Here is a 57,671-nt window from a genome sequence, read left to right on the forward strand (position 1 = left end):
TTTTTATATAGAATTATTAAGGAAAATTTAGTATTAATAGATTTTTGACAATAGATTTTATAAGATTATTACAATAGTCTGCCTTTTAATCGTTTTTCAACTTTTCTTTTTATTACAGTTAATCGCTTCATGATATCCATGATTTTTTCATCTTTTCTTACCTTGTAAACTTGGTTTAAATCTAGTATTAATGCTTTTGCTTCTCTAGAAATTTTTACACGATCGCTAGTTGATAAGGATCTCATTTTTCTTTGTTCAAACTCTAATGCTCTGTCAATTAATTCCATAATGTTAACTATTTATATAATTCTGTAATTCTGTGATTTTTTCTGATGTATTAAATTTACCACCATAAAAAGCAGTAACTGTTGAAGATGTTTCGTCTTTTATACCTCTAGAAGAGACACATAAATGTTTAGCATCTATAATAACAGCTACATCTTCTGTATTTAATATTGATTTTAATTCGTTTGCTATTTGGTTTGTTAAGCGCTCTTGTACTTGCGGGCGTTTAGCAAAATATTGTACAATTCTATTTAATTTAGATAATCCAATTACTTTTCCTGAGGATATATAAGCTACATGTGCCTTACCTATAATTGGAACGAAATGATGCTCACAATTTGAGTAGAATGTAATATTCTTCTCTACCAGCATTTGGTTGTATTTATATTTGTTGTCAAATAGAGCAACTTTAGGTTTATTGGCTGGGTTTAAACCAGAAAATATTTCATCTATATACATTTTTGCTACTCGTTTTGGAGTACCTTTTAGAGAATCATCATTTAGGTCTAAGCCCATAACATCCATTATTTCTTCAAATAAGATGGCTATACGATCTTTTTTTTCAGAATCACTCAGTTTAAATGCATCTTGTTTCATAGGTGTTTTTAAACCTGTTGAGAGATGATCGTCACCAATATCTTCAATTGAAAAACCATTCAATTTATGACCATTTGTCTTTTTTTCTAATGTGTTTGTTTTCATATTCTCTTTTTTATGTGCTGTCTTAATGTTGAAAACATTAATCAAAGCACGTTAGCGTTTTGAAATCTTATTGTGTGTAATTTGTTTTTGTCTGCTACATTTAAAGCGTCCTTTTTCAAATATTCTTAGTTTTTCATGTTTTGTTTGGCGTCCTTGAACCCGCTTTCTCCATAATTTGAAACTGCTTAGTTTCATTTCTTTTCGCATAAGTTCAATGACTTGCTGTTCTTTTAAGCCAAATTGAAATTTTATAGCATCAAAAGTTGTTCTGTCTTCCCAAGCCATTTCAATAACTCTATCTATTTGTTCTGCTGATAGACTCATATGTTTTGAAAATTATATTTTTCGTCATATTTTATTTTTTCATTTAACATTTTATCAAAAAAACGTTTGTTTTCTTTAAACGTTTTATTATTTCTAAAATGGATAAATCTGCCTTGAGCATGTATACTTGCTCCATTGGTTTTATATATAACTAAATGGTAATAAGGAATTGCCCAAATAAAATTTTTTAAGCCTTTATTTATTAATATTAAAATACCATTTTTACGAAGTTCAATATTTGCATAATTAGCATCAGAAATAGTATTCATGTAAGATTCTAGATTTGGGCTTACGTTATCTATAATCATGCGTTTAGAACCAATACCTTTCATTTTTATGGATTCTAATAATGTAAAAGGTCTGCCTACTAAATCTTCTAATATTTGTTTTTCGTCTTTATTATAATATGTAGATTCTAGTATCATTATTACTATTTTACATATCAAATATACAAAATGTTTAACAAAATATGTAAAAAGTTAAACAAAAAATAATATTATACTATTGATAAAACTTATAACAACATGTAAGTTATTGTTGTACAATGAGTTATCTGCTTATAGGTTTGTGGTTAAGAGTGTGTTTTCGAAGAATTCGTTTGCTTTCTTCCATTACTTTTTTGTTTTTTCTAAGATTCCATAGTGTATCACCAGCTTTTTTTCTAGACGTATCAAAATCTATAATTGGGTTTGGGTAATCTATACCAAGTTTAAAATTGTAAAATTGTTGTTCTAATTCGGTCATTAAATACGGCTGATGTGCAAAAGGCGTATCTAGTGATCTTAATTCAGGAACCCATTTTTTTATAAAAGAAGCTTCAGGATCATGTTCTAGGCTATTTTTTATTGGATTATAAATTCTAAGCATATTAATACCTGTTTCTCCTGCTTGCATTTGTAATTGCGGAAAATGAATTCCAGGTTCAAAATCTAAAAACATTTGAGATAAATGAGTTGTAGCTTCTTGCCATGGTTGCCAAAGGTTATGGGTGAAAAAAGAAACCACTAAAGCTCGCATTCTAAAATTTAAATACCCTGTTTCGTTTAAACATCGCATGCAAGCATCAACTAATGGGTAGCCTGTTTGTCCGGTTTTCCAAGCATCTTGATACGATTTTGAAACACTTTTTTTTAATTTGTGAAAGCCTTTGTTAATGCTAGCCTCTTCCATGGTGTGTTCCATTTCAAATTTTTGAATAAAATGTGCTTGCCAGCGTAAGCGAGACATAAATGCTTCAAGAGCTTTTTTGTGTTTCGATGTGCTTTTTAAATGATAGGCTTCATGGTAAACCTCTCTTACAGATAAGTTTCCCCAAGCAATATATGGTGAAATCCTGCTACAGCTACTTCTTGATAATTCTGGTTTAGATATGTTAAACATGTAATTTGCGTACCTGTCTTTAAAAAACGATTTTAAGTACTTAAGAGCCATTGTACGGCCGCCTTTTTGAAAAGGAGAATTACTGTTTGTTTTTAAATCTGGTAGTTTAAAAAGAGTTTCTAATTTTTCAATCTCATTTATGGTTAATAGTTGATTGTTTTCTGGTGTAAACTTTAGTGGTTCAATTTCATAAAAAGCGTTACAAAGTGCATTCCAGTTATTTCTATTTATTAAACCTCTTCTTACTCCATTATTTATATTTTCATGCCATCTTATTAAGTTGTTTTTACAAAAGCGTTTAAAGTTTTTGTCTCTTTCGTAAGTTACTAGTATACCGGTTTCTTGATGCGAGAAAACATCCGTTATTTTGAAATTATTGAGTAATTGATTAAAAGTGGCAATGATATCAGATTGAACTATTAATACTTTAGAGTTGTAAGGTTTTAAAGCTGCATTTAAATCCATTAAAGATTCTTTTATAAAATCCCAATGGCGCTGGCTATAATGTGCATCATTTAATAAAATAGGTTCAAAACTATAGAGAAATAAAACGCGTACACCTGTTTTTAATGCATTAAAAATGGCTTCATTATCCTGTAAACGCAAATCGCGCTTTAGCCAGACCACATGTATTTGGGGTTTAGTATTCATCTTGATGCGCTATTATATGTTGTGCTTTTTCTTTTATTTTTTGTAATTCAGTTGCGCCCATTTTGTCTAATAAACTATACATCATGCCCATTCTAAAATTGTTTCCTAATTGTTCTCTTTTTTCATCTAAAAAATTCCAATAAAGGCTATTAAAAGGGCAAGCATCTTTTTCTGTTTTTTTATTTTTATTATAATGGCAGTTACTACAATAATCACTCATTTTATTTATATAAGAACCTGAAGATACATAGGGTTTTGTTGCTATTTTTCCACCATCAGCAAACTGGCTCATGCCTCTTGTATTGGTGAGTTGTACCCATTCTATAGCATCTACGTATATGCCTAAATACCAATTATCAACTTCATCAGGATGTGTTTGTGTTAAAAGTGCATAATTACCAGTAATCATTAAGCGCTGTATATGGTGCGCATAACCATTATCTAATGAGTTAGAAATGGCATGTTTTAAACAATTCATTTTGGTGTTTCCAGTCCAGAAAAAATTTGCAAGTTTATTATAATTGTTAAGCTCGTTTTTTTGTTTATAATTTGGCATAAAAGCCCAATACATGCCTCGCATATATTCCCGCCAGCCTATAACTTGTCTAATAAAACCTTCTACTTGAGAGATATGAATATCATTGCCATGTTTTCTATAATAATTAATAACAGTTTTTACAATATCTTTAGGGGAAAGGAGCTTTAAATTCATGGCGAATGATAATCGTGAATGAAATAAATAGTCCTCATTAGTATGCATGGCATCTTGGTAATCTCCAAAATGGATTAATAATGCTTCACAGAAATATTTGAGTTGATTTAAAGCTTGTGATCTTGTAATAGGGTAGGAGAAGGTTTTAATTTCAAACTTCCCTAAGGTCTTTATGTTTGCTTTTTCAATGTCTTTAACAACTTCTGTAATATCATTTTTAAACATTTTATAATTAGGGATTTCAACATCGCCTTTCCATTTATTTCGATTGCTTTTATCATAATTCCATTTACCACCTTCAGGTTGATTGGCTACAATTAAAATGTCGTGTTTTTTGCGCATATCTCGATAAAAATTCTCCATGAGATACTGCTTTTTACCTTCAAAAAAAGTTGCTAAATCTTTACGTTTTGTATAAAAATGTTCTGCTGAAACTACTTGAGATGGGATATCTAATGATTGGCAAAAGGATTTTAATTGTACATCTAACCTATATTCATCAGGAAATATATATTCAAACTTTTCAATGCCATATTTCTTTATTAATAATGATAGGTTTTTTGTTACGCATTGGGTGTTGTTTTTGTCATTAATTTTGAAATATGAAACCTGGTGATTTTGTGATTTTAAATCTTCTGAAAACTGACGCATAGCTGCAAAAAAACCAATCACTTTTTGAATGTGGTGTGTTACATAATCAGTCTCTTGACGCATTTCAAAAAAACAATAAACAATGTTATTGTTAGCCTCTTTAAACCACGAGTGTTTAATGTTGAGTTGATCGCCTAAAATAAGTCTAAGAGTTTTCATTTTAAAATAAAGTTTCTTGTAACCATAAATTTTGAAATTTCCCGTTGGCATCATAGCGTTCTGCTTGTAACGCTACATTAAATTTTCTATCTCTAGGATCATTACCAACGCCAGATACATACATCCAATTACCGTAATTACTGTGTACATCGTAATCAATAAGTAGCGATTCAAAATATGCAGCGCCAATTCTCCAGTCTAATTTCAAATCTTTTGCGAAAAAAGACGCTACATTTTGCCTACCTCTATTGCTCATCCATCCTGTTTTTTTTAGCTCAATCATATTGGCATTTACAAACTGAGATTTAGTCTCGCCATTTATCCAGTTTTGAATTAAAGATTTATCGTAATTCCAATCGTAAATTTTGTTAAGAATACCCCCAATTTTAAAAATGGTATTCCCATGTTTTAATGAAATGTATTTAAAATAATCGCGCCAAATAAGTTCGAAAATTAACCAATAAGTTGACTGATTTTTAAAATGTTCTTTTTCAAATTGTTTAACTTCCCAATAAATGGTTTTTGCAGAAACACTACCGTTTGCCAACCAAGGCGAAAATTTTGAACTAAAGTCTGTTCCTATCAATCCATTTCTTGTTTTTTTATAAAAACCTAGTTTCTTAGTTTCAAAAAAATAATATTTTAACCTCTTTAAAGCTTCATCTTCGCCGCCTTTAAATGGAAATGCCGTATTTAAATGTGTTTTAAAGTCTTTAAAACCTAAATCTTGTAATGTTGGAATTTTTGTTGAATTATCAATATTCTCAATGGCTTTAATATTGTTGTTTAAATTTATATTTTTAACAATACTGTGCTTTTCAACATGCTTTCTAAAATCTGTAAACACTTTAGGAATATTAGAAATAGCCATATTAATATTATCCGGATGGTATAAAAACTGATTATAGTATGTTTTATAATACAAGCTTTTTGAAAGCACTTTTTTTAAATTTTTAAAAACTATTTGTTCCTCATATGTCCATTGGTTTTGCAGGTATATTGTGTTTATTTTGTGTTTTGTTATTAATTTAGGAATACACTTTTCGGGCAGTTCCACAAAAACAAATAATTCGATATTTATTTTTTTAAGATTTGCTTTTAAATTTTGAATAGTTTCAATAAGAAATTGTGCTCTGAATTTTTCTGTTTTTTTAAATCCGAATTCATCAATTTTAAACTGCCTAGGATCAAAGCAATACGCAGCTATAATGTGATTATTTTCTAAAATTGCCTGGTTTAAAACATCATTGTCATGAACGCGTAGATCGTTTGTAAACCAAACTAAACTTGTATTGTTTTGTTTCTCCTGCATCTTTCACTACAATATTTTATTGAATTCCAATTTTTTTCCCATTTTTTACGCCAACTAAACGGCCGTTTGCAAACTGGACATATTTTTTTTGGAAGATTTTGCTTTTTAAGATTAGGCATTAACTAATTTATTAATCATACCTCTAAAAATAAATCCATGAAAAGGTAATACACTATACCAATACAGTCTACCCCAAAGTCCGCGTGGTCTAAAAGTTGCTGTTTGTTTTAGTATATTATCTTCAATTTTAAATTCTAGCCAAGCCTCACCAGGTAATCGCATTTCTGCGTATAATAATAGTTTTTGTTGTTCTTTATTAGCAAAAATTACTCTCCAAAAGTCTAGGGCATCACCCGCATCTAGTTCTGTTGGGCTGGTTCGACCGCGACGTAAACCAATACCTCCAAATAACTTATCAATATAACCTCTAATTTGCCACAAAAAGGTGCCATAGTACCAACCAGTTTTTCCTCCAATAGCCCAAATTTTGTTGATTGTTAGTTCTGAGTTTGTTACGTTTCTTTCTTTGTAATCTTTAAAACAGCCGTATTTAGGAACGTTAACATATTTGTGCAATTGATTTCTTAGTCTTCCGCTACTTACCATAGAATCTTTCCAGCTTGAAACAATACTATTTTGCTCTATTTTTTCGAAAGCTAATGAAACAGCTTCTTTGTAAGTAATTGGGTTTACATTTAGAATTTTATTTATATCACTAGGTTTTCCAATAATTTGAACACCCATACTGTCTACTAAAGATGTTGCTAATTTGTAAGAGGTAGAAGTAACAAAATACAGCCAGTATGATGATAGTTTTGGAGTCATAACAGGCACAGTTAAAATGTAACGTTTTAGTTCTCTAACTTCTGCAAATTGTAACAGCATTTCTTTGTAAGTAAGAATTTCTGGTCCAAATACATCGTATGTTTTATTGTATAATTTCTTATTTCCGGCAGCACTAGATAAAAACGTTAAAACATCTCTAACAGCTAAGGGTTGAGTTTTTGTATTTAGCCATTTTGGTGCAATCATAAAAGGAAGTTTTTCAACTAGATCTCTTATAATCTCAAAGGAAGAGCTGCCAGATCCAACAATAATTCCAGCTTTGAATATCGTGAGAGCATATTTATTTGAAGCTAATATCTCTTCAACATTTTTTCTAGAACGTAAATGTTTTGATAGTTTTTCTTCATTGGTAATACCACTAAGGTAAATAACTTGTTGCGTGTCTGTAGTTTCAATATATTTTTTGAAATTAACAGCACAACGTTCTTCAAGCGATTCAAAATCTTTTGAAGAATTAGACATAGAGTGAATTAAGTAATACGCTACATCTATTTTTTTTGGAATATCATTTAATGTTTCAGGTTTTAAAAAATCACCTTCAATAACAAAAATATTTTCATCTTCTGCATAGCTTTTATCAGCTCTAAGTCTATCTCGTACAATACAAATAACCGTATGCCCTTCATTTAATAAAAAGGGAATAAGACGTTTGCCTATGTAGCCTGTGGCACCGGTAACTAGAATATTCATATTGATTTTTTAAAAGCGTTATCATTACTTGTTATAACGGTGTGCTTAAATTAAGCTTTCACCTCTAGTGCTTTTGGTCTTTGGTAGCCATAACGTGAGTTTGTACTAGGAACCGCATAACCATCCAATCCATTTATAGCAGCTACTTTGGCTTTTGATAGGTTAATAAAACCATCATTTTCAATAAGGTTATCATTTGTGTGCAACCCTATTATTTTGCCAATAACTAATATAGTGTTATTAGCCTTAATGTCATACTCTTCAACAAATTGCATTGCCAATTGTATGGGGGCATTTTTTACAAAAGGTGCTTCAAAATTATTTTTAAATTCTGATTCTAAACTAGTCACATCAAATTCTGAAATTGATTTATCGTATTTAGCAGAAGTATGATGCGCATCTTTAGTTATATTATTGTGTATATGGTTTATGGTATAAAATCCAGTAGCTTTTATGTTTTCGTATGTATTTCTTATAACAGTTGTAGGCCTTAAAAAAAAGCCAAGTATAGCTGGGCTTGAACCAATGTGCGTAACAGAGCTAAATACTGCTACGTTTTCAATACCATTGTTAGATATTGAACCAATAAGGTTTGCAGATTTATATCCAGAACAACTATTTATTAAGTTGATTTTATATAAATGCTCAAGGTTATTTAATTCTGTTTCACTAAAATATGCCATTACAAATGCAGATAATTATTTATTTTAATATTTTGAGCTTTTAAATCAAACATTAAATTATATAAACCAAAAAAGGTTCTATTAATATAAATAAAATGCTTAGACCCTCTATTACCATTCATCTTTTTTAAATCGGTACTTTTAGAATAACGTTCGCCTAACTCGGCTATTTTTCCAAAAAATTCGGCATCAGAAAAATCAAAAGTTTCTTGTTGAAATGGTTGTGTAAATAAACTCAACATATCATAAAACATTTCGGTAAAAAAGGCTAACTCTTCTTCACTATCTTCTTCTTTAAGTATTTCAAGTTCGTAAAGTTTAGAAACAAAATAGTTTTTATTGTTAATGTTTTCTTCTTTTGCTAACTCAAAATAAGGTGTGTAAAATTCCATTGGAATGCTTTTCATACAGCCAAAATCTAAGGCTATTAACTGGCCTTCCTCATTAACTAAAAAGTTTCCTGGATGTGGATCTGCATGCACTTTTTTCAAATTATGAATTTGAAACATGTAGAAATCCCATAGGGCCTGTCCTAATTTATTAGATATTACTTGGTTTGTGTTGTAAGCTGTAAATTCAGAAAGGTGCTCACCTTTCATATAATCCATAGTTAAAATACGCTCAGAAGAAAGTTCTTCGTAATATCCTGGAAACAATAGATTTGAAATATGAGAGCATGCTAAAGATATTTCCTTGCTTTGCTTCATTTCTAATACATAATTGGTTTCCTCTGTTAACTTATTTTCAACTTCTTTAAAATACTTATCTGAGTCTTTACCTTTAATATTAAACATACTCATGGCTATAGGTTTTACCATAGCTAAATCTGAAGCAATACTTTCCGCAACTCCTGGATATTGGATTTTCACAGCAAGTTTTTTCCCATTCTTAGTTGCAATATGCACCTGACCGATGCTCGCAGCGTTAACAGAAGTTGCGTTAAAAGTATCAAATAAATCATTTGGGTGTTTCCCAAAATATTTTCTAAAAGTTTTTATAACTAAAGGAGGTGATAATGGTGGCACAGAAAACTGAGCCAAAGAAAATTTTTCTACATAAGCCTGAGGCAATATGCTTTTTTCCATACTTAACATTTGTGCTACTTTAAGTGCACTTCCTTTAAGCTGTTTTAGTCCATCATATATATCAGTAGCATTATTTTTATTAAGGCGCTCTTTAGCTTCTTCTTCAGTATTTACAATCTTGTCGCCATAATATTTTAAATAATTTACACCTACTTTAGCTCCCGTAGAGACTAGTTTTGTTGCCCGCTGAATTTTTGATGTTGGTATTTTATCTATCGTTTTCATAGGCTATTAATTCATGTGGATTTTTTCTTTAAACAAAAACTTCCCTAAGTCTATTACACTTTTTAAGGGCGCAATGTCTAACACATCAAACGTGGTATTCACAGATTTTTCAATAAAAATATCTGTCTTTTCAAACGAAGCAGAAGAATCATCTAACCAAAATTTCATGGTTAATAATAATTGTAACCAAGCAGATTCTTTTAGTGCACGATCTTGTATTCTTTCAAGTTGATCTTGTTTTAAGTCTAGCATTTGTATACCTAATTCACTAATATATTTTGTGAAATGAGTTTTTAAACCAGTAAGAATTTTTAACCCTTTAAGATCGGTTTTATATTTATCCAAAACATGTTTTACGTAACTTCTGTTGGCGGTTAAATTCTCGAAAAACGTGTAGTAAAAACTTAAAAGTTTATTTCTAGCATCAAAAATTTCATAATCCTCGCTTTTATTTAAAGCAGTAATCGAATTAGTGAAAAAGGCTTCAAAAATTCCTTTTTCAATAGCTTCAAAAGATGAAAAATGCTCGTAAAATTTCGCTTCTTCAAAATTATTCAACTTAGAAAAAGCAAATACTGTTTTTGGGTTGCTGTCATGTTCTAAAACATAATCCATATAAAATGTAATGATATCGTTTTTAGAGACTGTTTTTTTCTTTGCCATAACTTATATTATTTACATCAAAGATATAAAATGTTTAACAAATAATAAAATAAGTTAAACAAAATAATTTATGTTTGAATAAAGTTTATTTATATAAGTGCTTAAATCCTTGTGTTTTCAGGTAAACATAAATTTTATTAAAGTTTAGTTTACTTAAAAAGTAGATTAAAAATAAAGTGTAAGTTTTTATGTTTTTGCATAAAACTCATGAGGTATGAGAGGTGAAAGCCTAGTGTTGGTAATAGGTTTAATGAAAATAAAGACATTTAAACCATTTTAATTTAAGCTTTTGTTAACATTAACCGATTATATATTGGTTAATTTTATAATGTTAAAACCTTAATTAATTATAACTACTATCATGAAAAAATTACTATTATTATTTATGTCGTGCACCATGTTTTATGGTGTTAACGCACAAATTGCTACACCACAACCTAGTCCGTTCTCTAAAGTTGAACAAAAAGTAGGTGTTACAGATGTTACCATAGAATACTCAAGACCAGGCGTTAAAAATCGTACTATTTTTGGCGATTTAGTGCCTTATGGGAAAATATGGCGAACAGGAGCAAATGCTAGAACAAAAATTACCTTTAGTACAGATGCTGTTATAGATGGTCAAACTTTAAAAGCAGGTTCGTATTCAATTTTCACTATTCCTAATGCAGATTCTTGGGATGTTATTTTCTATAACGACGGCAAAGAATCTGGAACACCAAAAGATTTAGACGGTAAGTATGTTGCGGCTAAAACAAGTGTTAAGGCTCATGAAATCCCGTTTAGTGTAGAGTCTTTTACTATCGATATTAACAACTTAAGCGCTACAGGTGCTAGACTTGAGTTTATTTGGGAAAAAACATGGGTAGGACTAGATTTTACTGTCCCTACAGATACTCAAGTTTCTGCAAATATAGATAAAGCTATGAATGGGCCTAGTTTAGAAGATTACTACGCTTCGGCAACATATTATTTAGAAAACGATAAGGATATCAATAAAGCAAAAGTTTGGATTGATAAAGCTATTGATATGACTAAAGATAAACCACGCTTTTGGTACTTAAGAAAACAAGCTTTAATACACGCTAAAGCTGGCGATACAAAAAGTGCAATTGCAGCAGTAAAAGCATCGTTAGAATTGGCTAAAAAAGCAGGGAACGATGGCTATGTAAAAATGAACACCGAGTCTTTAAAAGCTTGGGGCGCCATGTAAAACCATTCGCTACATTAATAAATAAACGCAATCTATTTAGGTTGCGTTTTTTGTTTTTGGGCGTTACCACAAGGGTCGGGCTTTACACTAAAAGTTTTGGCTCGATGCGCGCCTCGCCAAAAGCTAACGTTTCAATCCCTAACGCACTTATAAGCAAGTGTTGTTTTAAGTATTAATACTCTAGGTTTATTTGTTTTCTAACAGCATCTAAAGTACTAATAAGTTGCTTGCTAAACTCAAAAGACATCACATCACTTTCTGTTTTGCCTTGTCTTAATAATTCATTAAAGTGTATAGTTTCGTAATTATAGCCAATGGTTTTGTAATTAAAATCTATAGTTTCTTTTTTACCTTCGTTTGGTATTAATGTAACTGTTGAAGGTGCATGAAACTGAGTGTTTATTTTTATAATTCCTTTTTCAAAATAAAAAATAGCCTGAGTAGCTGTGTCTTCAATAAGAGTGCTTTTTAGAATTGCTTTTGAGTTACTGTAATAAAAAGTCATGTTACAAGACGAGTCTGCACCATTTTCAAAATAAGTGGCTTCAGCTTTTATAGTTTTAGGTAGTCCTAAAGTAGATAGTGCTGCAAAAATAGGGTAGATGCCAATATCTAATAAACTACCACCACCTAAAGATTTATTAAATAATCTTGACGTATTATCAAAAGCTCGGTTAAAACCAAAATCGGCTTCTAGTTTAACCATTTTTCCATAAACGTTACTTTCTATAGCATTTAAAACATATTTGTAGTGTGGTAAAAAATAGGTCCAAAGTGCTTCCATAAGCAGCACATTTTTCTCTTTAGCTTTTGCAATCATTTCTGCTACTTCAAGGCTATTCATTGCAAAAGGTTTTTCACATAAAACAGCAATATTATGTTCTAAACATAATAGTGTGTTTTCTTTATGTAAAGCGTGAGGTGTAGCTATATAAACAGCATCAATATTACTGTCTTTAGCTAAATCTTCATAACTACTATACGCTTTTGTCGCATTATATTTTAATGCAAAAGTATCTGCTTTATCTTGGTTTCTAGAAGCAACAGCGTATAATTTGGCGCCTTCAATTGTCAATAAATCTGTTGCGAATTTATGGGCTATATTTCCTAAGCCAATAATGCCCCAATTAATAGTTTTATTCATAGATGGTTTTGTTATTAGGTGTTATAAATTGAAGTAAGCAAGCTATTATTATAACTATCATACAGCCCACAAAATTCAACCATAAAAATGGTAGGTTTATGTAATCGTATAAATCTAATAGGTACAAAGCAATTACTAAAACCTGAGTAATTAATGCCGCTATAAAAACAGCATTGCCTTTAACAAACTTAAAGAAAAAGGCAAGTAGGAAGATACCTAAAACATTTCCGTAAAATATAGAACCTATAATGTTTACTAATTGTATTAAGTTTTCGGCAAGGTTAGCAACACAGGCAACTCCAATGGCTATAATACCCCAAAGGAATGTAAACCATCTGGAAGCTTTTACTTTTTCTTCTTCAGTTTTTTCTCCAGTATTTCTTATGTATAAATCTATAGTTGTAGTAGAACCCAATGCATTAAGTTCGCTGGCTGTACTTGACATTGCAGCACTTAAAATCACAGCTAATAAAAGTCCTATTAAACCACGAGGTAAATTGTTAAGTATAAAGTGAATAAACACATAATCTTTGTCGTTACTTTCCACTTTAATATCTTGACTTTCTGCTGCTTTATCAATCAAATCTCTAGCCTCTTGTCTTAATTCTTCATTGGCTAAATTTGCTGCCGAAATATACTTAGCAGCTTCAGGGTTTTCAGATTTTGTATAGGCTTCTATAATCTTTTGCTTGTCTCTAAAAATTTGTTGTTGTTCTTTTTGAAGTACTTTAAATTCTTCAGCATATTCAGAATTTAATACAACTTCGGTAGCAGTAGGATTAAAGTTAACGGGTGCTTCATTAAATTGATAAAACACAAATACCATAACACCAACTAATAAGATAAAAAACTGCATAGGCACTTTTAAAATACCATTAAAAATTAAACCCAATTGCATTTCTTTAACCGATTTACCCGATAAGTAACGTTGTACTTGACTTTGGTCTGTACCAAAATAAGATAGCATTAAAAACGTACCACCAATTATACCACTCCAAAAGGTATATCTGTTATTTAAATCGAAAGAAAAATCTAGAACTTCCATTTTACCGCTAGCTCCAGCAATATCCAATGCTTTGCTAAACGTAATATCTTGCGGTAGTTTGTCTACAATTAAAAAGAACGCCACAAGCATACCTATAAAAATAACCACCATTTGGTGTTTTTGAGTAACGTTTACTGCTCGAGTTCCTCCTGAAACGGTGTAAATAATAACTAAAAAGCCTATAATGATATTAAGAGTTAGTAAGTCCCAGCCCAATACAACCGATAAAATAATGGCAGGTGCAAAAATGGTAATACCTGCAGCTAAACCACGCTGTATTAAAAATAAAATAGCCGCTAAAGTTCTCGTTTTTAAATCGAATCTGTTTTCTAGAAACTCGTATGCTGTGTATACTTTTAAGCGATGATATAATGGAATAAAAACCATGCAAATAACCACCATAGCTATGGGTAGTCCAAAGTAAAATTGCACAAAGCCCATACCATCATTAAAAGCTTGTCCTGGGGTTGATAAAAAAGTTATAGCACTTGCTTGTGTTGCCATAACCGATAAACCAATAGTCCACCATTTTGAGGTATTGCCACCTCTTAAATAATCTTTTACGTTTTTACTACCGCGTGTTTGTAATGTGCCATAGGTTACAATGGCTATTAGCGTAACGCAAAGTACTGCCCAATCAATCCAGTTTAAGGTTTGCATAGTTAAAAGGATTTTGTAATAATGTAAAAAAGAACAAAGTAGATTGCATTCGCTATTAATACAACAGAATATAGTTTAAGCCATTTTGGTTTTGGTTGTTCTTCTTCCATAATTAATCATTTAATTTTTGGGTTTGCTCTATATCACTTTTTCCTATTGATAGCATGTTTGCGAATAATCTATAGGCACCAGAAACGCCTGCAGGAAACTCTCTAAAAAAGCTTAAACCTGTATAAATGTAATGGCCTTTACCATGTTTTGCAATTAATAAACTACCATCTTTGGCAGTCTCACCTTTATCATTCATTGATAGAATAGGAGTAAACTCCTTACCCCAACTGTTAGGGAAGTATAAACCACGTTCTTGTGTCCAGTTTTTAAAATCGTTTAGAGTAATTTTATTTGGGAAGTTTAATACTTCATGATCTGGATTTAAAAAACGAACTTCTGCATTTTCATCAGTAACTCTATCGCGCGATAGTTTTAAATCAAAAGGTGATAAGTTATCTACCTTTATACGATGGCTTGTATTGTATTGCACAATCATATTACCACCATTAGCTACAAAATCAAATAGTTGTTGTTGCTTGAAATTTAGTTCCTCTATGGTGTTGTATGCTCTAATACCAACAACTATAGCATCAAATCTACTTAAGGTTTCGGCATTAATGTCATTGGGTGTAATAATGCGAACATTGTAACCAATTTGCTCTAGACTTTCAGGAACAACATCACCAGCACCTTGAATATAGGCAATATTTTCACCTCGTTTTTTTATATCTAAACGCACAATTTTACTTTCGCTAGGTAATAATACCGTTTGAAACGGAATGTGCTCATAATCTATTTCAATAAGTTCTTTAGTATAACTTTTATCGCTAACATGAACAATTGGGCCAATAAAACCTTCGCTTTGTTCTTTTGGAGGAATGACTGTAAACGTAAGTGTTTGCTCTTCGCCTTTGTGAGCAATAGATACTTTTTGCTTTTTAGGAAAAACACTCCAATCGTTAGGGTGGCAAACTTCTACATCGCCTTCAAGATTATCTCTACCTGCTTTTACAACTACTGTAATATCGCGTTGTTGGTCATTATCAAGAATAATAACCTTTTCGGTAATTTTAGCTGAAGCTTCTGGGATAATTTCAAACGGACGATATAATTCTCCTTTATCTGGTTTTGAAAAACGCTGAATAACAGGTTTTGTGATTGTTATGGGAGTATTATTTATTAATAGATTAAAATTGATATTAAAGGTTCTTGGTGTTTCAGGTTTTCCAATAAGCTTCATGTTATTAACTTTATACATGCCTAAAGACCCTTTTTCGTTTAGCCAATATGGTGTGGTAGGTTCGGCGTCACTTGGAACTTTTATAAGCTCTTTAAAATCATATTTTGTATTGTTTTTAAGTGTTATGCCTTTTGATATTTTTAAGCCGCTAGCATTATTCAAACTTTCTAAAACTATTGGTATATCGCTTCTATTAAGTACTTCTATATTTAGATTAATAATTTCGTTTTGTGTTGCTAAATTAGTTTCTGCCGAGGCTTCTAAATACAGTCCGGCACACATTTCTATAATAGTTTTAAGTGCTTCAGTTTTTTGCGCTTTCCAATGTTTGTCTTCCACACGTTGTAATAATTGGTAAGCTTCTATTAATTGAGAAATATGTGAAGCAGGGTTTTGAAAATTGAAGTTTTTTTCAACAGCATTTAAAATAGTACCAACAGCTTTGCCTCCCTTTACACGATTCCAAGAAGTATCAATACCAGCAAAAATATTGTCATTTCCGTTTAAAGGTTCTCCTTTTAAAAATTCAATAAATTCTTCTTGATTACCACGTTGCGCCAAACGCCCAAAACCTTGACATAAATGTTGGCTACTAGCTAACGATGCTAATTCGTTATTACTCATGCCTTTTAATGGGTAATAGGTGCCAATATCAAAACTAATCATGTTGCTTTTGTCAACTTTATCAAAAGCTTCTTTACTACCATAGCGCCACCAGCTGGTGTTGTAAAATAAACGCTTTGGTTGCCATATATCTGTGTGTTTAAGCTGGTTGGGGTAAGCAGCGGTGTTGCTTGCAAGATCAAAAGCTTCTAAGCTTAATATAGCAGAACTAGTATGGTGACCATGAGTTGTACCTGGTGTTCTATGGTCAAATCTATTAATAACTACATCTGGCTTAAATTGGCGTATTGCTAAAACTACGTCGCTTAACACTTCATCTTTATCCCAAATTTCTAAAGTTTCGTCTGGGTGTTTAGAGTAACCAAAATCATTAGCTCTTGTAAATAATTGTTCGCCACCATCTATACGTCTTGCAGCAAGAAGTTCTTGTGTTCTAATAACACCTAAAAGTTCTCTTATTTCTGGGCCAATTAGGTTTTGTCCACCATCACCACGCGTTAATGATAAATAGGCTGTTTTTGCTTTTACATGGTTAGACATATAAGCAATTAAACGTGTATTTTCATCGTCTGGATGGGCTGCAATATACAACACCGAACCTAAAAAGTTAAGTTTTTGAATAGACTCGTAAATCTCTGATGATGAGGGTGTTTTTGGTTTTTGGGCTTGAGAAAAAGATATTGTTAAAAGCCCTATAAATAAGTAAAGTAATCGTTTTTGCATGGTTTTGTTTTAGCTAAAATCAAATATAAAAAAGAAACCAGCGATATTGCTGGTTTTAGTTTTTATTTAACGGTTTGTTGAAGTTGAGGTGCTTTTAGTTTTGATTTTTCATTTAACTTAAACAGATACGAAACCGTTTAAATACTGTACCAAGTTAAGCACAGGTGTTTTATATCTGGCGTTAAACGAAGTTAGTTGAATTTTTTTTTTACAAAGTCAAGTGTTTTTGCTATAACTATAATCATCAATTAATTAGGTTATTTTTATAATAGTTCTTCCTTTTAATTGTCCTTTTAGCATTAACTCAATTTTTTGCTTAACATCTTCAAGCTTTATTTCGTGGCAAGTGTTGTTCAATTGTTTTGGTTTCCAATTGTTAGCTAATTTATCCCACACTTTTGTTCTATATGCCATTGGGTAGTTTTGAGAATCAATTCCAATAAGTGTAATACCTCTTAAAATAAATGGGAATACTGTTAAGTCTAGTTTGGGCGATGCAACATTACCACAACAAGTTATTACACCTGTTGCATTGGTGGATTTTATAATGTTTTCGAGAATAACACCTCCAACAGTATCAATTGCTCCTGCAAATAAGGGTTTTAGTAGTGGTTTTTTATCAAAATTTTCTATGTCATTTCTAAACATAATGTCTTTGGCTCCAAGATTTTTTAAGTATGCACTTTCTGTTTCTTTTCCTGTTATAGCAACTACATGATAACCTAATTTACTTAATATAGAAACACTTAATGCGCCTACACCACCTGTTGCGCCAGATACCACTATTTTTCCATCTTCGGGTTTAATTAATTCTGTTAATCTTAATACAGACATTCCTGCTGTTAATCCAGCAGTTCCAAATATCATGGCCTCTTTCATTGTTAAGTTTTCAGGTAATTTAACTACCCAATCAGATGGCACTTTAATATATTCAGCAAATCCGCCATCGGTATTCATACCTAAATCATAACTGGTAACAATTACTTTTTCTCCAACTTTAACCAAATCACTATTTGATTGTTTTACAATTCCCACAGCATCTATCCCTGGAGTATGCGGGTAATTTCTAGTAACACCTTTGTTTCCAGAGGCCGATAATGCATCTTTATAATTTAATGAGCTATAGTATACTTCTATTAAAATTTCGTTTTTATTTAAAGGATTAAACTCTATTTCTTTAACCGAACCTATGAAATTTTCGTTATTTTCTTCAACTCTAAATGCCTTAAATGTATGTGTATTTTGTTCCATAATTATCTTCTAATTTTACTTACTTTTGTGTAAATGTCAGAATAAATATTATACAAACCAATACCTTACAAAAGGTTGGTATACGAACATTTACTTCGGTTTTTAGTGTTTTAAAGTCTTTAAGAGAAGAAAAAAAATGAAAAAAAGTTATTGCCCCATAGATACATTCATTAATACCGTTAAAGGAAAACGAAAAGCAACCATAATTTTACATCTTTTTCAAGGAAATAAGCGCTATAGTGAATTAGTAAAATTGTTAACCGATATTAGTGAACGAATGCTATCTAAACAACTTAAAGAATTAGAATCTGATGGGTTAATAATAAGAACTGTTTTCCCAGAAGTACCACCAAAAGTAGAATATAGTTTAACAGAACTTGGTAAAGAGATTCAGCCTGTATTAAAAGTTATGTTTAAAGGCGGTATTCTTTTTGAAAAAGTTATTGATAATTCAGAAAAATAAATTTTAGACTTTTTCTATCAAGAACTTTAGGTTTAAATAATTACTTCTAATTATTGACTTTTAAAGCCATTTTCTGCGTTTAAAATAGATAAGCATACCAATAAACATAACAATCATGACACCCCAAAGAATAAAATAGGAGTACTTATATTGTAGTTCTGGGATGTACTCGAAATTCATACCATATATACCAGCAATAAAAGTTAGCGGAATAAAAATAGATGCCATTATGGTAAGTACTTTCATAACTTCGTTCATTTTATTACTAATGGTGGTCATGTACATATCCATTAAACTCCAAATCATTTCACGGTAAATGTCAATGTTTTCTGAGACCTGAATTAAATGGTCGTAAATATCTCTATAATAAGTAATTGTTTTTTTCTGTATGAGTTTGTTTTCGTTTTTTTCTATACGATTTATAACTTCGCGAAGTGGAAATATGGCTCGACGAACTCTTAAAATTTCGCGTTTTAAGTTTTGTATTTTTTGGCTAATATCGTCATCCACTTCTCCAGAAAATATTGCGGTTTCAAAATCTTCAATTTTATCTCCTAAAATTTCTATAACATTAAAATAATGGTCAACAATGGCATCTATTAAAATGTATAATAAATAATCGGACTGCATATTACGAACACGCCCTTTTGCTTGACGAATACGGTCTCTTACAGAGTCAAATACATCGCCTTCTGATTCTTGAAAGGATAGCACATAGTTTTTACCTAAAACGAAACTAACTTGTTCTGTGACAATTTTCTCATTTTCATCATAATACAACATTTTTAAAACTACAAAAAGGTAATCGTCGTACTCATCAATTTTAGGCCGTTGAGAAATATTTACAATATCCTCTAATACAAGTGGGTGTAAATCGTAATGAATGCCCAGTTTTTCTATTTCGTTAACATGATTTAATCCGTTTAAATTTATCCATGTAATAGAATCTGTATGCTTATATTCAAAGCCTTCTTCAACACTATTTAACTCTTTTACAATACAATGTTCTTTATTGTAATCGAAAGATTCAATAAAAAGTTCTTGCTCTGGTTTTTTACCTGTGTAAATGACACTTCCAGGTATTTGCCCTAATTCTTTTTTTGATCTATGAGATATGTTTTTTGCCATTTTAGAAAGTATAGCTTAAATATATGGATTATTTAGATAGAATCTGCCCCATCGTCTTCTGAAGAGAAATCATCAATAGCGTCTTTTTCAATAAGCGTAACTGCTTTTTGTAGCATTAAGTTGTTTGGGTAGGTTACCAAATCGCCATTGTCTAAACGTAAATGTAATTGAAAAGCCCTTATGTCCTCAATAATAGCTGTTATTGGGAAATCTTTATCATGAATTTCAATTTTGTCACCAACTTTATATGGGAAGTTAAAAAACATGATAATACCAGAAGTAATATTGCTTAAAATGGACCAAATTGCAAAAAGCGCAATACCTATAATAGCAAATACAGAAGAAAAAATTACTGCTAAATCTTCAAATTGAGCACCAAAAACAAAAGCTTCAATAAGTAATGCAATTATAAATAAATTTACGGTTATGTACCTTCGTATTAACCTGATTCTTGCATCGTTTATACCATTTTTTTTGGCAACTTTGGTAATAGTGAAATGTAAAATGAATCTTATTATTAATAATGAGAGCAGTACAATTGCTGATATAATTAACTCACTTTCAAAACGCGAAAGAAGGGTTTCTTTATTTTCAAATAACATATTTTTTAATTTAAAATATAAGGCAAAGATACGCTCAAAAAGAAAACTTTTTTGGTATTACTAATTTATTTGAAGCGTTTCTCTAAGTACTTCGTCTTTAATGCTCTTTTTTTGCCAATACGAAGATTTAATGGTTTTTAGTTTGGTTGCTTTTGTTGTTAAAACCTTTGCATTATTGCCAAAACCACTTTTAAATGTTTCTTCCCAGCTAACAATATCGTGAGGAAAATTTGGGTTAAAAGTTATGGTTAGTGTTCTTTCTAATTCTGGGTAATTAATAGAATAGGTGTTTTCTGTTAACGTAGCATTGGCTTGGTAAGCCTTAATAGTTTTGTGTTTAAGTCTTGTATACTCAAACGATGGGATAATTTTTAAATGCCCTGTTGGTAAAGACTTTGGATTAATACGAAGTTTTGTCCATAATTCGTTTTCTAGAATAGTTTTTTCTAAGCTAAAACTTTCATATGCTTCGCCTTCAAAATAAGAATGCGATGTAACTTTAAATTCATCTTTATTATTAAGCTGAGTGTAAACATGGCCACACCATTCTTGTATAGAACTAGATACTTTTAAGGCGTGTTGGTTATTTGAAATAGGGTAAAAGGTACTTTGCATAATTGAGTACGGATAAACCCCTGTGTTAAAGTTTTTTGTAGCGTTTAGTTTTAAAATTGGAATATTATTAGCATTTTGTTGGTCTGCTTTCACTTGTATGTTAGGCAGGAAATCTTCTGTTACATATATTAAAACAGCTGTGCCTTCTCGTATTTCTCCATAACGTGCTTGTTCTAATTTATATGATGAAATTTCGGCTTCTCCAGCATACCAGTATTTTTTAAATTCTGGCGTTATTTTAGGTTTCTTGTTTTTTTGATTAACAATAGTTTCTGTTTTTGAATGAATAGCTATCTCGTTAGTTTTTATATTATTACAAGATGTAAGTGATAATAATACGCCTAAAATAGACCAAAATAGAATTTCTGCTTTTACAATTTTGTTTAATTTTTCTAGTATTTTCATACTATAAATTTACAAAGCTATGTTGTTTCTGCAATGGTATTTAACGTTTTATAAACAAGATGTACGGGTAATCCCATTACATTAAAATAAGAGCCTTCAATTTTTGTAACACCAATTTGCCCAATCCATTCTTGAATGCCATATGCTCCAGCTTTATCAAATGGTTTATAAGTGTTTATGTAGTATAAAATTTCTTGGTCTGTTAATGCTTTAAAAGTAACTTTGGTAATATTGTGAAGTGTTTTTTCGAAGGTAGTTGTTGTAAAACAAACAGAAGTTATTACCTCGTGTGTTTGATTGCTTAAGGACTTTAAAATACTAAAAGCTTCCTGGTTATTACGAGGTTTTCCTAAAGCAGTATGATCATGCCAAACTATTGTGTCGCTTGTAATTAATATGTCTTTAGGTTTTAACTCTTGTTTAAAAGGAAGTGCTTTTAATTGAGCTAAATAATTACTAATTTCAAAATGTGTTAATCGAGAAGGGTACTCTTCTACTACGGGTTTTAATCGAATTTCAAAATCGAGCCCTAAATTTTTAAAAAAATCTTGTCTTCTAGGAGATCCAGAAGCTAGAATGATATCATGACCCTTAAGTTTTTCGTTTAGCATTAATAGAGAATAACGTACTTGTATAAAAGTAAGGAAAGCATTCCGAAAAGCATAATCAATTTGTACATATTACTAATGTGATGCATCTCTTTTTTTGTTGAAGCACTATAAGTTTTAATACTTGTATAGATAAGAGGTCCTACAATAAACAGTAAAAAATAGCCTACCACTATAGGTTGTTTGTATAAATCTAAAACAACATAAAAAATAACTCCTATTAACGGAAAAAAACTTAAACCAGTTAAAGCGTTTTTAGCACGTTCTCTACCAATAGCTATGGGTAAAGTGTTCATTCCAGATTTATAATCGCCATCAATATCTTCAATATCTTTTGCTATTTCTCTTAATAAATTTATTGAGAAAGCAAATATTGAGTAATCTAAAATAACTTTAAAAAACAAGGTTTGCGTTTCTTTATTTGAAGTTGTCATTGCAGGAATTAATTCGAATATGCCAACAATAATTAAACTCATACTAACAAGTAATGAAATGGTAATATTACCAATTAAGAGACTTTGCTTTAAATACGTGGCGTATAGGTATAGCAATACAGATATGATAACAAATAAAGAAAAGAAAGGCGCTTTACCAATACTGTGTGATAAGTAAAACCCTAAGCCAACTCCAATAAAATTAAATATGATAAAAAGGTTATAAGCAGTTTTCTCTGAAATAGATTTATTAATAATAACTTTATGGGGTTTGTTGACTAAATCGGTTTCAACATCGTAAATATCGTTAATTATATTTCCTGCAGCAGCAATACAAATAGTAGCTAAAATTAAAATAGTAATTCCTATACCATCTAACGTTATTTGTACTCCAAATGGTTCTAAAAGAGCATATTTAATAAGTAATTGCATAAGTGCAATCATCAATAAATTTTTCCAACGAATAAGGTTTAGAAAGCTCAAAAAATAATATTAAGAATTAGTGTTTAAAAGTTTTAATTTTTTGTGTTAATCATATTTAGCTCCAAAATTGCCATTCCAATTGCCTTGAATTTTTAATACTTGTTCAATAACATCGCGAACAGCACCTTTGCCACCTTTTTTATGAGAAATGTATTTTGATATGCCTTTAATTTCTGGAACTGCATCTTGTGGGCAACATGGTAAACCTATAATTTTCATAACAGGGAAGTCAGGAATATCATCACCCATATATAACACATTCTCAGACTTAATATTCTTTTTGTTAAAATAATCATTTAGCTGTTCTATTTTATTATGAGCACCTAAATAAATATCGGTAATGCCTAAACCAGTCAATCTAATTCGAACTCCTTCATTTGATCCACCAGATATAATACAAACATTATAGCCTTTATCAATAGCTGTTTTTAAAGCATAACCATCTTTAATATTCATAGTTCGTAGCATTTCGCCAGTTGTGGTTACTGTAACAGAGCCATCTGTTAATACACCATCAACATCAAAAATAAATGTGGTAATATGTTCTAAATACTCCTTATAGCTTTTTTCTTCCATGTGTGCGTTTAATAGATTCAGTAAGCAACTCATAAATAGCTTTATGATGATCGCTCTGTAATGTTTTTAAATGTTTTTTTATAGTCTTTTTGTCGTTACGTTTGGCAGGTCCGGTTTGAGCTTTAAACGGCGACATATCTTGAATTTTGTTTGCAGTTTCTTGAATAAGCGGCTTTAATAAATCAAATTCGGCTCCTTCGCTTTCGGTTATTTCATGTCCAATTCTATATAATTGATTCGTGAAATTGTTTACAAAAACTGCTGCAAGATGTAAAACACGTCTTTGGTCGCTATTAATGCGCTTAGTAGGACTGCCTAAGCTAACGGCAAGTTTTTTTAAAAGCGGGTAGCTTTTTTTGTCTATCGTTTCAATACAAATGGGCACATTGGCAAAATCTATTTCAGCATGCTTACTAAAGCTTTGTAAAGGGTACAATACACCGCGTTTTAGTTTCATATCTAAATCGTAAACACTAGCGCTACCAGATGTATGTACTACTAACCGGTTTTCAAAAGGAAGTTTACTTGATAAATTGGAAATAATATCATCGCTAACGGCAATAATATAAACGTCTGCTTCTTTTAAAGTGTTTAAATTATCTGTAATATCAACTAAGTGGTCATAAGGCTGAATAGTCGATAAACTTCTGTTATACCATTGAATAACAGAAACTTCATCTGTTTTTTTAAACCCTTTAAATAGATGTGTGCCAACATTACCAGCACCTAAAATTACAACTGAAATCATGCTGCTAAAATAGGTAATAAAAGCCTATTTAAAAACCTAATACTTTATCTTTGTAAGCATGAATAAAAAAGATATTAAAACTAGAGAGGATGTGTATTTACTTGTGTCTTCATTTTATAAAAAAGTTAGAGAAGATTCAGTTTTAGGGCCTTTTTTTAACAATTTAATTAAAGATTGGGATGCACATATTGATAGATTAACTACTTTTTGGGAAACCAGCTTGTTCATGACACGTAAATTAGAACACAAGTATCAAGGAGATCCATTAGAAGCTCATATTAAAGTTGATAAAGAAAACAATAATAGTATTACAGAATTGCATTTTGGATTATGGTTAAATCTCTGGTTTGAAACAATTGAAGAGCTATTTGAAGGCGAAATTGCCGAAAACGCTAAACGACGTGCAAGAAAAATGGGGACATTTTTATATCTCAATATATTTGAAGCTAGGAATTCTTAATTTTTAAAGTTATTTTTTATTTTTTGATAGCCTGATACAGTTAAACTTAAAACAACTTGCTTTCAATATTAGGCTTCTAACTTTTACAACACTTTAACACTTTCAAATAAACATTAATCCTTAAATTTGCACAACCTTAAAAAAGGGTTCTGATTATGCAAAAAAAGCTCGCTAATATTTTCTTTTCGACTAGACTAACTGCTATTTTATTTATTGTTTTCGCTGTAGCTATGGCTACAGGAACTATTTTAGATGCAGGCCAAGAGACATCGCCAACTCCATACACCAGAAATTTAATTTATAATGCTTGGTGGTTTGAAGCTATTATGGTCTTTTTTATTATCAATTTCGCAGGAAATGTTTTTAGATTCAGATTATATAAAAAAGAAAAATGGGCAACTTTTATTTTGCACTTAGCTTTCATTTTTATTTTACTTGGGGCATTTATAACGCGTTATGCTAGTTTTGAGGGCATGATGGCTATAAGAGAAGGGGCAACCGAAAATTCATTTCTTTCACAAAAAACATACATTACAAGTTATATAGATGGCGATTATAAAATTAATGGTCAAGTACAACAGCGTTTTATAGAAAGCGAAGTTGATTTTTCTGGACGTTTAGAAAATAATTTTACAATTAATACAGAATATGGACAACAGCCAGTAACTATGAAGCTTGAAAAATTTATAGTTAGTGCAGAAGAAGACATTATTCCTGATGATAATGGGGAATCTTATTTAAAAATGGTTGAAGCTGGAGATGGAGGCAGGCATAATCACTTTTTAAAAGTTGGCGAAATAGCAAACGTACATAATGTGTTAATAGCACTAAATAAGCCAACAAAAGGTGCCATTAACATTACGTTTCAAGGCGATTCGCTTACTATTAATTCTCCTTTTGAAGGTGATTACATGACTATGGCTACTAGAGCCCAAGGCAAGTTAGTTAAAGATAGTTTACAACCTTTAGTATTGCGTTCTCTTTATAAAATAGGTAACATGCAAATGGTTTTTCCTAACCCAGTTGTAAAAGGTGTTTTTGATTTGGTTGAAAAATCACAGAAATTAAAAAATGATGAAGATGGTGTTGTTTTAAGTGTAACAACTAACGGCGAAACCAAACGTGTAGGGCTATTAGGAGGCAAAGGAACTAATAGTAATTATAAACAAATAAAAGTTGGTGGTTTAGACTTTGCTTTAAAGTATGGTTCTAAAGTTTTAGAGTTACCATTTTCATTAAAGTTAAATGATTTTGAAGCAGAACGCTACCCAGGAACAGAGCGTGGCTATTCTGCTTATTCAAGTGAGGTGACTGTTATAGATGAACGATCTGAAGATTATGATTATAAAATTTTTATGAATAACATTTTAGATCATGACGGATACAGGTTTTTTCAATCGGGATTTGATCCAGATGAAAAGGGCACCATTTTATCTGTTAATCATGATTTTTGGGGTACACTAATTACTTACATAGGGTATTTTATGCTGTACTTTGGTTTAATGGCTATTCTGTTTTCTAAACATTCTCGTTTTGGCGATTTAAAGCGTTATTTAGAAAAAGTAAAAGCTAAAAAAGCAAAGTTGCTTACTGTTTTAGTTTTATGTTTTGGAATAAATGTTTTTGCTCAAGAGCACCATGAAGGTGATGGGCACAACCATTCGCGACCAACAAAAGCACAAATAGATTCTATTTTAAAATCTAATGTAGCTCCTAAAGCACATGCCGATAAATTTGGACATTTAGTGATTCAAGATTTAAGTGGTCGTATGATGCCCGTTAATACTTATGCTTCAGAAATGCTTCGTAAATTAAGTAAAGATGATACTTACGAAGGGATAGATGCAAATCAGGTGTTTTTATCTATTCAAGAAAGTCCTATGCTTTGGTATAATGTGCCAATTATTTATTTAAGGCCTAAAAAAGGCGATTCTATTAGGAAACTTATAGGTGTTAATAAAGATGTTGAATATGTCCCACTTGCAGATTTCTTTTCAGAACAAGGCGCTTATAAATTAGCACCATTTCTTGATGAGGCTTATAAAGCACAAATACCTAATGGTTTTCAAAAGGAATTTAAAGAAACCGATCAACGTGTTAATTTATTATACAACACCATTGAAGGGATGTCTTTAAAAGTATTTCCAATTCCTGATGATGATAATAACAAATGGATATCAAATTTTGATTATAAACGAGATAGAACTTTAATAAAGGATTCGTTATATGCCAATTTTGTAAATAACGGGTTTAGAGCCTATTTGTTTACACTAAATAAAGCAAAACAAACAGGTGATTTTACTGAGACAGAAAAGTTATTAGAAGCTTTCAAAAAAACACAGCACCGTTATGGTGGTGCCGTTATGCTTAGTGATGACAAAGTGAAAACAGAGATTATTTACAATAAATATGATATTTTTAAGAAATTGTTTAGCTGGTATATGTATGCTGGTACCTTGTTGTTTGTTTTATTAATTGTACAAATATTTAATGATAAACATAAGTTTGTTAATGTTTCTGTTACTGTATTAAAGTTTGTTATTCTTGGTTTGTTTCTATTACATACAGCTGGTTTAATTGCACGTTGGTATATTTCGGGCCATGCACCTTGGAGTGATGCTTACGAGTCTATGATTTATGTTGCTTGGGCTACTATGTTTTTTGGTTTAGCCTTTGGAAGAAAAAGTGATTTAACCATAGCATCAACAGCTTTTGTTACTTCTATGATTTTAATGATTGCACATTGGAACTGGATGGATCCTGCTATTGCAAACCTACAACCAGTTTTAAATAGTTATTGGTTAATGATTCATGTGGCTGTTATTGTGGCAAGTTATGGACCGTTTACCTTGGGAATGATTTTAGGTGTTGTATCATTATTACTCATGATTTTTACTACCAAAGCTAATAAGGCTAAAATGGATTTAAATATTAAGGAACTTACTACAATTAACGAAATGGCGTTAACGGTTGGTTTAGTTATGCTTACCATTGGTAACTTTTTAGGAGGTATGTGGGCTAATGAAAGTTGGGGGCGTTATTGGGGATGGGACCCTAAAGAAACTTGGGCACTTATTAGTATTATGGTTTATGCTTTTGTAATACACATGCGATTGGTTCCAGGTTTGCGTGGGCGTTGGTTTTTTAACCTTTTGTCTATTGTCGCTTTTGCTAGTATTTTAATGACGTATTTTGGTGTTAACTTCTACTTAGCGGGTTTACATAGCTATGCTAGTGGCGACCAAATTGTAAGTGTTAAGTTTATTAGTATTGCTTGTGGTTTAGTGGCTATATTAGGTGTCTTTGCTTATAGAGGATATGCAAGATATTACAAGAAGTAATATTTAAATTATAATGAATAATTTCCTAATTAAAGTTTTAAAAAAATTAAATGCTTTTAAATTTTTTAATTTTAGCATTACTAGAAAATTTGGTGGCCAAAAGTTTGTTATTCCTGTTAGTGATAATATTGGCTATTCTAATTTATCTACTTCTGAGCCTTGGATGCTTGATGTTTTAAAAATAATATTACCAATTGATAATGGAAGTTTTGTTGATGTTGGTGTAAATACTGGACAAACTTTACTAAAATTAAAAAGCGTTTCTATTGAAGTGGATTATATAGGTTTTGAGCCTAATCCGTTTTGTGTTAATTATGTAAATACATTAATTACACGTAATCAATTTAAAAAAACAACTATTGTTCCTGTAGGCATATCTGATAAAACAGAAATTGGTGTGCTAAACTTTATTGATAACTCTAAGGCTGATAGTTCTGCATCTATGATTGCCAATTTTAGAAAGGACCATGTTATTAAAAGACAAGAATATATTCCTCTTTTTAAAATTGAAGATTTGATGGATGAAATTAATCTTGATAATATTGCGGTTTTAAAAATAGATGTTGAAGGTGGTGAGTTAGAAGTTTTAACCAGTTTTAAAGAGCTTCTTTTAAAAAGTAACCCAATTATTCTTCTCGAAATTTTGCCTGTTTATACAGATGATAATACTTTTAGATTAGAGAGACAAAATAAAATATTGGCGATACTTTCTAATTTAAATTATTCGATATTTAGAGTGATTAAGAACAAGGATTTGTTTACTGGTTTTGAAGAAGTGCATGATATAGGAATTCACTCTGATTTAGATGCGTGTGATTATGTTATTGTGCCTAATAACAAGTTGGATAAATTTAAAGCCTATTCTACTTAGGTTTTTAATAGTTAGGTTATAATTTTACTATTATGCAAGGCCTGCGTTAGGGATTGCAATGAAAAGCCCACAGCGAGGTACGAGCGAGGACTTGTAATGTAAAGCCCGACCCTTGTGGTAACGCCCAAATTATTTACTACAATAAACTTAATATGTATTGGTAACTTATACCGAAGGCTATTGCTAGCCCAAAACTTAGTAGTGTGCCTATTAGTATATATTCTGTGAGTTTGCGGTCTTTGGCTTTTGATAAATCGCCGAAACGAAACACCGATTTTGCTGCTATTAAAAAACCTACACCTTCCCAATGGTTTGTGATTATAAACATAAACACGAATAATCGTTCTAGTATGCCAATGTATGCGCCAGCTTCTGCGAGTGATGCTTCTTTACTGTATTCGGTTAAATCCCATTTAGAGATTATGGTTTTCATGATTATGGATGATACTTTGGTGATACATAGCAAACTAGTTATAAATAATAAGTTTTTTGGTGCAAAAAGGCTGTTTATACTAATGCTGTATGGCATATAAATTTTTACTACCAATGCTATTACTATAATATGTGCTAATTGGTCTAAGCCGAATAATATCCGGTTGTTCATTTTTGGTTTTAAATGCAGTTTTATAACATCTATTATGTAATGTGAAATGGGTATAATTATTATAGCTAACCAGTATTTAAAATGAAACTGTAATACTACTATTAATGCACCTACATGTACTAATATATGCCAATATAAAAACTTTGATTTATGCTTGTGTTTTTCTTTATGTTGTACCCATTTATTTGGTTGAAAAATAAAATCGCCAATAATATGTGCAAGTATAAATTTAATGGCTAATGCTAACATAGGTTTTGTATTTGGGTTTTGTAGTAGTGTAGTAGTTTTAAAATCTCATCGAAACCAGCTCTTTTAAGTCCTTGACTTATGTTGCCTTGGGTTTTGTTAAAAATTTTTGCTAATTGATTTTGATTTAAATCTGGGTTTTCTAATGTTGTTTTTACAAGAATGGCTGAGGTTTTTGTCCAATTATTTATGGTTAATTGTGCTAATTCTAGCATAATGTTTATAGAGGTGTCAAATAACTCGAATGGCGATTTTATGGCCAATGTGGTTTTTTTTAGGTTTTCAAAACACTCGCCCGAGTTTACAAAAGCACTTCCGTTAGATTCTGTTATGTTTTTAGATTCGTAAGTTTTTTCGCCTACACCAATAGCTAGTCTTACATCTATATTATCAAATTGTTTTATGGTTGCTTTAATTAAAATACAGGCTTTTAATGCTTGTTCTGGTGGTACTTCTAATTGAAAGCTATCGCCTCTATAAATTTCCCATGCTAATGGTGATTTACCAAAACTATTTAAAATAGTTTTAAGCGCTTTTAACCATTTTTGTGGATCACTTTTTTTAGAGTTTATAATATCGCCTGTTATTATACTAGTCATATTTTATTGGATAATATAATCAAATGTATAAATTTTATATAAAAGAACAAAATTATTATCTAAAAGACTAATAATTTAAAATATTACTTTAAAAGCTAATAATTGTAAATATTAGTTAAAAGAATTATAATTAAGGTGTTTTGTGATATCTTAAAACTAATATGTTTTAAAGTATTTTTTATGTTGATAGGGTTAAAAATGCAAATAACAATCTAATATCTTTGTTGCAGAAAAAATAAACACAAAATATGAAACTATTCAAAGAATTTAAAGAGTTTGCCGTTAAGGGGAATATGATGGATATGGCTATTGGAATCATAATTGGAGCATCTTTCAATAAAGTAATAGATGTATTGGTTAAAAAAGTATTTCTACCACCATTATCTTTATTAACCGATGGGGTTAATATGCAAAATAAACGTATTATTTTAAGGGAAGCAGTTACCGATGCTAACGGCACTAATATTATTGATGAGGTTGCTGTAGGCTATGGAGTATTAGCAGAAGCCTTTTTAGATTTTTTAATTATAGGTTTTACGGTTTTTATTGTAGTAAAGTTTATGAATAAATTACGAAATAGGGCACAAGATACTAAGGATAAAACAGTAGTGACACCTAAAGATATTGAATTATTATCGAAACTTACAGAGCTAATGGAAGAACAAAATGCACTATTAAAAACGAAACAATAGTTATGGCTAAAACGGGCAGAGAGAAGAATACAAAAAATAAAGCGAAGCATTCTAAATTAATGGCTCAGAAGAAAAACAAAAAAAAATCTGATGAAATATTAAGAAAGGAACGCTTAAAAGCAATTATAAAAAAAGCAAAAGAACAAAAAAATAATAGTTAAAGAAGGTTCGTTATTTTATGAAACTTAATTTCATTAAAATCTTTAATAACCATATTTGCTTTAGAATAATCTTGGTTTTTAGAGTGAAAGCTATCAAAACCAACACAAAATATATCTGCAGCTTTTGCAGCCAAAACACCATTGGTTGAATCTTCAATTATAAAACATTCCTCTTTTGAAAAACCAGTTGCTTCTGCAGCTTTTATAAAAATTTCTGGATGTGGTTTAGATTGTTTTAAATCACCACCACTAAGCTTGGCTACAAAATATTGGTTTAAATCAAAACGATCAAAAATTTGATTAATGCTTGTCATAGCTGCTGATGATGCTAGAACTAAAGTAAGTCCATTACTATGGTAATCCTTTATTAAATCTAATACACCATCAATAAGACCTAGGTCAGAATTACTATAAAAAAAATGTTTGTAGTGCTTACGTTTAAGAGCCACTAAGCTTTCAGGTGATTGCTCTAGATTAAAATGATCTACAAGACGTTTACAAATGTTTATAGTAGATTGCCCTGTAAAAGATTCATAAAGCTCTGTAGATACTTGTATACCAACTTCATCAAACATATCATGATAGGCTTTATTATGCATAGGTTCACTATCTATAATAACACCATCCATATCAAAAATTACTGCTTTTAACATCACATTTTTTTTTACGAATATATAAGAATTGAAATAAACACACTAAAAATCTATTTTGTAGTTTTGAATAATTATTAAAATGCATTTAAAAATCAAGACAATTCCAAAATTTCATATAAAAAACAAGCATAAATCAGGATATGATTTAGATGTTTTGTGTGAGGCATACCCAGACTTATTACCATTTGTTTTCAAAAATAAATATCAAACAAAAACCATTGATTTTGCTGATCCTAAAGCGGTAAAAGCATTAAATACGGCTTTGCTGTTTAAGTATTATAATATTAATTTTTGGGAATTTCCAGATACTAATTTATGCCCACCAATTCCTGGACGGGTTGATTATATTCACCACGTTGCCGATGTATTAAAAACATCGAAAAATTCAAGTAACATTACTGTATTGGATATAGGTACTGGGGCAAGTTGTATTTATCCAATTTTAGGGCAAGCAGAATATGGTTGGAATTTTGTTGCTACCGATGTTGATAAGCAATCATTAAAAGATGCTAAAAACATTATAGATAAAAACAAGTTAAGTGATAAAATAGAATTAAGGCATCAAAAAGATATATCTCAAATATTTAAGGGTGTTATAAATGAAAATGATAAGTTTACTATTACCATTTGTAACCCACCATTTTATAAATCTGAGGCCGACGCTTTAGAAGCAACAACCCGAAAATTAAAAGGCTTAAATAAGGATAGGGATAAAATAGTTAGAAACTTCGCTGGTACCAAAAATGAATTATGGTATAAGGGCGGTGAAAAAGCATTTATTCACAATTATCTTTATGAGAGTTCTTTATTTAAAGACCAAAGCCAATGGTTTACAACACTGGTTTCTAAAAAAGATTTGGTAAAGGGTATTTATGCGTCTTTAAAAAAAATAGGCGCTTCAGAAATTAAAACAATTAATATGGGGCAAGGTCAAAAAACATCAAGAATTTTAGCTTGGTCTTTTAAATAAAAAGTTGCTAAAGCTAAAATTAATAGCCTTAACAACTTTTCTTGTTGAACATTGTAAAAATATCTTTAGCTTTCTTTTTTCTTTCTTAAATCAACTTTGTAATATAAACCTAATTGTAATCTATGAAGGTTTAAACTTTTTATGGTTCTATAAAGGTAACCAACTTGCACATTTACAGCTTTTGTAACGTTAATTCCTAGCGCAGTATACAGTCGGTTTTCAGAAAAAGCATCAACTTTACTCGACCCAAAAGTTGTTAGGTATTCATTATGAAAACGAAAGAATAAGGTTTTATTAAGTTTTATCTTCGTACCAAGTCTATAACGCAGCCTATTATGTGTAACATTGTTAGGTCCCGTTTTATTAAGGAAACGATGCTCAATTCTTAACCTATGGTCTATAGGTAGTTTAAATAGTTTATGTTTATAGCCAATTTGTTCAGATAAACGATTTTCAAAAGTATGTGGTCCATTTGTTTCAAAACCACTATCAATATCTGCGTATCCGTAAGCTAATGTAGTTGTAACTTTTGGTGTAAGTGCGTAATTAAAATAAAGTTTATATAATATAAAGTTGAATTTATCTGCTACTTCATAATCCCATGCTTGAATTAGGGTGCTTACGCTAACTTTATCAGAAACTTTATGGCTTCCATATAAAGTGAACCAAGATCCTAATTCGTCTTCTACAGGCGATTGAGAAAATGTGGTGTTTATACTAATGGCAAAAACTAGTATAGCAATGTAATATTTCATTGGTGGTAATTTTAAAATTTTAAAATCTGTGATTTTGGTTTGTGGTTATTGTTTAAAATGGCCAAATTATTGGTACAAGTACTAACGATATAATGAAAAACAAAAGCAGAAGAGGTGCACCTACTTTCATGTAGTTCATAAATTTATATCCTCCGGCTGTCATTACCATGGCATTAGTTGTTGTTCCAATAGGAGTTAAAAATGCCGTTGAAGCACTTATAGCAACTACAATCATAAAAGGAGCAGGAGATAGGTTTAGTGAGTTAGCTGCAAGTATCGCTATAGGAGCCATTAATACAGCAGTTGCCGAGTTGTTTATTACTTGACTAAATGTTGTAGTTAGTAAAAATACACCACCCAATAACGCAATAGGGTGAATAGCACCTAAATAATCTACAAGCGCATTAGCAATTAATTGAGCAGTACCAGTTTTTTGTAATGCAATACCCATTGGTATCATTGCAGCAATCATAACAACACTTGTCCAACTTATGCCTTTATAAGCTTTAGAGATAGGCACACAACCAGTAAGTAAAACAACACCTGCAGATATTAATGCAGCTATCGATCCTGGAACAATTTTAAAAACCATAAATATAATCATGAGAATTAAAGCGCCTAGAGCAATGTAAGATTTTGAATTAAGACTCTCTACATTTTTAGCCATCCCTTCTGGGCTACCAATAATAACTAAGTTTTCGTGCTGTTTTTTTAAGTCTTCAATATTTTCCCAAGTTCCTCTTAATAAGAAAGCATCACCAGCTTTAACTGTAATTTCTTTATCTAATAAAGGTTGTCTGTTTCTTGAAGCTGCTAATAATTGAATTCCAAAACGTTTAAAATAATCACCTAATTTATATTTTCTACCAACTAACATAGAATTAGGGTTTACAATCACCTCTGTCATACCAACCTCTTGGTTAATAAGGTTGTTTTTTAACTCATCTGTAATAGGTTCTAGAGGTAAAAGTCCTAACCTGAAGGTAATCATTAATTTGTTTATAGCTTCTGTATCTCCTTTTACAGTAATTATATCATGGTAAAGAAATTCTGTATTAGGATCTGGAAATTCTATAAATTGAGGCACTTTTTTCAATAAATTTGGGTGTCTTCTTTTTATTCTAATAATAGATACGTTATAATTTTTTTCGAATTGCCATTCTTTTAATTCAGTATTTAAAAGTGGAGATATAGATCTTACACGTAAACGATAATAACCACTATCTACTTTATAGGCTTCAATCCAATTATGTAAAGTAGATTCAATATTTACTGGTTTGTTGCTTGTTTTATTGTTTGGTAAAAGTTTATAACCAATATATCTAAAATAAAGTAGCGCAACAATAAGTAACGGAATACCTATAAGTGCAAATTCAAAAAATGAAAAACCTTCAAAACCAGCTTCTACTAAAGCATTACTAGCAATAATGTTTGGAGGTGTACCAGTTAAAGTTAATAAACCACCAGTATTTGATCCAAAAGCTACAGGCATAAGCATTTTAGAAGGTAATGTACCTATACTCCAAGCAGAAGAAATTGTTAGTGGCATTAAAGTAGCTACAGTACCTGTATTACTTACAAAACCAGATAATACACCAGCACCAAGTGTAATAATAACTAATAGTTTTGGAACACTTTTCCCTGCCCATTCTACAAACTTTTTACCAGCTAAAGCTGTCCAGCCTGTTTGTGCAATACCTTCGCCAATTATAAATAGTGCAGCAATCATAATTACTGTTGGGTTACTAAAGCCACTTAAGGTTTCTTTAGAATCTAAAATACCCGTTAAAAATAAACTCAACATGGAAATTAGGGCTACAATATCTGGTGTAAATTTTCCCCAAACAAACAGTCCAATGGTAATAACTAAAATGGTAAGCATTAAATAGATCATAATTTATTTTTCTTTATTAGCTTTAGCGTTTAAATATATGTTATTATAATTATAGGGTAAAATTACAGCGGTTGTTCTTTTGTATTTATGACTAAAGTCATGCTTTTTGTTTAGGTGCAACTTTTCAATAATTGTTATTTTTAGATATAAAAAAATGAATAAACTGTTTGCGAATACGTTTTCGTTATATTGAGTTTTACCATATTCTATATTTTAGATGCATAATCTAATTTATTAATAAAATTAATTAGCATAAAAAAACACAAATAAAATATGAAATTAGATATTTTGGCTTTTGGAGCACACCCAGATGATGTTGAATTAGGTTGTGGTGGTACAATTGCAAAAGAAGTAAAAAATGGCAAAAAAGTAGGGATTATAGATTTAACTCGTGGTGAGTTAGGTACTAGAGGAACTGCCGAAACTAGAGATGAAGAAGCCTTTAATGCAGCAAAAATTTTAGGTGTTAGTATACGTACTAACTTAGAGTTTGCAGATGGTTTTTTTGTGAATGATAAAAAACACCAATTAGCTATTATTAAAATGATACGAAAGTATCAACCAGAAATAATACTTTGTAATGCTATTGATGATAGACATATTGATCACGGAAAAGGGAGTAAGTTAGTAAGTGGTGCTTGTTTTTTAAGTGGTTTAATAAAAATTGAAACTACAGATGATGGAGTTGTACAAAAACCTTGGAGACCAAAACAAGTATACCATTATATACAATGGAAACATATTGAGCCAGATTTAACCGTTGATATTTCGGGGTTTATTAATAAAAAAATGGATGCTGTGTTAGCTTATAAAACACAGTTTTTTGATGCTCATAGTAAAGAACCAGAAACACCTATATCAAGTAAGAACTTTACCGATAGTATAATTTATAGGTCTAGAGATTTAGGGCGATTAATTGGAGTTGAGCATGCCGAAGGTTACACCGTAGAACGCTATGTTGCTGTTGATAGTTTGTTTGATTTAAAGTAGTTATGATTTTTTGTAATTTTTTTTACGTTTTGAATTAAAAATATTAAAAAAAGTCTTTGTAATAAAGATTGAAATCAATTACATTTGCACACGCATTACAAAATGCTGTTCTATGGTAAGTTTTAACAAGCTAGTTATTCTTTCCTTTTATAAGAACTTTTATAGTTTTATATAATAAAATACATGGTGGTTGTAGCTCAGTTGGTTAGAGCATTGGTTTGTGGTACCAAGGGTCGCCGGTTCGAATCCGGTCTTCCACCCAAAAGCAAAAGCCTTTCAATTTATTGAAAGGCTTTTTTTGTGGCTGTAAATTTTTGTGGTTTAATCTAGTTTTATTCGCTCTTCTCTATTTGCTAACTCCCATGCAGTATGGAAAATAAGTTTTGTTCTAGTTTCTAAAAAAGGGTAATTAATTTTATCGGGTGTATCAGATGGTTTATGGTAATCATCATGTGTACCGTTAAAATAGAATATTACTGGAATATTGTTTTTCGCAAAATTATAATGGTCTGAGCGGTAATAAAAACGATTCGGGTCATTATCATCATTATAAGTGTAATCAAATTCTAAATTGAAATATTCTTTATTAATATCTTCAGAAATGGTATGTAACTCTTTACTTAGTTTATCAGAGCCTATGAGGTATAGGTAATTTTCACCTCCTGCTTCGTGTTTAGGATCTACACGACCAATCATATCAATATTTAAATTGGCTACAGTGTTTTTTAATGGAAAAATAGGATCTTCATCTGCATAATAACGCGAACCTTAAAGTCAAATTTCTTCTCCAGTTACATGTAAAAAAACGACTGTTCTTTTAGGGCCATTTCCAGCTTTTTCGGCTTCTTTAAAAGCTTCTGCAATTTCTAATATAGCTACAGTTCCAGAACCATCATCATCTGCGCCATTATTAATGTCTCCATTTTTAGAAATACCAATATGATCTAAATGGGCAGAAATAATTATTACCTCTTCTGGTTTTTCACTTCCTTTTATATAAGCAATTACATTTTCAGAATCATTTATATCATTTCCAAAGTAACTTGCTGGAATCTCTTGAAAATAATCATCTTCGGCAATAGGAGAGAGGATTTTATTAGATTGATAATGATTTTTTATAAACTCAATGGCTTTTTTTTGTCCGGGTTCTCCAGTTTTTCTTCCTTCATACTCATCAGAAGAATAAGTATAAAGCATTTCTTTTAATTCACTAGAAGTTATTGTAGCTGCAAAAGTTTCGGGATTAACCGTTTTGTTTTCAGTTTTGTTTTTATTTTGTGAAGAACTACAAGAAGTTAAAAGTATACTAGCACAAAGAAGTATTGCTATATTTTTCATTATGAATCTATAAATTTTTAGAATATGCTATATTACAAAAATGTAGGTATTAATTATGGGATTTTGAGTCTATTTTAACAATTCATTATCTCTATCAATGGTAATACGGTGTTCTTGATTGGCAATTTGCCATGCAGTAGCAAAAATTAGTTTTGTGCGTTTTTCTAATAACGGATAATCAATTTTATCTGGTGTATCTGTTGCTTTATGGTAATCAGCATGTTCGCCATTAAAATAGAAAATTACAGGTATATCATGTAATGCAAAATTATAATGATCGGATCTGGAATAATAATCGTTTCCTTCACCAATAATATTAAATTTATAATCAAGATTTATATTAAAAAAAGTATTGTTAATTTTTTCAGAAGTGTAATGGAGCTCTTTACTTAATCTATCAGACCCAATTAAATAAATATAATCTTTATTGTTTTTATGGTTGTCATCAACACGACCAATCATATCAATATTAAGGTTTGTAATCGTGTTTTCTAAATTAAAAACTGGGTGTTTTGTGTAGTATTCAGAACCTCTTTTACCAATTTCTTCTGCAGTTAAATGAAGAAATAGAATGCTTCGTTTAGGGCCATAACCTTCCTTTTTTGCTAAATTAAAAGCTTGTGCCATTTCCATTAGTGCTACAGTACCAGAGCCATCATCATCGGCACCGTTATTTATTTGTCCATCTTCAGATATTCCTAAATGATCTAAATGAGCAGATATTATAATAACTTCATCTGGTTTTTCAGACCCTTTTATATAAGCAAGTACATTTTCAGAACTTTTAAATTTTTTTGAAAAAAAGCTACTAGGTATAATTTGATAATAGTTATCGTCACCTAAAGGCGATTTTACACCTTCATTTATATAGTAAGATTTTAAAAAATTAGCCGCTAATTTTTGTCCGGGGTCACCAACTCTTCTGCCTTCAAAATCATTAGAAGAAAATTTATATAAATGTGTTTTTAGCTCATTAGAAGTAATAGTACTTGCATACTTCATTGCTAAATCGCTGTCTACCAATTTAATGCTTTCTTTTAAGTTTTTTAATTTGGTAGTATATTTAGGTTTAGCACAAGTACCAACCAAAACCATTATTGAGAGAATATAAAAAGTTTTCATTGTAATTAAGGAATAATTAATTAAATGAACTTACAACCTGAATATTCTGTTAGGGAGAGAAATTATTAGCGTGTTAGTTTCATTAAATATGATACAAATATAAGAATTCTAAGAAGAAATTACTTACTACTCAAAAGAAATATCTTCAAGTTCTGTTTCATCTAACTCAATATCAAGTTCTTCTAGTTCTTCAATAGATGCTTCTTCAAGCTTTGTTTCTTTAGCTTCTATAACTTCTGTATTAACAACTTCTGTTTTAGTAAATATAGATTTATAAGTTGTAACTACTAAAGCAGCACCAGTTAGTAGTAAGGTAAAAGGAATAATTTTTTTAACATGTCCAGCTTTTTTTGATAAATAATAAGCAATAGAGCCAAAAATTAATGCGGCTATTGCTGGAAATATTGCTAGATTAGAAATTGGTAAAACAGAAAAAATTACAGCAAAAATCGATGCTATTAAGGCTAAAATTGTAAATAGTTTTTTCATTGTAAATAGTTTTAATTTTTTAATCCAGAAGCCGATTTTATTTTTAATTCGCCAGTTCCTACAGGAATTTTAAATTTACCATATACAGGTATTTTGTTTTCATCAGCAGTAAACCATAAAGTACCATTAACGGTATTAGAGTTTGCAGAGCCTAAAGCAATTTTGTAACAAGCTTTACTACCTATAGCTGTAGATATGGTCTCTTTTCCTAAATAAGTTACTTTGGCTTTAACCTCTTCTCTGTCAAATAAAATTGTAAATATTTTACTAGTTCCTGGGCTTAAGCTTGTTAAATCAAAAGTTCTAATGCTATATAATGTAGATATAATATCTTTAGTTCCTGCGCCAATAGGTATGGTTTCTCTAACAATCCAATTGTTTTTCTTAGTTTGAACCGATTTAACTGTTTTAGTTTTATGGCTAAAAGTGTATTTCATGTTTTTAAAATATCCCCCTTCATTAATATCTCTATTATGTAAATAAGGAGTTAACGTTTTTGGGTTAACATAAGTTTCGTATAAATCTCTTATTTTAAAAAAACTATCCCATTTGCTGTAGGTAAAAGCAGTACATTTTAACCTTAAAAGAGTAGCTTTTGATGTTTTTACCGGGCTAGTTTCCATGGTAATTTGAGCCAAATCGGTTAATATACCAGACATGTTGTAAGATGCGGTATAAATTAGTTTTTCATCACTACCAATAGCATTATTTTGGGCATTTATAGTTATTGAAAATAAAAATAATAACAAAAAAGAAATACGTTTCATAAAAATAGTTTTGGTTATAACGTGCTATTAATCATTTATTGTGCCGAAAATACAATGCATAAAATTATTATACTAATTTATTGATAATATTGCTTGTTTTTGTTTTCCTGATTTATGTCATAGTATATACTAGGCAGTAAGTGTAAGTTTACTAGGTAATTAATTTTCCATTATCATGAAAAATATTCTATTACCAACAGACTTTTCAAAAAACTCTATAAATGCCATTCATTATGCTTTAGAGTTTTTTAAAGACGAAAAATGTCAGTTTTATATCTTAAACATCCAAAAAGCATCATCTTTTATATCAGACGATATGTTGGTTGTACACTCATCAACTACAATTTATAAAACATTAATAGATGCGGCAAAAAAATCAATTGCCAATATTATAACAACGCTTAATAAAGAGTTTGAGAATAATAACCATCAATTTCATTCTATTGTAGATTATGATAACTTTGTCGATTCTATAAATCAAGTTATAATAAAACACGAAATAGATTTAATAATCATGGGTACAAAAGGGGCTTCTGGTATAGCAAAAGTACTTTTTGGTAGTAATACAGTACGTGTTATGCAACGCTGTATAGCGCCGGTTTTGGCAATACCAGATGGGTATAAATTTAAAAAAATAGAACATTTAGCTTTTGCAACCACAAATTCAAAATGTTTTAATAAAGGACACTTAGATATTTTAAATGAAATAATAGAATTAAATCATGCTTCTGCCCATGTACTACATCTGGCAGATAAAAACCATTTACTTCCAGAAGTTCAAGATAATGAAGACTTTTTTAAAACAAATTTTAGTGTAGGCAAGCACGAGTTTATTGATACATCAAAAAAAGATATGTTTAACGTTGTTAGTAATTATATCGAAAAACACGATATAGATATGTTAGCAATCATGAATAAAAAACACTCTTTTCTAGAACGCTTATTTACCACACACACCGTAGAAACATTTGCGTTTAAAATAAACATTCCGCTCTTAGTTATGCAGTATTAGTGGCCTAACAGTAAAAGGTTAATTATTTTTTTTACTTATTAATGTAACAATTTATTTAATTGTTCGTCTTATTAGTATCAATCAATAATTAATCATCATGAGACAAGACAAACAACTTTTAGTCATTACACACCTAAGTCAGTTAATTACTTTAGTAACTGGTTTTGGTAGTTTATTATTACCCTTAGTGCTATGGCTAACCCAAAAAGAAAAAGTGTATCAAATGGATACACATGGTAAAAACATTATAAACTTTCAGTTAAGTTTAATATTGTGGTGTATTATCTGCGTGCCTTTAATTTTATTTTTTGGTTTAGGGCTTCTAGGCTTTTTAGTTTTAGGCATTGTATCCTTTATATTCCCTATAATAAATGCTATAAAAGCAAGCCGTGGCGAAACACCCATATACCCATTTACATTTAATTTTATCTCTTAATTTTATTAGTTAGTTTAGTTATATGAGGTAAACCAAAACACTCACTTTTTAGTGGGTGTTTTTTATTTTTAAATTTTTTGGGCGTTACCACAAGGGTCAGGCTTTTTGTTACAAGTCCGCGCTCGTGCCTCGCTGTGGGCTTTCCACTTCAATCCTTAACGCGGATTTATTAATAGTTTATGTTTGGAATTTGAATGTGAATTTTGGTAAAGTTCGTTTAACGTGTTTGTATATGGTTTGTTGCGTGTTTAAGTGCTAAAGTTAGCAAATAAACACAGATAGAAAGTCTGTGGGGACTTTCGTAAATTATCTAAAACCAAGCAATTAATTATACAAGGAGTTGACTTTAGTATTTTAAAAACTAAAATATAATTAAGCTAGAGTTTACAAAATTCACGAAGTTATTTTTATTATTTAAGTAATTAAATAATTACAATTCCTAACTTTTAAAATGTTTTTAGTTTTTTATATTTATTTTAATCTTCCTGTAGCCCATAGCAGACCTCTATTAAATACTTCTTGAAACTCTGGTGATTCAAACGTTTCATTATTATGACCAAAGGTTATTCCGAATATATTATTATCCTCTATTTTATTAGTCCATATACAAGTATGATTTTTAGAATCTTTAAAACTCTTTGCTTTGGCTAATGGAGTAATAGAAGAAAACTCTTGTGCTACAACATAAAGTTCGTCTTTTGGCGCTTTCCATACTTTGGGAAAGTTTTTCATTATAGGATGTTGAGGCGCAACATTTTTAACAATATAATTATCTTGATGGTCATGCTTCTTAGATTCTAAACCTATCATTTTAGTCCAAGCTTCTTTGCCTTCATTTCCTTCTCTATAGGTATGCATAGCGCAATGTAACATTACAATACCAATATCAGATTTTAAATGACTATCAACTACTTTTTTTATAAAATTATCATCTTTAGTTTTACCAAAACATTCATTATGAACAACAACATCGTAGTTGCTACTCCAGTTTTCTAAATTATAAATACTAGATTTGTAGTCTTTTAAATCACCTCCTTCATGTAAAACCTCCCATTCTATATTTATTTTATTTGTTGTAAATTCTTGAATCTTTTTTTTCTGATACTCATAGTTATGGCAGCATCCTCCTGTAATTAACAGGGCTTTAATAGGTTTATTCTTTTTTGATGAACAAGAAATAAATAAAGAAGTAACTACTAAATAAATAAACAATCTCATAGCAGGAGTTTAAGTTTTAAATTTGATATTAAATAAATAAAAAAGTAAATTTTATCGTTAGCTTTTAACTATTAAATAAAAGCCATTGTTTCTCTGATAAAAAATCGTTTCAATGTTTTTTATCAAGAGTTAAACGAAGTTAACTGTTTTTTCTGACAAAGTCAAGGTGATTAAGACCTCTGTTTTATTAGAGATTACTGTTTTAAAAATTTAATGGTAATTCCATTTACTAGTTTTAAAAAGTAGACGCCTTTAGTTAGGTTATTAATATCTATTTGCTCATTATTAGAAATAGTACCGCTTTTTAGTTCAAGACCAAGTACATTATAAATCCTGTAGTTTTCTGTTTTGGTTAATCCAAAAACGTGAATGAATTGAGATGCTGGATTAGGAAATATTTTAATGCCTTTAATTTGTTCAAATGCTTTAGTGTTTAATGATTGGTTTGTTGTTCGTTCATAACTAAAACCTCCGCCATTTCCGCTACCAGTCGTCCAAGAAATGAATTTTAAGTCAATGTATATATCTTCTGTTATTAAATGCAATACCATATCTTGACCATCTACTAAATTGCTAAAGTTCTGGCCAATTAAGGCATTCAAGTTTTGGTAAGTTAAAGATGCGTAATTTGCTGTAGTACCATAAGCCCATTCTGTGCCAGATGGTGCCGGATTAGATGGGATATAAGTTATACCAGCATCCGATTCTAGAAAAATATTAAACAAACCAGCGTAATTTTGCCTTGTAATCCAAACATTTTCGGTTAACCTATCTTGATTAGCTTCTTGTGTCCAGTCTGCATAATTTACTTTTGTAAAAGTGGTAGTTGGCCCAGTCCAAACGGTTTGTGCTTTACATTGAGCAGATGTCAAAATAAATATTACAAGAATTAATAAGATGGAGACTTGCCTCATTTTTATCTTTACATATTAACTAATACATGCTAACTAAGTTAGCGATTATTTCTAGTAAAGTCAAGAGGAACAAAAAAAGCAGCAATCTTAATTAAAGATTACTGCTTTTAATATCAAGAGAGTCCCTCTCTTTTTATTGAGAATTTATTAGTTATTTAGCATTACAGGCATAACTAGCATGGTAATGTGTTCGCCTTCATCAAGCCCATCAACAGGTGTTAAAATACCAGCTCTGTTTGGCATACTCATTTCTAACTGTACATTATCTGCATTTAGGTTGTTTAACATCTCTGTTAAAAAGCGTGAGTTAAATCCAATTTGCATATCGTCTCCTTGGTAATCGCAAGTTAAGCGCTCTTCTGCTTTGTTACTGTAATCAATATCTTCAGCCGATATATTTAATTCTGCACCAGCAATTTTTAAACGAATTTGGTGTGTTGTTTTGTTAGAGAATATACTAACACGACGCACAGAGTTTAAAAACTGGTTTCTATCAATTACTAATTTATTTGGGTTTTCTTTTGGTATTACTGCTTCGTAATTTGGGTATTTCCCATCAATTAAACGACAAATAAGTACCGAGTTTTCAAAGGTGAACTTGGCGTTACTTTCATTATATTCAATAGTTACATCATCTTCACTAGCTGCTAAAATACCTTTTAAAAGATTTAAAGGTTTTTTAGGCATAATAAATTCTGCAACTTGGTTAGCTGTAACATCTTCTCGAGTGTATTTTACTAATTTATGCGCATCGGTAGCTACAAAGGTTAAACCTTCTGTAGAGAATTGAAAAAATACACCACTCATTACTGGGCGTAAATCGTCGTTTCCTGCAGCAAAAATAGTTTTACTAATAGCAGTTGCTAAAACATCTCCAGTAATAACTGTTTTACTAGGGTCTTCTAGTGCAATAGCTTTAGGGAATTCATTTCCATCGGCATAAGCTAACGCATATTTACCATGGTTAGAGCTAATTTCAACAGTATTGTTCTCTTCAACCACAAAAGTTAAGGGCTGCTCAGGAAATGTTTTTAAAGTATCTAATAACAATCGCGCAGGAATAGCTACGCTACCTTTACTATCGCTTTCAACATCTAGAGTTGAAGCCATAGTGGTTTCTAAATCACTAGCAGAAACGGTTAACTGGCTACTATCTAATTCAAATAAAAAATTATCTAAAATAGGTAAGGTGTTCGAGCTATTAATAACGCCACCTAAAACCTGTAATTGTTTTAATAAATAGGTACTTGATACTATAAATTTCATCTAAAAGCTTAGTTTTAATTGTAATTCTACTACTTACAAATATATTCGAAACCTAGTATATTTGGAAACAAACTTATTAACATTTAAGAAGCGTATTTTTTCTTTCTTAGGTAGTTGAAAGCAAAACCAAACACCCCAAGCAAAACTAATGGTAGTAAGATGTTTATAAGTTGCCATTTGGTTTTATCTGATGCAATTTTTTGCTGATTTAAAAAGGCAACAGCTATTTCTTTAGACCGAATGTTTATAAGTCCGTTATCATCCAATAAGTAATTAACCGCATTTAATAAAAATTCTTTGTTGCCATAGGTTTGTCCTGTCCACCTATCAAAACCTAATTCTAGTGGTTTGTTTTTGGCAATATCATTTTTAATAACATCGCCATCGGCAATGACAATCATTTTAGTAGGGATGCTTTTATTTTTTTCTTGGTTAAGTTTAAAGGGTTTTACACGATTGCTGTAAACCGAGTTAAATTCACCTTCTAATAACACCGCAAGTGTTTGGTTGCCTTTGTTAAAGCTTTGCGGGTTTTGTTCTTTTGTTACCAACTTTAAACTTACTTCTCTTGGTGTGCCTTCTAATTTTGTTAATGGTGCTGTTTCTAGAAGTATGGTTTTTTTAATGGTGTTTTTAAGGGTGTCAATTTGGTTGGCAAAATCAAATTTTACTAAATTTAAGTTATTAACTATAGGGTGCTTACTACTCGAACCAGCTAAGGGTGAATACGGCCATTTTAAATGCTGAAATTGAGACTGGCTACCTTGGCCCATAGCCAAAGTGATAGGGGCAGAGTAAAGCGTGCTTACCATATATGGGTTTATGCGAATACCATACTTAAAAAAGAAATCGGTTAAGTTTAAATCTCTAGAAACTGCATAATTGGTTCCTTTATCGTTGTATAAACTATCTTTTTCCATAGCTACAGCATCAATTAGCCATAAGCTTTTACCACCGTTCATGGTATATTGATCAAGTACTAGTTTTTCTTCTTCAGAAAAAGCTTGTGTTGGTTTTGCTGAAATAATTAAATCAAAACCATTAATAGCTTTTAATGTATTTTGTGGGTTTGATGCGACACTATCTAAAGTAAAAGGTGCTATGTAATAATACGTGCCTAGTTTTTTTACAAAGTCGGCAATGTATTTGTCTTCTAATTGCTCGTTACCTTTTAAAATAGCAATTTTTCTGCGTTTTGGTTTTGTTAGTTTGCTAAAGCCATCTGCAAAAGCATATTCTAAATGCTGCACAGAATTAGTGACCAATTCTTGTTGAGAGGCGCCTATTTTATTTTTTACTAACGGAATAAGCACCGTTTGTTCGTTATAACTTGCCAGCGCCCAAGGAAAAATAACAGCTTGCGATGATTTGCCACTTTCTTGAACACTTAATTGCATGGGTGTTAAACCACGTTGGGTAAGTTGTTGTATGTTTCTTTCTCTTGTAGATGCGTCTTCTAATGGATTTATAAAGTTGAAGATAATGTTGCTATTTACAGCCGTAAATTCTTCTAATAATTGTTTGGTTTCGTTTTGAAGTCTTCTAAATTCTGAAGGAAAATCTTCGCCTTCTAAAAAAACATCAACAACAATTGGAGATTCAATATCTTCAATAATTTGTATGGCAGATGCGCTTAAGGTATAACGATTATCTGCAGTTAAATCAAAGCGCTTGTAAAACTTACTGCTTAAAAGGTTTATAGCAATTATAGCGATTACGAGTATTAATATGTGTTTTATGGTCTTATTCAAACTGTTTTTCTAATTGATAAGGTCTTATCGATTCTACAATATTGTTTTTAAATTCTAATTCTAAACATTCTTGCATGTTATTAAATGCACCAGGAACAAACCCCATATTGTAATTCCATTTTTCTTTAGAATTTGCTTTCAGGTTATTATCCCATCCAAACCACTCTGGTTTGCCTAATAGGACTTTAATATCATTTTTATTTTTTCCAATTAATAAACTATCTTTTATTAATTGATTTGCCATTTCGTAACGCAATTCAGGTTTTTCTTCCCAAGCTACTGTATCAAAATATTTTTTATGATGATAGCTGCTAAAAATATTTAGCATGGGGTAAAATAAATAAAAATAAACAATAGGCGTAAGTACCAAACTTACTAAAAAAGTAAGCCATTTACGCTTATCAATAGTATTTACAAATAGCCAAACAGCAATAAATACAAATACTAAAAAGAACACTAATAAAGGTGTAATTATCATTTAATTTGCTTTGTTAATATTTAGTTTGGTTAGAAATAAAAAGAAAAGGGTTACACTTAAAAAATAGATAATATCACGAGTATCTAACACACCACGGCTCATACTTTTAAAGTGTGAACTCATGCCAATTTGTTCTACAAAATCACTTGAAAGAAACTCTGCAATACCTTCAAAACCAATGTAAAATATAAAACAGATAAAAACAGATGTAATAAAAGCAACAATTTGATTATCTGATAAAGTAGAGGCAAACACCCCTATAGCAGTATAAGCAGCTACTAAAAATAGCAAGCCAAAATACGAACCTATTGTGCTACCAACGTCTATATTGCCAACAGGGTTTCCTAGTTGATAAACAGTATAAACATATAATAAAGTTGGTATAAGTGCTATTAATATTAATATGAGTGCACCAAAATATTTTCCTAAAACAATATTAAAATGCGAAATAGGTTTTGTTAATAATAACTCTAATGTGCCTTGTTTTTTTTCATCTGAAAAACTTCGCATAGTAACTGCAGGAATCAAGAAAATTAAAATCCAAGGGGCTAATAAAAAGAAAGATGATAAATCGGCGAATCCATAATCTAGAATATTAAATTCCCCTTTAAAAAGCCACAGAAATAGCCCATTTAAAACTAAAAAAATGGCAATAACCAAATAACCAATTGGTGATGCAAAAAATGAGTTTATTTCTTTTTTAAGTATTGCTATCATTCAAATTATTATTCTAGAGTTTCTAACTTATCAACACTCCAAGCCTCTGGTTTAATACTAAAAAGCGGTTTTACTTTACTCCAAACAGTATTAAATAATTCAGATTTTCTATAGTTTTCTAATGTGTTTTCAGATTCCCAATAACTGTATGTAAAAAAAATATTAGGATTGTTTTTATCTCTATATAGTTCTAAAAAACTACAACCTTCAAAAGCTCTAATTTTTGATTTATTAGTATTAAAATTTTCAAGAAAAATTTCAATATTTTGTTTATAAAATCCCATTTTTACAATTCTTACTAGCATAAAAAAACTTTAAATTAAAAATCGGCAGCTTTTACGTTTTGTGGTATTTCGGTACCTTTATGAATCACAGGATTGGGTATAAATTTAATGCTAACAGCATCCATTATTCTAAGTCCTAATAGCGTTGATGCACTACCAACAGTAGCGCTATTGCTTTTATAAACAGCAATTTCTAAAAAATTACCAGAATTAAAAACTACCAGTTTCCTACCTTCATCATTTCGTTTGTTTTCGGCAATTTCAAAATTTACAATATCACTATATTTATTATGTATTTTTTTAAAGGTATAATGGCGAGCCGAAATCTCATAATTACGTCCCTTTTGTATCGTTTCAAAAAAGCTGCGTTTAATATTAGTTACTACATTACCATAGTTGTCAATATAAATAACGCTTCCAATAATTTGTGTTTTATCATCGTTAACATAAGGCTCAATGTTTTTAATTGGCTTTATGTTAGAAATAGGTTTTCCAATAACTTCTAGGGTACCACCACGAGCAATATGGCAAGCTACTTTAACAAATACATCTAAAACAGGAAAACTAGTTTGAATTTTATCGTGAATATTAATTTCAACAATCTTTTCTGGTGCAATTTCAGAGCAAATCATACTCATAATACCATTATTGGCACAAATAAAGTAATGGTCGTCTAGTTTTATGGCTATGTGTTTGTTTTCAGGGTTAATTTCAGAATCAATACCAATAATATGAATGGTGCCTTTAGGAAAACTATTGTAAGCGTTTTGAATTATATAAGCAGCTTCTGGAATATTAAATGGCGAAACAGAATGGGAGATATCAACAATTTTAACATCAGGCAACTCACTATAGATGGCGCCTTTTGTAGCGCCAGCAAAGTAATCTTTTTCACCAAAATCGGTTGTTAATGTTATGATTGCCATGGGCAAAATTGTTAATATGTTTTTAATGTTATCTTACTCAAAATTATGTATTTTTGAGTTTCACATGTATGTGATACAAACCTACATAAATTTTTGTTTTTGTTTTTATATTTTAAATGAAAATGTAAGTAAGTTTTCAACTAAAATGCTTGTAAATCATTAAACTAATAACACGCTTTTGAACGAAATTATTATCGAACTCGAAGAAATAACTCCAAAAGAATTTTTTGGAGCTCAAAATGCTAATATTGAACTTCTTAAAAAATACTTTCCAAAATTAAAAATCGTAGCACGTGGAAATAAAATTAAAGCCTTTGGTGATGAAGAATTACTAGAAGAATTTGATAGGCGTATTACCATGCTTTTAAAGCATTTTGCTAAGTACAATAAATTAGATGAAAATGTTATAGAGCGTGTATTAACTAGTCAAACCAGCGAAGATTATACAACATCAAAACAAAGTGGCGAAGTAATTGTGCATGGTGTAGGCGGAAAACTTATTAAAGCGCAAACAGCTAACCAACGCAGAATGGTTGAGCTTATGCGTAAAAACGATATGGTTTTTGCAATTGGTCCTGCTGGTACTGGTAAAACCTATACTGGTGTGGCATTGGCAGTACAAGCCTTAAAAAATAAAGAAGTAAAACGTATTATTTTAACACGTCCTGCAGTTGAAGCAGGCGAGAATCTTGGGTTTTTACCAGGTGATTTAAAAGAAAAATTAGATCCGTACATGCAGCCATTGTATGATGCATTACGAGATATGATTGCGCCAGAAAAACTGGCAAGTTATATAGAAAAAGGGACCATACAGATTGCGCCTTTAGCCTTTATGAGAGGGCGAACATTAGATAATGCTTTTGTAATTTTAGATGAAGGGCAAAACACCACACACGCCCAAATGAAAATGTTTTTAACGCGTATGGGTAAAAACGCTAAGTTTTTATTAACAGGAGATCCAGGACAAATAGATTTACCACGCCGTACCATTTCTGGGTTAAAAGAAGCTTTGTTGATTTTAAAAAACGTAGAGGGTGTTGGTATGATATTTTTAGATGATAAAGATGTTATTCGTCATAAACTCGTTAAAAAAGTAATTGCAGCCTATAAAAGCATAGAAAACGTAGACTAATTATTTTTTAACTATTTAAAAATAAAGTATTCAATTAAAAAAGCTATCACTTAATAGCTAAAAGCATAAAAAAAAATGAGCAACACGATAATCGATACCAATTTTAATTTTCCTAATCAAAAAAGCCTTTACAAAGGAAAAGTAAGAGCCGTTTATAATATTAACGACGAAGAATTGGTTATGGTTGCAACCGACAGACTTTCTGCATTTGATGTTGTAATGCCTAAAGGTATTCCTTATAAAGGGCAAATACTAAACCAAATTGCAACTAAAATGATGGCAGCAACAGAAGATTTGGTTCCAAACTGGCTAACCGCAACTCCAGATCCAAATGTAGCTGTTGGGCATTTATGTGAGCCATTTAAAGTTGAAATGGTAATTCGTGGCTATATGTCTGGACATGCAGCGCGCGAGTATAAAGCAGGAAAACGCATGCTTTGTGGTGTGCCAATGCCTGAAGGTATGAAGGAGAATGATAAATTTCCTGAACCTATTATTACACCAGCAACAAAAGCAGAAATGGGCGACCATGATGAAGATATTTCTAGAGAAGATATTTTAAAACGTGGTATAGTCTCAGAACAAGATTATTTAGTACTTGAAGATTATACACGCAAATTATTTAAACGTGGTTCTGAAATAGCAGCGTCTAGGGGGCTAATTTTGGTAGATACTAAATATGAATTTGGTAAAACTAAAGATGGACACATTGTTTTAATAGATGAAATTCATACACCAGATTCATCTCGTTATTTTTATGCTGATGGATATCAAGAACGCCAAGATAAAGGCGAATCACAAAAACAATTAAGTAAAGAGTTTGTGCGCCAATGGTTAATTGCTAACAATTTTCAAGGATTAGAAGGGCAAACCGTTCCTTCTATGAGCGATGAGTATATTGAAAGCGTAAGCGAACGCTATATTGAACTTTATGAAAACATTACTGGCGAAACTTTTGTTAAGGCAGATGTTTCTAATATTCAACAACGTATTGAAAAAAATGTATTGGAGTATTTAAATAAATAAATTATTAAATACTACAGCATTCTTGTGGGGTAATTTCTAAAATATTTAGTAATTCTAAAGGATGATCAATAACTAATTTTGCACCATTAGCGATTAATTCTTCTTTTGTTCTAAATCCCCAAGACACTCCAACTGCAAAGAAATTAGCATTATTTGCAGTTTGCATATCTACATCGGTATCTCCAACATAAATAATGTCTTCCGGTTTTATATTTAATCTATTGCTAATTTCGATTGCTTTTATTGGGTTTGGTTTTTTATGTGCTTCTATGGTTAAACCATCTACAGTTTCAAAATAGTTTGGTAGTAAGGACATAACTACTTTTTTAGTCAATTTATCTTCTTTGTTGGATAATACACTAAGTTTTATTTGACTAGATTTTAAAGTGTCAAGTAATTCTTTTATACCACTATAAGCATAAGTTTTAATTGTACATTGGTTACTATAAATTTCCATCATAGTATTAAAACTTCTTGTGATTTGTGCGTTATTACGTTTAGATTCTGGTAGTGCTTTTATGACAAGACTCTTAATGCCTTTGCCAATAAAATCTTTATAGGCTTCATAGCTATGCAAAGGATAGTCATAAACTTTAAGAGCTTTATTCATAGCATCTGCTATGTCTTGAATAGAGTTAACTAATGTGCCATCTAAATCGAAAATTACTGCTTTGTAGGTCATGTTTAAATTTATTTATTAATAGTTGTATTTTACAATACGACCATTTAAAGGTTGTTCATTACGGTAATTGTTAATTGGCATGTTGCTTCTAAGTTTTAATACTTCTTCAACAGATAATACAATAGGTTCTTTAAACACAATCCAATTTACATTTTCTGTACATGGAGGTGTTGTTAAAGACCCGCCATAAGAATAAAAGTGTTTGTCTTCTAAAAACAAACTTGATAAATCAATTTTTTGATGTATGTCTTTAAAAGCACCTTCTTTAATTGGTAAAAAGCTTTCAAAAAATTCGAATAGCTGGCTTTCATTACCTTCTTCTCCTAAAACGCCTAAAACGGTAATTTTTCCAGATTTGCTAACATGTACTAAATGCATTTCAATTGGGTAAATAACACCATTTATTCTATGTTCTGAAGGTTCATGAAAATGTATTTGCTTTAAGTAAAAAGTCTCGTTTTTATAGTTTATAGAGTCACCAGGTTCAAAATCAAATTGTATAGAGTGTCCATTATTTTTAACTTCACTCATTAAGGTACTAGGTGTGTATTGAATTTTTAGTTCGTGATTTGTTTTTACCGAATCTACATTTCTATGTATAATGTTTATGGGAGATTGTAATTGGCCATTACAGTCTGAGTTTTTCTCAACTTCCATCCAATGTTCAGGAGAGGTTTCTCCAGCATAGCTCCAATGTTTTTTGTTATCTTGGTGTTTATTTAAGTCAATATGTTTTGTTTTTTGTAAATTTTCACAAGACATTACAGTTAGTAGTATTGTACAGATAAATAGACTTATTTTTAATTTCATAATTTTAATTTTGAATCAATTTATGCCTCCAAAATTAATTATATGAAAAACTTAAAAACCTTACTTTTGTCATGTTTTGAAACTTTTTTCGAGTGAAGTTATTAAATCTTTAGTTTCAAGGAATTTAAACAATAATTATCACCTTCGACGCCCCGAAAATTCCATAGCTTCGCCTTTGCCAAACCCATAACTTACGCCAAAAGAAACAAAACGCCCACGTTGCCTGCTATTAAATAAATAAAAATCAGGTTGTGTTGTTGTAGTTTGGCTTATTCTTGAAGCAAAAATATCTCGAATGCTTAGGTTTAAAATAACCTTGCCTTTAAGAATCTTTTTTCTTAAACCTAAATCTGCAAATAGATTATCGGCAATTTCACTTTGAACGGTTTTGTATTTTGATCTGTAATCGCCAGATATTTCTAAATCAAACTTAGAAGGAAGTTTAAATTTAGTAGTTAAACTTGCTGCCCATCTATTACCTTTAAAATCAAAATCAGTAGTTTCAAAAACACCTTTTCTACTAAAATAATTAATATTAAAATCACCATTAAACGAAAACCAATTAGAAGGCGAGTACTTTCCATTGGCTTCAAAACCTGTAGTGGTATTAGTGCCTACGTTTTCTGGACTTGAAGTACTTATATTGTTTTCAAAGGTTGAAATGCGCTCAACAACATCTACTGTATAGCTGTTATATAAGCTAAAATTTAATGAGGCTTTACCTAATTTGTGTATGCTTGTGATTTCGTAGGAGTCTGTAAATTCTGGTTGCAAATCTGGATTACCAGTAAAAATGCTAAAGTTGTTTCGAATGTTAGAAAACGGATTTAATTCTCTTAAACGAGGTCTACGAATACGTTTTGAAAAACCAGCCTGAATAGAAAAATTATCACTTATTTTATAAGATGAATGTATGCTAGGGAATAGGTTTGTATATTCTTGACTGTTTTTTTCGTTAGTATTTTCTAATAGTGTATTTAAATTGGTGTGTTCTAACCTAAGGCCTAGTTTTAGTCCCCAAAAATCACCTTCATAAGCAGCAGTAGTATAAATACCTAAAACCTTTTGGTCGAAATCAAAAATATTGGTTAAATCTTCATTATCAACCCATTCGCCATTTTCAAGGTTGCTAACAGCAAAATCATTAGATACGCTATTTATAACGTACTGTGAACCTGTTTCAATAGTATATTTTTCTAAAAACGGATGGGTGTAATCTAATTTAAATGTATAATCTTCTAAAGTGTAATCTGTACGTGTTTTTTGTTGAAAATCGTTATCGTCACCAACAATTGTTGTGTTTTCAAAATCTGAAAACTGATCTTTTCTAAAAGAGTTACCTAAAGCACTAAATAATAAACTTTGGTCTTCATGGCGTTTAAAGTTTTTCTTGTATTGTAACTCATAACGCAATTTTGGGTTATCGGCTTCTGTGGTTTCATTACGTAACCATCTATTGGTAGTTGAATTGGTAGCATCGGTTTGATTAAAATTTGATAAGAAATTTTGGTCTTCAACTTCATATGCGTACGACCCTGAGAGTGTTACGATATTTAGATTGTTTATATGGTAATCTGCACCAATAAGTATATTACTAAACTTTTCATTAAACTCGCCATCGCCATTACTGTTTATGGTCGTGTTATTAATTAAATCTCGATTAATAGATTTACGCTCATCCGGATAGGTACGAATACCAAAACCTAATTGACTAAATAGATTAAATTTTTCGGTACGTTTGTTAATACTCAACCCGAAACTATTGCTATTAGGTACACCAACATTTAATGTTGCAGATCCATTAATCCCTTTTTTTTCTGATTTTTTAATAATAATATTAATGATTCCTGAAGTGCCTTCGGCATCGTATTTCGCTGATGGATTTGTAATGACTTCAATTTTTTCAATCATATCTGCTGTTATACTACCTAATGCATTACCATCTGCACTAGCAAGAACTGAGGGTTTTCCGTTAATAAGAATTTGTACTCCTTGACTACCTCTAAGGCTTATTTCACCTTCAATATTAACATTTACAGATGGAATATTATTTAATACTTCTAAAGAGCTAGCCCCTGTAGAGCTTAAATCTTGGCCAACATTAAACACACGTTTATCTAGCTTAAATTCAGTTTGCGATTTTTCAGCACGAATAACTACTTCATCTAAGGCTTGATTATCTTCTGTTAAGGTTATTGTCTTTAAATTTATTGAATTTTTAATGATATTAAGGTTCTTATAACTTTCAGTTTTATAACCCATAAAACTAACTTCTATATAAAAATTAGATACACTAGTTTTAAAGTTAAATGAGCCATCTGGAGATGTTATGGTTCCTGTTAAAGGTTTGTTTGTATCTCTATCTAATAAAGATATAGTGGCATACTCAATAGGGAGTTGGTTTTTGCCTTCAATAACTTTTCCTGTAATAAGAATCTCTGAATTTTGAGCATTACTATGAAGTATACCTAATAAAAAGATTAACATAAAAAAGACTCTTTTATTCATATGAAAAGAAAAAAAAATAATGTGATGCAAATATAAAATATATAGATTGTTTTCTTGTTTTTATTAACTTTTACTAAAGTTTTATACCTAATACATAAGTTAACGATTGACTAATTTCTTCAATTAAACATTCATCGTAATCGATAGTAGTATGTTTTTAATTTATCTAATATTTTTCTAATTAAATTATAAACAAAAGCATTAGTTTTTGCATAATGAAACGATATAAAACAAACAACAACCATAAATAGTATTGCACCAAAAATAGCAGTTGATGGTTCTAAAGATTTGCTTAAAAAACGTTTTAGCCCATAGCCAGTAAAGCTACCATAAAGTAAAACAAAATGTATGACATAAATAGATAATGTTTTTTCTCCAATTCGAGCAATGATAGATTGTTTTAAAAATTGCTCTAAACTATAAAAAGTACCAAACAAAATAAGCACATTCCCTAATCTAGTAAACAGATAATTATAATCTGCGCTCATTTTTAACAATTCAATATTTGTTATATAACTAAGTTTTGTTAGAAACAGAGAAGAAAAATAAATAAGAAAAAAGCCAACAGTAAAGAAAGTAATAATAGTTATGAATTTAAAGCGATTGCGGTGGGCATGCCTGAAAAACACAGTTGAAATAAATGCTCCAAAAGCAGAATAGCCAAACCAAGGTAAAATGGTAAAAACAGAGCCGTTGGTTTTGGTCATATAATTTGCAATAATTTCCGGAATATATTCTAAAGTTAAATCCCTGTAAATTGGTTCGGTAACAAAGCAAAGACAACCAATTGTAAAAAGAATAATTGAAAAAAGATAGCTGCGTTTTTTGAAAAGACTATGTAAGCCAATTAGAAAAATTAATGATAAACCAATGCATTGCAAAACGTCAATTATAAAAAAATATGAGCTAAAATGTCCAGATAGCCAATTAAAAACATTAATGCGTAAACTATACCCAATTACAATTAATAAGAGACCTCTAAAAAGGCCTTTTTTTATTCTAATTTTGTCGTTACCCTTGCTATAAGCACGAAGTAATAAATAAGCAAAAACTAACCCAGAAATTGTAAAGAATGTAGGTGCTGTAATACCTCTAAAATAAGACCAAATATTATAGGCTGTGTTGGAGTTGTCTCTGTAAATTGGAGATAGTAAAGTGTCTATAAAATGACCTTGAAGCATCATTAATATAGCAAAAGCTCTAACGGCATCTATAAAGTATAAGCGATTTGGTTGCGCCATAAGTTGGTTTCCTTTTATAAAGATACTTTTAATAAATTAAAATGAAAGTTTGTAAAGTGATATATTTATATAATTTATAATTACAAATGGAAGAACTTATTAAATCTTTCTCAAACTTTGTTTGGGGCTTACCTTTAGTCATTTTACTTATTGGTGGAGGACTTTACCTTTTATTTTTGTCTAAATTTTTACCATTTCGATTTTTAGGACATGCAATTCAAATTCTAAGAGGTAAATATGATAACCCTAATGACTCTGGAGAGATATCTCATTTTAAAGCCTTAACAACGGCCTTATCTTCTACAATAGGTATGGGAAATATTGCTGGAGTAGCTGTGGCTATTTCTGTAGGTGGTCCAGGTGCTATGTTTTGGATGTGGGTAAGTGCTATTGTTGGTATGTCTACAAAATTTTTTACCTCTACTTTAGCAATTATGTATCGTGGTAAAGATAGTGCTGGTGAAATACAAGGCGGTCCCATGTATTTTATAATAGAAGGCTTAGGAAAATCTTGGAAACCTTTAGCGGTAATGTTTAGTGTTTTTGGCATGGTTGGGGCTTTACCTGTTGTAAATGTTAATCAATTAACTCAAGCTATAAACGATATTTTACTAATACCTAATGGCGTAGAAGTTGGTTTGAAATCTAATCTGATTATTGCATTTGTATTAGTTGTTTTAACATCGGTAATTATTCTTGGAGGATTAAAGCGTATAAGTAACGCGGCTTCTAAAATGGTGCCTTCTATGGTGTTATTATATTTTGTTCTGGTACTCTATATTTTAATTTATAATTATGAGGTAGTACCTAAATATTTTATAATGATTTTTACTGATGCATTTTCAGCAGATTACTTTAAAGGTGATGCTTTTATGGGCGGTGTTTTAGGTGCTTTAATTCTGTTAGGAATTCGACGAGGAGCTTTTTCTAACGAAGCCGG

Annotated in this window: 57 protein-coding genes, 1 tRNA gene and 1 pseudogene (1 of these 59 only partly in view); 15 read left to right on the plus strand and 44 right to left on the minus strand. The window is 30.6% G+C overall.

Going from position 1 to position 57,671, the window contains the following annotated elements:
• Positions 1 to 68 precede the first annotated feature (68 nt).
• The 12 genes from Q0842_RS04310 to Q0842_RS04365 form a co-directional block, all read right to left on the minus strand.
• Positions 69 to 287, minus strand: coding sequence for a hypothetical protein (locus tag Q0842_RS04310; protein WP_298494703.1), 219 nt, complete (start codon positions 285 to 287; stop codon positions 69 to 71).
• A gap of 4 nt (positions 288 to 291) precedes the next feature.
• Positions 292 to 987 carry a GTP cyclohydrolase I FolE gene (folE, locus tag Q0842_RS04315; RefSeq protein ID WP_298494705.1) on the minus strand — a complete coding sequence of 232 codons (696 nt, stop codon included), beginning with the start codon at positions 985 to 987 and terminating at the stop codon, positions 292 to 294.
• Positions 988 to 1,038: 51 nt separating this feature from the next.
• The gene (locus Q0842_RS04320) at positions 1,039 to 1,311 is read right to left on the minus strand and encodes a TIGR03643 family protein (RefSeq protein ID WP_298494707.1); all 273 of its coding nucleotides are present in this window, start codon (positions 1,309 to 1,311) and stop codon (positions 1,039 to 1,041) included.
• Positions 1,308 to 1,736, minus strand: a complete 429-nt coding sequence (locus Q0842_RS04325) for a hypothetical protein (RefSeq protein WP_298494709.1) — start codon at positions 1,734 to 1,736, stop codon at positions 1,308 to 1,310. The genes Q0842_RS04320 and Q0842_RS04325 overlap by 4 nt, the downstream gene beginning before the upstream one ends.
• A 124-nt stretch (positions 1,737 to 1,860) precedes the next feature.
• On the minus strand, positions 1,861 to 3,342 hold the full coding sequence (locus Q0842_RS04330) for a cryptochrome/deoxyribodipyrimidine photo-lyase family protein (protein ID WP_298494711.1): 1,482 nt from the start codon (positions 3,340 to 3,342) through the stop codon (positions 1,861 to 1,863).
• Positions 3,332 to 4,864: a cryptochrome/photolyase family protein gene (locus Q0842_RS04335; protein WP_298494713.1), complete on the minus strand. Its 1,533-nt coding sequence runs from the start codon at positions 4,862 to 4,864 to the stop codon at positions 3,332 to 3,334. Before Q0842_RS04335 ends, Q0842_RS04330 begins: the two co-directional genes overlap by 11 nt.
• 1 nt (position 4,865) lies before the next feature.
• Positions 4,866 to 6,176 carry a DASH family cryptochrome gene (locus tag Q0842_RS04340; protein ID WP_298494715.1) on the minus strand — a complete coding sequence of 437 codons (1,311 nt, stop codon included), beginning with the start codon at positions 6,174 to 6,176 and terminating at the stop codon, positions 4,866 to 4,868.
• Positions 6,146 to 6,295 carry a DUF2256 domain-containing protein gene (locus Q0842_RS04345; protein ID WP_298494717.1) on the minus strand — a complete coding sequence of 50 codons (150 nt, stop codon included), beginning with the start codon at positions 6,293 to 6,295 and terminating at the stop codon, positions 6,146 to 6,148. Before Q0842_RS04345 ends, Q0842_RS04340 begins: the two co-directional genes overlap by 31 nt.
• On the minus strand, positions 6,288 to 7,712 hold the full coding sequence (locus Q0842_RS04350; protein ID WP_298494719.1) for an SDR family oxidoreductase: 1,425 nt from the start codon (positions 7,710 to 7,712) through the stop codon (positions 6,288 to 6,290). Before Q0842_RS04350 ends, Q0842_RS04345 begins: the two co-directional genes overlap by 8 nt.
• A 50-nt stretch (positions 7,713 to 7,762) precedes the next feature.
• Positions 7,763 to 8,395, minus strand: a complete 633-nt coding sequence (locus Q0842_RS04355) for a flavin reductase (RefSeq protein ID WP_298494721.1) — start codon at positions 8,393 to 8,395, stop codon at positions 7,763 to 7,765.
• A complete protein-coding gene (locus Q0842_RS04360; protein WP_298494723.1) occupies positions 8,395 to 9,705 on the minus strand; it encodes an AarF/UbiB family protein in 1,311 nt (436 codons plus the stop codon). Before Q0842_RS04360 ends, Q0842_RS04355 begins: the two co-directional genes overlap by 1 nt.
• A 6-nt stretch (positions 9,706 to 9,711) precedes the next feature.
• Positions 9,712 to 10,368, minus strand: a complete 657-nt coding sequence (locus Q0842_RS04365) for a TetR family transcriptional regulator C-terminal domain-containing protein (protein WP_298494725.1) — start codon at positions 10,366 to 10,368, stop codon at positions 9,712 to 9,714.
• A gap of 361 nt (positions 10,369 to 10,729) precedes the next feature.
• Between Q0842_RS04365 and Q0842_RS04370 the strand changes: the two genes are divergently transcribed.
• Positions 10,730 to 11,578 carry a DUF2911 domain-containing protein gene (locus tag Q0842_RS04370; protein WP_298494727.1) on the plus strand — a complete coding sequence of 283 codons (849 nt, stop codon included), beginning with the start codon at positions 10,730 to 10,732 and terminating at the stop codon, positions 11,576 to 11,578.
• A 172-nt stretch (positions 11,579 to 11,750) separates the two neighbouring features.
• Here the strand turns inward: Q0842_RS04370 and Q0842_RS04375 are convergent, their stop codons facing one another.
• From Q0842_RS04375 to Q0842_RS04390, 4 genes are all read right to left on the minus strand, one after another.
• Positions 11,751 to 12,722, minus strand: coding sequence for a Gfo/Idh/MocA family oxidoreductase (locus tag Q0842_RS04375; protein WP_298494729.1), 972 nt, complete (start codon positions 12,720 to 12,722; stop codon positions 11,751 to 11,753).
• Positions 12,715 to 14,427 (minus strand): sodium:solute symporter, encoded by a 1,713-nt coding sequence (locus Q0842_RS04380; protein WP_298494731.1) that lies wholly within the window; start codon positions 14,425 to 14,427, stop codon positions 12,715 to 12,717. Before Q0842_RS04380 ends, Q0842_RS04375 begins: the two co-directional genes overlap by 8 nt.
• Before the next feature lie 112 nt (positions 14,428 to 14,539).
• Entirely contained in the window at positions 14,540 to 17,065 is a 2,526-nt protein-coding gene (locus tag Q0842_RS04385) for a PIG-L family deacetylase (protein ID WP_298494733.1), read from the minus strand.
• A 252-nt stretch (positions 17,066 to 17,317) separates the two neighbouring features.
• Positions 17,318 to 18,316 carry a YhdH/YhfP family quinone oxidoreductase gene (locus Q0842_RS04390; protein WP_298494735.1) on the minus strand — a complete coding sequence of 333 codons (999 nt, stop codon included), beginning with the start codon at positions 18,314 to 18,316 and terminating at the stop codon, positions 17,318 to 17,320.
• Positions 18,317 to 18,452: 136 nt separating this feature from the next.
• Between Q0842_RS04390 and Q0842_RS04395 the strand changes: the two genes are divergently transcribed.
• Complete coding sequence (locus tag Q0842_RS04395; protein WP_298494738.1) at positions 18,453 to 18,779, plus strand: helix-turn-helix domain-containing protein; 327 nt, start codon at positions 18,453 to 18,455, stop codon at positions 18,777 to 18,779.
• A 60-nt stretch (positions 18,780 to 18,839) separates the two neighbouring features.
• On the opposite strand, the gene corA is transcribed toward Q0842_RS04395, so the two are convergent.
• From corA to Q0842_RS04430, 7 genes are read right to left on the minus strand one after another with little or no spacing between them, the layout of a single operon-like run.
• Positions 18,840 to 19,907: a magnesium/cobalt transporter CorA gene (corA, locus tag Q0842_RS04400; protein ID WP_298494740.1), complete on the minus strand. Its 1,068-nt coding sequence runs from the start codon at positions 19,905 to 19,907 to the stop codon at positions 18,840 to 18,842.
• Positions 19,908 to 19,939: 32 nt separating this feature from the next.
• Positions 19,940 to 20,509: a mechanosensitive ion channel domain-containing protein gene (locus tag Q0842_RS04405; protein WP_298494741.1), complete on the minus strand. Its 570-nt coding sequence runs from the start codon at positions 20,507 to 20,509 to the stop codon at positions 19,940 to 19,942.
• 60 nt (positions 20,510 to 20,569) lie between these two features.
• Positions 20,570 to 21,529, minus strand: coding sequence for a septum formation inhibitor Maf (locus Q0842_RS04410; RefSeq protein ID WP_298494743.1), 960 nt, complete (start codon positions 21,527 to 21,529; stop codon positions 20,570 to 20,572).
• 17 nt (positions 21,530 to 21,546) lie between these two features.
• Positions 21,547 to 22,140 (minus strand): Maf-like protein, encoded by a 594-nt coding sequence (locus Q0842_RS04415; RefSeq protein WP_298494745.1) that lies wholly within the window; start codon positions 22,138 to 22,140, stop codon positions 21,547 to 21,549.
• Positions 22,140 to 23,054 (minus strand): geranylgeranylglycerol-phosphate geranylgeranyltransferase, encoded by a 915-nt coding sequence (locus Q0842_RS04420; protein ID WP_298494747.1) that lies wholly within the window; start codon positions 23,052 to 23,054, stop codon positions 22,140 to 22,142. The genes Q0842_RS04415 and Q0842_RS04420 overlap by 1 nt, the downstream gene beginning before the upstream one ends.
• 45 nt (positions 23,055 to 23,099) lie before the next feature.
• Entirely contained in the window at positions 23,100 to 23,630 is a 531-nt protein-coding gene (locus tag Q0842_RS04425) for an HAD family hydrolase (protein ID WP_298494749.1), read from the minus strand.
• Positions 23,611 to 24,378, minus strand: coding sequence for a Rossmann-like and DUF2520 domain-containing protein (locus Q0842_RS04430; RefSeq protein WP_298494751.1), 768 nt, complete (start codon positions 24,376 to 24,378; stop codon positions 23,611 to 23,613). The genes Q0842_RS04425 and Q0842_RS04430 overlap by 20 nt, the downstream gene beginning before the upstream one ends.
• A gap of 58 nt (positions 24,379 to 24,436) precedes the next feature.
• Here Q0842_RS04430 and Q0842_RS04435 point away from each other — a divergent pair, with 58 nt between their 5' ends.
• The 3 genes from Q0842_RS04435 (at position 24,437) to Q0842_RS04445 (ending at position 29,050) form a co-directional block, all read left to right on the plus strand.
• Positions 24,437 to 24,838, plus strand: a complete 402-nt coding sequence (locus tag Q0842_RS04435; protein WP_298494753.1) for a group III truncated hemoglobin — start codon at positions 24,437 to 24,439, stop codon at positions 24,836 to 24,838.
• A gap of 155 nt (positions 24,839 to 24,993) precedes the next feature.
• Positions 24,994 to 28,179 (plus strand): cytochrome c biogenesis protein CcsA, encoded by a 3,186-nt coding sequence (gene ccsA / locus Q0842_RS04440; RefSeq protein WP_298494755.1) that lies wholly within the window; start codon positions 24,994 to 24,996, stop codon positions 28,177 to 28,179.
• A 13-nt stretch (positions 28,180 to 28,192) separates the two neighbouring features.
• Positions 28,193 to 29,050, plus strand: a complete 858-nt coding sequence (locus Q0842_RS04445) for an FkbM family methyltransferase (protein WP_298494757.1) — start codon at positions 28,193 to 28,195, stop codon at positions 29,048 to 29,050.
• 136 nt (positions 29,051 to 29,186) lie between these two features.
• On the opposite strand, the gene Q0842_RS04450 is transcribed toward Q0842_RS04445, so the two are convergent.
• Positions 29,187 to 29,903 carry a DUF3307 domain-containing protein gene (locus tag Q0842_RS04450; protein WP_298494759.1) on the minus strand — a complete coding sequence of 239 codons (717 nt, stop codon included), beginning with the start codon at positions 29,901 to 29,903 and terminating at the stop codon, positions 29,187 to 29,189.
• Positions 29,897 to 30,499, minus strand: coding sequence for a transcriptional regulator (locus Q0842_RS04455; RefSeq protein WP_298494761.1), 603 nt, complete (start codon positions 30,497 to 30,499; stop codon positions 29,897 to 29,899). The genes Q0842_RS04450 and Q0842_RS04455 overlap by 7 nt, the downstream gene beginning before the upstream one ends.
• A 248-nt stretch (positions 30,500 to 30,747) precedes the next feature.
• On the opposite strand from Q0842_RS04455, the gene mscL reads away from it, so the two are divergent.
• Positions 30,748 to 31,191, plus strand: a complete 444-nt coding sequence (gene mscL / locus Q0842_RS04460; protein WP_298494763.1) for a large conductance mechanosensitive channel protein MscL — start codon at positions 30,748 to 30,750, stop codon at positions 31,189 to 31,191.
• 2 nt (positions 31,192 to 31,193) lie between these two features.
• Entirely contained in the window at positions 31,194 to 31,352 is a 159-nt protein-coding gene (locus Q0842_RS04465; protein ID WP_298494765.1) for a hypothetical protein, read from the plus strand.
• Here the strand turns inward: Q0842_RS04465 and Q0842_RS04470 are convergent.
• The gene (locus tag Q0842_RS04470) at positions 31,349 to 32,005 is read right to left on the minus strand and encodes an HAD family phosphatase (protein WP_298494767.1); all 657 of its coding nucleotides are present in this window, start codon (positions 32,003 to 32,005) and stop codon (positions 31,349 to 31,351) included. The two genes, Q0842_RS04465 and Q0842_RS04470, sit on opposite strands and share 4 nt — an antisense overlap.
• 79 nt (positions 32,006 to 32,084) lie before the next feature.
• On the opposite strand from Q0842_RS04470, the gene rlmF reads away from it, so the two are divergent.
• Positions 32,085 to 32,975, plus strand: a complete 891-nt coding sequence (gene rlmF, locus Q0842_RS04475) for a 23S rRNA (adenine(1618)-N(6))-methyltransferase RlmF (protein ID WP_298494769.1) — start codon at positions 32,085 to 32,087, stop codon at positions 32,973 to 32,975.
• 65 nt (positions 32,976 to 33,040) lie between these two features.
• On the opposite strand, the gene Q0842_RS04480 is transcribed toward rlmF, so the two are convergent.
• Both Q0842_RS04480 and Q0842_RS04485 read right to left on the minus strand, forming a co-directional pair.
• Positions 33,041 to 33,730 (minus strand): DUF2490 domain-containing protein, encoded by a 690-nt coding sequence (locus Q0842_RS04480; RefSeq protein ID WP_298494771.1) that lies wholly within the window; start codon positions 33,728 to 33,730, stop codon positions 33,041 to 33,043.
• Between the two features lie 52 nt (positions 33,731 to 33,782).
• The gene (locus tag Q0842_RS04485) at positions 33,783 to 35,612 is read right to left on the minus strand and encodes an SLC13 family permease (protein WP_298494773.1); all 1,830 of its coding nucleotides are present in this window, start codon (positions 35,610 to 35,612) and stop codon (positions 33,783 to 33,785) included.
• A gap of 285 nt (positions 35,613 to 35,897) precedes the next feature.
• Here Q0842_RS04485 and bshB1 point away from each other — a divergent pair, with 285 nt between their 5' ends.
• On the plus strand, positions 35,898 to 36,614 hold the full coding sequence (gene bshB1, locus Q0842_RS04490) for a bacillithiol biosynthesis deacetylase BshB1 (protein WP_298494775.1): 717 nt from the start codon (positions 35,898 to 35,900) through the stop codon (positions 36,612 to 36,614).
• Between the two features lie 185 nt (positions 36,615 to 36,799).
• Positions 36,800 to 36,875, plus strand: a tRNA-His gene (locus tag Q0842_RS04495).
• 60 nt (positions 36,876 to 36,935) lie between these two features.
• Here the strand turns inward: Q0842_RS04495 and Q0842_RS04500 are convergent.
• The 4 genes and pseudogenes from Q0842_RS04500 to Q0842_RS04515 form a co-directional block, all read right to left on the minus strand.
• A pseudogene (locus Q0842_RS04500) lies at positions 36,936 to 37,952 on the minus strand (M28 family metallopeptidase).
• Between the two features lie 69 nt (positions 37,953 to 38,021).
• A complete protein-coding gene (locus Q0842_RS04505) occupies positions 38,022 to 39,074 on the minus strand; it encodes a M28 family peptidase (RefSeq protein WP_298494777.1) in 1,053 nt (350 codons plus the stop codon).
• A 126-nt stretch (positions 39,075 to 39,200) separates the two neighbouring features.
• On the minus strand, positions 39,201 to 39,563 hold the full coding sequence (locus Q0842_RS04510) for an FUSC family protein (protein ID WP_298494779.1): 363 nt from the start codon (positions 39,561 to 39,563) through the stop codon (positions 39,201 to 39,203).
• Positions 39,564 to 39,574: 11 nt separating this feature from the next.
• Positions 39,575 to 40,330 (minus strand): DUF3108 domain-containing protein, encoded by a 756-nt coding sequence (locus tag Q0842_RS04515; RefSeq protein ID WP_298494781.1) that lies wholly within the window; start codon positions 40,328 to 40,330, stop codon positions 39,575 to 39,577.
• 175 nt (positions 40,331 to 40,505) lie between these two features.
• Between Q0842_RS04515 and Q0842_RS04520 the strand changes: the two genes are divergently transcribed.
• Together Q0842_RS04520 and Q0842_RS04525 are read left to right on the plus strand one after the other, a co-directional pair.
• Entirely contained in the window at positions 40,506 to 41,342 is an 837-nt protein-coding gene (locus Q0842_RS04520; RefSeq protein WP_298494782.1) for a universal stress protein, read from the plus strand.
• Between the two features lie 97 nt (positions 41,343 to 41,439).
• Positions 41,440 to 41,778 (plus strand): DUF4870 domain-containing protein, encoded by a 339-nt coding sequence (locus tag Q0842_RS04525; RefSeq protein WP_298494785.1) that lies wholly within the window; start codon positions 41,440 to 41,442, stop codon positions 41,776 to 41,778.
• 471 nt (positions 41,779 to 42,249) lie between these two features.
• Here the strand turns inward: Q0842_RS04525 and Q0842_RS04530 are convergent, their stop codons facing one another.
• From Q0842_RS04530 to Q0842_RS04565, 8 genes are all read right to left on the minus strand, one after another.
• Positions 42,250 to 42,996, minus strand: a complete 747-nt coding sequence (locus Q0842_RS04530) for a ThuA domain-containing protein (protein ID WP_298494787.1) — start codon at positions 42,994 to 42,996, stop codon at positions 42,250 to 42,252.
• A 194-nt stretch (positions 42,997 to 43,190) separates the two neighbouring features.
• Positions 43,191 to 43,910 (minus strand): T9SS type A sorting domain-containing protein, encoded by a 720-nt coding sequence (locus Q0842_RS04535; RefSeq protein WP_298494789.1) that lies wholly within the window; start codon positions 43,908 to 43,910, stop codon positions 43,191 to 43,193.
• A gap of 147 nt (positions 43,911 to 44,057) precedes the next feature.
• Positions 44,058 to 45,176: a DNA polymerase III subunit beta gene (dnaN, locus tag Q0842_RS04540; protein WP_298494791.1), complete on the minus strand. Its 1,119-nt coding sequence runs from the start codon at positions 45,174 to 45,176 to the stop codon at positions 44,058 to 44,060.
• A gap of 83 nt (positions 45,177 to 45,259) precedes the next feature.
• Positions 45,260 to 46,927, minus strand: coding sequence for a gliding motility-associated ABC transporter substrate-binding protein GldG (gene gldG, locus Q0842_RS04545; protein WP_298494793.1), 1,668 nt, complete (start codon positions 46,925 to 46,927; stop codon positions 45,260 to 45,262).
• Entirely contained in the window at positions 46,920 to 47,405 is a 486-nt protein-coding gene (locus Q0842_RS04550; protein WP_298494795.1) for a hypothetical protein, read from the minus strand. The genes gldG and Q0842_RS04550 overlap by 8 nt, the downstream gene beginning before the upstream one ends.
• Positions 47,406 to 48,122 carry a gliding motility-associated ABC transporter permease subunit GldF gene (gene gldF / locus Q0842_RS04555; protein ID WP_298494797.1) on the minus strand — a complete coding sequence of 239 codons (717 nt, stop codon included), beginning with the start codon at positions 48,120 to 48,122 and terminating at the stop codon, positions 47,406 to 47,408.
• Positions 48,123 to 48,130: 8 nt separating this feature from the next.
• A complete protein-coding gene (locus Q0842_RS04560) occupies positions 48,131 to 48,427 on the minus strand; it encodes an antibiotic biosynthesis monooxygenase family protein (protein WP_298494799.1) in 297 nt (98 codons plus the stop codon).
• A 14-nt stretch (positions 48,428 to 48,441) separates the two neighbouring features.
• A complete protein-coding gene (locus Q0842_RS04565; RefSeq protein WP_298494801.1) occupies positions 48,442 to 49,332 on the minus strand; it encodes an SAM-dependent chlorinase/fluorinase in 891 nt (296 codons plus the stop codon).
• 178 nt (positions 49,333 to 49,510) lie between these two features.
• On the opposite strand from Q0842_RS04565, the gene Q0842_RS04570 reads away from it, so the two are divergent.
• Positions 49,511 to 50,464 carry a PhoH family protein gene (locus tag Q0842_RS04570; RefSeq protein ID WP_298494803.1) on the plus strand — a complete coding sequence of 318 codons (954 nt, stop codon included), beginning with the start codon at positions 49,511 to 49,513 and terminating at the stop codon, positions 50,462 to 50,464.
• Between the two features lie 75 nt (positions 50,465 to 50,539).
• Positions 50,540 to 51,490, plus strand: coding sequence for a phosphoribosylaminoimidazolesuccinocarboxamide synthase (locus tag Q0842_RS04575; protein ID WP_298494805.1), 951 nt, complete (start codon positions 50,540 to 50,542; stop codon positions 51,488 to 51,490).
• A gap of 4 nt (positions 51,491 to 51,494) precedes the next feature.
• On the opposite strand, the gene Q0842_RS04580 is transcribed toward Q0842_RS04575, so the two are convergent.
• The 4 genes from Q0842_RS04580 to Q0842_RS04595 all read right to left on the minus strand — a co-directional run bounded on the left by Q0842_RS04580 (position 51,495) and on the right by Q0842_RS04595 (position 56,731).
• Entirely contained in the window at positions 51,495 to 52,172 is a 678-nt protein-coding gene (locus tag Q0842_RS04580) for an HAD family hydrolase (RefSeq protein WP_298494807.1), read from the minus strand.
• Positions 52,173 to 52,187: 15 nt separating this feature from the next.
• On the minus strand, positions 52,188 to 52,982 hold the full coding sequence (locus Q0842_RS04585; protein ID WP_298494809.1) for a carbonic anhydrase: 795 nt from the start codon (positions 52,980 to 52,982) through the stop codon (positions 52,188 to 52,190).
• 138 nt (positions 52,983 to 53,120) lie between these two features.
• The gene (locus Q0842_RS04590; RefSeq protein ID WP_298494811.1) at positions 53,121 to 55,469 is read right to left on the minus strand and encodes an outer membrane beta-barrel family protein; all 2,349 of its coding nucleotides are present in this window, start codon (positions 55,467 to 55,469) and stop codon (positions 53,121 to 53,123) included.
• A gap of 152 nt (positions 55,470 to 55,621) precedes the next feature.
• Positions 55,622 to 56,731: a heparan-alpha-glucosaminide N-acetyltransferase domain-containing protein gene (locus Q0842_RS04595; protein ID WP_298494813.1), complete on the minus strand. Its 1,110-nt coding sequence runs from the start codon at positions 56,729 to 56,731 to the stop codon at positions 55,622 to 55,624.
• An 86-nt stretch (positions 56,732 to 56,817) separates the two neighbouring features.
• Between Q0842_RS04595 and Q0842_RS04600 the strand changes: the two genes are divergently transcribed.
• On the plus strand, positions 56,818 to 57,671 hold the 5' portion of the coding sequence (locus Q0842_RS04600) for a sodium:alanine symporter family protein (RefSeq protein ID WP_298494814.1). 511 nt of this gene lie beyond the right edge of the window; the window shows 854 of its 1,365 coding nt (coding positions 1-854); the start codon lies at positions 56,818 to 56,820; the stop codon falls past the right edge of the window.

This window comes from uncultured Algibacter sp., from assembly GCF_947495675.1.
Taxonomy (GTDB): Bacteria; Bacteroidota; Bacteroidia; order Flavobacteriales; family Flavobacteriaceae; genus Algibacter_B.

Bases quoted from the DNA above. Each gene is read 5' to 3' on its own strand.
- Q0842_RS04310 (WP_298494703.1), bottom strand. From the start codon at position 287: ATGGAATTAATTGACAGAGCATTAGAGTTTGAACAAAGAAAAATGAGA.
- folE (WP_298494705.1), bottom strand. From the start codon at position 987: ATGAAAACAAACACATTAGAAAAAAAGACAAATGGTCATAAATTGAAT.
- Q0842_RS04320 (WP_298494707.1), bottom strand. From the start codon at position 1,311: ATGAGTCTATCAGCAGAACAAATAGATAGAGTTATTGAAATGGCTTGG.
- Q0842_RS04325 (WP_298494709.1), bottom strand. From the start codon at position 1,736: ATGATACTAGAATCTACATATTATAATAAAGACGAAAAACAAATATTA.
- Q0842_RS04330 (WP_298494711.1), bottom strand. From the start codon at position 3,342: ATGAATACTAAACCCCAAATACATGTGGTCTGGCTAAAGCGCGATTTG.
- Q0842_RS04335 (WP_298494713.1), bottom strand. From the start codon at position 4,864: ATGAAAACTCTTAGACTTATTTTAGGCGATCAACTCAACATTAAACAC.
- Q0842_RS04340 (WP_298494715.1), bottom strand. From the start codon at position 6,176: ATGCAGGAGAAACAAAACAATACAAGTTTAGTTTGGTTTACAAACGAT.
- Q0842_RS04345 (WP_298494717.1), bottom strand. From the start codon at position 6,295: ATGCCTAATCTTAAAAAGCAAAATCTTCCAAAAAAAATATGTCCAGTT.
- Q0842_RS04350 (WP_298494719.1), bottom strand. From the start codon at position 7,712: ATGAATATTCTAGTTACCGGTGCCACAGGCTACATAGGCAAACGTCTT.
- Q0842_RS04355 (WP_298494721.1), bottom strand. From the start codon at position 8,395: ATGGCATATTTTAGTGAAACAGAATTAAATAACCTTGAGCATTTATAT.
- Q0842_RS04360 (WP_298494723.1), bottom strand. From the start codon at position 9,705: ATGAAAACGATAGATAAAATACCAACATCAAAAATTCAGCGGGCAACA.
- Q0842_RS04365 (WP_298494725.1), bottom strand. From the start codon at position 10,368: ATGGCAAAGAAAAAAACAGTCTCTAAAAACGATATCATTACATTTTAT.
- Q0842_RS04370 (WP_298494727.1), top strand. From the start codon at position 10,730: ATGAAAAAATTACTATTATTATTTATGTCGTGCACCATGTTTTATGGT.
- Q0842_RS04375 (WP_298494729.1), bottom strand. From the start codon at position 12,722: ATGAATAAAACTATTAATTGGGGCATTATTGGCTTAGGAAATATAGCC.
- Q0842_RS04380 (WP_298494731.1), bottom strand. From the start codon at position 14,427: ATGCAAACCTTAAACTGGATTGATTGGGCAGTACTTTGCGTTACGCTA.
- Q0842_RS04385 (WP_298494733.1), bottom strand. From the start codon at position 17,065: ATGCAAAAACGATTACTTTACTTATTTATAGGGCTTTTAACAATATCT.
- Q0842_RS04390 (WP_298494735.1), bottom strand. From the start codon at position 18,316: ATGGAACAAAATACACATACATTTAAGGCATTTAGAGTTGAAGAAAAT.
- Q0842_RS04395 (WP_298494738.1), top strand. From the start codon at position 18,453: ATGAAAAAAAGTTATTGCCCCATAGATACATTCATTAATACCGTTAAA.
- corA (WP_298494740.1), bottom strand. From the start codon at position 19,907: ATGGCAAAAAACATATCTCATAGATCAAAAAAAGAATTAGGGCAAATA.
- Q0842_RS04405 (WP_298494741.1), bottom strand. From the start codon at position 20,509: ATGTTATTTGAAAATAAAGAAACCCTTCTTTCGCGTTTTGAAAGTGAG.
- Q0842_RS04410 (WP_298494743.1), bottom strand. From the start codon at position 21,529: ATGAAAATACTAGAAAAATTAAACAAAATTGTAAAAGCAGAAATTCTA.
- Q0842_RS04415 (WP_298494745.1), bottom strand. From the start codon at position 22,140: ATGCTAAACGAAAAACTTAAGGGTCATGATATCATTCTAGCTTCTGGA.
- Q0842_RS04425 (WP_298494749.1), bottom strand. From the start codon at position 23,630: ATGGAAGAAAAAAGCTATAAGGAGTATTTAGAACATATTACCACATTT.
- Q0842_RS04430 (WP_298494751.1), bottom strand. From the start codon at position 24,378: ATGATTTCAGTTGTAATTTTAGGTGCTGGTAATGTTGGCACACATCTA.
- Q0842_RS04435 (WP_298494753.1), top strand. From the start codon at position 24,437: ATGAATAAAAAAGATATTAAAACTAGAGAGGATGTGTATTTACTTGTG.
- ccsA (WP_298494755.1), top strand. From the start codon at position 24,994: ATGCAAAAAAAGCTCGCTAATATTTTCTTTTCGACTAGACTAACTGCT.
- Q0842_RS04445 (WP_298494757.1), top strand. From the start codon at position 28,193: ATGAATAATTTCCTAATTAAAGTTTTAAAAAAATTAAATGCTTTTAAA.
- Q0842_RS04450 (WP_298494759.1), bottom strand. From the start codon at position 29,903: ATGTTAGCATTAGCCATTAAATTTATACTTGCACATATTATTGGCGAT.
- Q0842_RS04455 (WP_298494761.1), bottom strand. From the start codon at position 30,499: ATGACTAGTATAATAACAGGCGATATTATAAACTCTAAAAAAAGTGAT.
- mscL (WP_298494763.1), top strand. From the start codon at position 30,748: ATGAAACTATTCAAAGAATTTAAAGAGTTTGCCGTTAAGGGGAATATG.
- Q0842_RS04465 (WP_298494765.1), top strand. From the start codon at position 31,194: ATGGCTAAAACGGGCAGAGAGAAGAATACAAAAAATAAAGCGAAGCAT.
- Q0842_RS04470 (WP_298494767.1), bottom strand. From the start codon at position 32,005: ATGTTAAAAGCAGTAATTTTTGATATGGATGGTGTTATTATAGATAGT.
- rlmF (WP_298494769.1), top strand. From the start codon at position 32,085: ATGCATTTAAAAATCAAGACAATTCCAAAATTTCATATAAAAAACAAG.
- Q0842_RS04480 (WP_298494771.1), bottom strand. From the start codon at position 33,730: ATGAAATATTACATTGCTATACTAGTTTTTGCCATTAGTATAAACACC.
- Q0842_RS04485 (WP_298494773.1), bottom strand. From the start codon at position 35,612: ATGCTTACCATTTTAGTTATTACCATTGGACTGTTTGTTTGGGGAAAA.
- bshB1 (WP_298494775.1), top strand. From the start codon at position 35,898: ATGAAATTAGATATTTTGGCTTTTGGAGCACACCCAGATGATGTTGAA.
- Q0842_RS04505 (WP_298494777.1), bottom strand. From the start codon at position 39,074: ATGAAAACTTTTTATATTCTCTCAATAATGGTTTTGGTTGGTACTTGT.
- Q0842_RS04510 (WP_298494779.1), bottom strand. From the start codon at position 39,563: ATGAAAAAACTATTTACAATTTTAGCCTTAATAGCATCGATTTTTGCT.
- Q0842_RS04515 (WP_298494781.1), bottom strand. From the start codon at position 40,330: ATGAAACGTATTTCTTTTTTGTTATTATTTTTATTTTCAATAACTATA.
- Q0842_RS04520 (WP_298494782.1), top strand. From the start codon at position 40,506: ATGAAAAATATTCTATTACCAACAGACTTTTCAAAAAACTCTATAAAT.
- Q0842_RS04525 (WP_298494785.1), top strand. From the start codon at position 41,440: ATGAGACAAGACAAACAACTTTTAGTCATTACACACCTAAGTCAGTTA.
- Q0842_RS04530 (WP_298494787.1), bottom strand. From the start codon at position 42,996: ATGAGATTGTTTATTTATTTAGTAGTTACTTCTTTATTTATTTCTTGT.
- Q0842_RS04535 (WP_298494789.1), bottom strand. From the start codon at position 43,910: ATGAGGCAAGTCTCCATCTTATTAATTCTTGTAATATTTATTTTGACA.
- dnaN (WP_298494791.1), bottom strand. From the start codon at position 45,176: ATGAAATTTATAGTATCAAGTACCTATTTATTAAAACAATTACAGGTT.
- Q0842_RS04550 (WP_298494795.1), bottom strand. From the start codon at position 47,405: ATGATAATTACACCTTTATTAGTGTTCTTTTTAGTATTTGTATTTATT.
- gldF (WP_298494797.1), bottom strand. From the start codon at position 48,122: ATGATAGCAATACTTAAAAAAGAAATAAACTCATTTTTTGCATCACCA.
- Q0842_RS04560 (WP_298494799.1), bottom strand. From the start codon at position 48,427: ATGCTAGTAAGAATTGTAAAAATGGGATTTTATAAACAAAATATTGAA.
- Q0842_RS04565 (WP_298494801.1), bottom strand. From the start codon at position 49,332: ATGGCAATCATAACATTAACAACCGATTTTGGTGAAAAAGATTACTTT.
- Q0842_RS04575 (WP_298494805.1), top strand. From the start codon at position 50,540: ATGAGCAACACGATAATCGATACCAATTTTAATTTTCCTAATCAAAAA.
- Q0842_RS04580 (WP_298494807.1), bottom strand. From the start codon at position 52,172: ATGACCTACAAAGCAGTAATTTTCGATTTAGATGGCACATTAGTTAAC.
- Q0842_RS04585 (WP_298494809.1), bottom strand. From the start codon at position 52,982: ATGAAATTAAAAATAAGTCTATTTATCTGTACAATACTACTAACTGTA.
- Q0842_RS04590 (WP_298494811.1), bottom strand. From the start codon at position 55,469: ATGTTAATCTTTTTATTAGGTATACTTCATAGTAATGCTCAAAATTCA.
- Q0842_RS04595 (WP_298494813.1), bottom strand. From the start codon at position 56,731: ATGGCGCAACCAAATCGCTTATACTTTATAGATGCCGTTAGAGCTTTT.